Source organism: Clostridium sp. YIM B02551 (assembly GCF_022324735.1).
Lineage (GTDB): Bacteria > Bacillota > Clostridia > Clostridiales > Clostridiaceae > Clostridium_T > Clostridium_T paridis.
Genome location: NZ_JAKGTF010000005.1, coordinates 1 through 57,671, shown reverse-complemented (window position 1 = coordinate 57,671; position 57,671 = coordinate 1). Strand labels below are relative to the sequence as shown.

Genomic DNA, 57,671 nt, shown 5'->3' with positions numbered 1-57,671 from the left:
ATCCTAGTTGGACACCACTTTTTGTAGCTATAAAAGGTCTAGTAACCGAAGTTGGTGGTCTTATGACTCATGGGGCTGTTATAGCACGTGAATATGGCTTACCAGCGGTTGTTGGAGTAGAAAATGCTACTAAGCTGATAAAAGATGGGCAGAGAATTCGAGTACATGGAACAGAAGGGTATGTAGAAATTCTATAATGAGAAGATGTTACTTCTACCTAGGGATATAAATAAAAAATCCTCGTAATTGCGGGGATTTTTTCATTTATAATGATTAAGTATATTAAGTGCTCGTTGTTTAATATTTTCTACAATTTCTTTGGGCTCAATTACATTTGCATTTACACCAAGTTGAAAGAAGTAATTAGAGACAAATTCAATCTCGCTTATATCAATTTTAGTATCAATATAACCATTGTCTGGACTAGATAAAACAATATGAGGCTCTAACCAGGATTCACTTCGACATTGACGTAAGCCTTCTCTTGTTAGCTTAACATATAATCGAATGGGAATCTTAATTGTGTGATTATTAATCCAATCTGCTAAGCTTACTGAAACATCATGAATTGTTTTGGAGTTTTCCAAGGATAAGATTCTATCAACCCGAAATAAACGAATTGCTTTATTTCCCAAGTCGAAAGCAGGCATATACCAAAGTCCATTATTTGCGTACACTCCAAGTGGTTTGACTTTTTTGACTTTATTTTCTGATTTTGATACATATTCTATGATTAATATGTGATTTTCTACGGAAGCTTCAATTATTTCAGTCAAAAATGGAGAAGAGACACTTCTCTTCTGATTGCAAAAAGATAGGACTGATTCTAGACGATCCACTTTGTATTTGGTATCATCCGGAAGGCTAATATATAATTTTCTGGAGGCTGAATCAATATTTACATCAAAAGGTAGCGACTTATAATATTTGAGTGATTGAAATGCAAAAAAGATTGCGAATGCTTCGTTCTCGTCAAATATAACAGGTGGAAGAATCCTGTTTTTTAGTATACGATAACCTCCATTTCTACCTTGCTCAGTATATAAAGGAACGCCCAAATCACTGAGTTCCATCAAATACCTATGTGCAGTTCTGACAGAGATATTGAATTCATATGCAATATCTTGAGCAGTGAAGTGTCTTTTAGTATTTACGTACATAATCAGTTCGAATAACAATTTTGTTTTTGTCATAAAGTTCCTCCATGAGAATAGCTAAATGAAAATGAAATTTAAATTAACATGACAACTATTGTCATGTTTTTAATTTATACTAGTCTTAACAGGAAGTCAAGCAAAGTAAGGCTTATCTGATATTAAGAATTATAATTAAAAATTAGTAATTAGGAGGGTAACATGAATATAATATTAGGGGCATCAGGACAGATTGGTTCAATGCTTGTGGACAAACTTATAAGCAAAGGTCAGCCAGTAAGAGCTGTCATTAGGAATAATTTTAAAGCGCAAGAATTAAAAGACAAGGGTGTAGAGGTTGTTATTGCAAATTATTTTGATTTACAAGATCTAAAAGAAGCTTTTCACGGAGGGAATAAGGTTTTTCTTTTAACACCTGAAAATCCTGGGTGTGATAATTTTTTAAAGGAAACGCAAATGATTTTAAATAACTATAGACAAGCTATTTCATCATCAAATATTACTAAAATAGTGGGATTATCATCTAATGGAGCACAGCATGAATCAGGAACAGGAAATCTAATAGCATCCTATATGTTGGAGCATACATTCTCTGATTTTGATAATATTGAACAAATTTATGTTCGACCTTCTTATTATTTTAGCAATTGACTTGGACAGCTAGAATCCATTAAAGAATATGGAATACTTACGACATTTTTTTCGCCTAAAATGAAGGTTCCTATGATTGCTCCAGCAGATGTGGCGGAGTTCTTATCAGATATAATGATTTGTAAAAATCCACAACAGAGAATATATGAGATAACTGGGCCAAGAGCGTATAGCTCAGAGGATATTGCAAAAGTATTTGAAGGTATATTAAAAAGAAATGTTAGTTTGAATCAAGTATTGCCTGAAGAGCTAGAAGGTACATTACTACAAATAGGATTCTCAAAAGATGGAGCAAAAAATTTTGAGCTTATGACTAGGGCAGTTATTGATGGAAGAACTAAAAATGAAACAACTAATCCAGTATGTTTATCTACAGATTTTGAAGGGTATTTAAAAGGTATGTATAATAGTACAATTTAATTAATAGTTTATAGTAACAGGCTCATAAATCATGAACTGTTACTGTTATGTAGAAATCCTCTAATGAGAAGATCGTTATTTTCCTGCTTTGGCATCTTCAAATAAGAAAGTAATTGATAGTATACTTGACTTGTATTATTTAAAAGACATATAATCTAAATGCATTAAGAAATAATATATCATGAGGTGATTAGTTAAAATGATTATATAATTTTATCCAAGTTATAGAAATTAAAGTAGTATAGATAGAACTTGGCATATTCGTAATTGTATGGATATGTTAGCTTGTGTTTGACTAAACTACTATAAGTTTTGGATAGAATTATAATTGTGTCATATTTAACTTATATTTATAGATTACTCATAAACTGTTCTTAATTTAGAATAGTTATTTTGTGTTAAATTTATATATGATGATGATTATAACCTTTCCGAAACTTTATAGTTAGGAAAGGTTTTTTTGTTTTGATAATCATGAAAGGATGATGAATAGATGAATATAAAGATAAATGAGTATAACCTACCAATGGAGAAATCAGGTCCATATGGAATTACAGTAGGATTCGATAAAGCAATGTGGTTTACACAAAATTCAGGTAACAGAATAGGAAGAATATCGATAATAGGTGAAATAATGGAATATACAGTTCCGACTTTAGATGCAGGAATTTCGATTATAGCAAGTGGAACTGACGGAAATCTATGGTTTACAGAGTATAAGGCTAATAAGATAGGCAAAATTACAATGGAAGGGAAAATTACAGAATATGATATTCCTACTTTAAATGCAGGTCCATATGGAATAGCATTAGGATCAGATGGGGCAATGTGGTTTACTGAGATTACTGGTAATAAGATTGGAAGGATTACAGAGCGTGGGGAGATTACAGAATATGATTTACCTGTTCAAGGATCATTTCCTTCAATGATTATAATGGGACCTGATAAAGCACTTTGGTTTACAGAGAATCAAGGTAACAAAATAGGTAAAATCACCTTGTCTGGGGAAATAACAGAGTTTTATATTCCAACGAAAGCATCTGGACCAGTAGGAATTTGTACAGATAGTGATAATGCTATTTGGTTTGTTGAAATAATGGGTAACAAAATAGGGAGAATTACAACATCAGGTGAAATTTTTGAATATAACATACCCACAGAAAATGCTAAACCACACGCAATAGTACCTGGTATAGATGGAGAACTGTGGTTTACTGAATGGGGAAGTAATCAAATTGGAAGGATTACATCAAGCGGGAAAATCGTAGAGTATGAAATTCCTACACCAGGTTCAGAACCACATGGCCTTGTGCTTGGATCAGATGGAGCAATATGGTTTGCTGAAGAGTCAAATAAAATTGGGCAATTAATTTACTAAAAGCCCAATAATTCATATATATAGATGTGAACTGATTATGCAAAAAGAAAGCAAAAAGGAGGTAGTATTCCATGCTAGGACCAGATAAGAGACAACTTTATCCCAATACTAATATAAAGACAGTTTGTTATATAAGTAATCTACCTAAAAAACCTAATGTTGAGATTGGAGAATATACTTATTATAGTGATAACAAAAAATCTCCTGAGAGGTTTTATGATAACATAGAGCACCACTACGAATTTTTGGGGGATAAACTTATAATAGGCAAGTTTTGTGCAATAGCAGAAGGTGTTAGATTTATCATGAATGGAGCAAACCACAGAATGGATGGGATTACAAGTTATCCCTTTAACATTTTTGGAGGTGGTTGGGAAAAAGTTACTCCAACGATAGAACAGCTTCCGTTTAAGGGTGATACTTTAATCGGCAATGATGTGTGGATAGGTCAAAATGTAACTATAATGCCAGGAATAAAGATTGGTGACGGAGCAATAATTGCTGCCAATTCAACTGTAGTGAAAAATGTTGAGCCTTATACTATTTATGGCGGCAATCCAGCTAAGTATATTAAAAGTCGTTTTAGTGATGAAAAAATTGAATTTTTACTAAAACTTCAATGGTGGAATTGGGATGAAGAGAAGATATTTAACAATCTTGAAAAGCTAGTATCAGAATATGGCTTAGATCAATTAATTATAGAATATATGTAAACTATAATCACTTCATAGTTTAGGAAGAATGTAGTGTTAATAGGGAGAAAATAACTTATAGTGCCAGACTCATAATTTATGAGCCTGGCACTATTATGTAGAAATAAAAAATTGATTGATACTTTAGCTAGTGGAAAAGGTTATTTTAGTATTCTCCTTTAATTATAAAAAATGAACCTCTAATTGTTCCAGCTAGTTTTGATTTTTGTCTAGCAAATTTAAATTTTCCTTCTAGTTCCTTTGGTACATCCATACCCTCAGAAAGCTTCAAGCCTACGGCACGCTTCTTAGGATCATCAACAGTATACATAACGTTAATTGAAAGACCATCCTCATAAAAAACATAGGTAAATTTGATATTTTCTACTTGAAAACGTGATGTTTCTAAGGGTTTAGCTGAGAACTCAATGTCACGTTCTTTTTTCAAAATTTGGTTCACATAATCAAGAGTATCTTGGCTTTCGCTAGCAGGTACAACTGTAAATTCATGTTTGTATTTGTTCATAAAGTAGCGAGCCTCATTAGCACGTAGCCCAGCAAGTGCATCAGTTACAGGTGAAGACTCTAAACCAACTGTAGACACATTTTTAAAATCAACTGCATAAGACATATTTATGCCTCCTTTATAATTATTTATTTTCTAACAACCGGAACCCATATTTCTCCTAAGATTAAGCCATTTTGATGTCCTATCTCAACCATTGCATTTGGCCCTCCAACATAGGCAAAATTCTTTGCTTCGGGTAATACTTGACCAAAGGCGATACCAGTAAGTTTGTTATTCAATTCATCGGAAGTATTTCCTTCACCTTTAACAACAAGGTATTCCCCTTTAGGAAATTGGATAGCTCGAGTTTCTTCTGATATTGAAGCATTCGTCATGACTCCAACATAATACATCAATTTGTTATTAACTGCTTCGTTCACAGTAAATACGTAGTCATTTATTGCAATTGCGTTTAAAGATTCAAGTCTTCCATCTTCGCTGACTAATTTCCAAAAGTCTGACTTTTCCTTGTTTAATCCAGCAAAGTCTGTGTAATGACTTTTAAGTTCAGTTCCAACCCCCAAAACTATAAAACCTTCTTTTTCTTCTATTATATAATCTGCCATATTTCAAACCTTCCTTTTCTTATAATTAATCAAATGAAATTGTAATATTCACTTGATGAGTATATAATAATCTTAAATTATGTCAAAAAGTGATACTGTTTAGGAGGCTTTATGAAAAAAGTTGAACGGATTAATATAATCATGAGATATATCAACAACCGTGGACACTTTACAATTTCTGAAATCATGCAAGAATTTAACATATCTCGTTCTACAGCTATTAGAGATATCAAAGAAATTGAGGAAATGGGGATGCCACTTGTAGCCGAAGTTGGAAGGGATGGAGGATATTTTGTTATGCAAAACTCTGTTCTTCCAGTCGTTCGATTTAATAATAATGAAGTTAAGGCCCTCTTTATTGCCTTTATGGCAACAAGAAATCAACAGCTACCATATCTAAAGAGCCGTCAATCCTTAGCTGAAAAACTACTAGGGCTTATTTCAGAAAGTCAGCAAGAGGATCTTGTACTCTTAAATCAAATATTACTTTTTGAAGGGACTAACCCCTATAACCCCGACTTACTTAATCTCTCAGATCTTCCACATCCCATACTGGAAAAACTAATTCAAATCCTTCTTTTGGACAGCTACTTATTAATTACCGTAAATGAAGAGGATATAGTAAAGTCTTATGAAATTTATCTCTTGCACCTTTATCATGAAAAGGGTATTTGGCTAATTGAGGGTTTTGATTTAAAGGAAGAGAAGAAACAGATTTTCCCTGTGGATCATCTAATGGATGTGAAATCTTATAAGGAGAAAAAAAGATTAAGTAAGAAAAAGATTTTAGAAAAGCTACATAAACAGGAAGAAGTAATTAACCTTATAATTGAATTAGGTCCGAAAGCCATTTCCCAGTTTAAAAAATACCACCCGTTAACCGTTTCAATATCCTATACTAATCCTTACCAAACTACTGGAATTCTAAAGACCTTTATTGATATTAATAAGTCTGAAGAATTGGGTGAAATAACAAATTGGCTACTTTTTTTAGGTGATGATATTAAGGTAAGAGAAGTGCCAGAAGAAGTATTAGAAGTTATACAGGAGAGATTATGTTTATATTTCTCATAAGTAGTCAAACTATTAATTGGAGGCTAAAATAATGAATTTCAATGAAATGAATATTTCAACAGAAAGATTAATATTAAGAGGACTTAGAATTTCTGATGCAGAAGCAATATTTAAATATCGCTCAAATCCACGAATATTTAAATTTCAGAACTGGAAACCAAAAACACTTGAGGAAGTAACAGAGTTTATTAATGAAAAAATTGCTAAGACTCCTAATGTTCCTGGTACATGGTATCAACTTGGTATTTTACTTAAAGAAGCTGATGAGTTAATAGGGGATATAGGTGTTCATTTTATAGATAATTTACAGGTTGAAATAGGATTTACTCTATCTCTTGAATATCAGGGTAAAGGGTATGCAACAGAAGCTATTATTGGTGCAATAAATTATTTGTTTAATGATTTAAAAAAACATAGAATAATTGCTTCAGTTGACCCGAAAAATATAAAGTCTATAGCGCTGATTGAAAGAATTAAAATGAGAAAAGAAGGCCATTTTAAAAAAAGCTTTTGGTTTAATAATGAATGGGCAGACGATGTAATTTACGCAATTTTAGAAGAAGAATGGATTGATCAAAAGAAAACTTAGTGGGTGTATTTGAAAAAGCATGATTTATAAGAATTTGAAAGCTTAGTTACGAGGAGGTTTAATTTTGGAAAATGAAAAAAAGGAGTTGTTACCAGAACAACGAGAGGAATTAATCAAAACATTAAAATCACGTTTTGAGAAAAACACGAATCGTCATGAAGGGCTTCAATGGGATAGTGTAGAAGAAAAACTAGAAGCCAATATTGAAAAAATGTGGTCACTTAATCAAATGGAAGTAACAGGTGGTGAACCAGATGTTATTGGGTATGATGAGAAATCAGGGGAATACATATTTTATGATTGTTCATCAGAAAGTCCTAAAGGTCGAAGAAGTGTATGTTACGATCCTGAAGCGTTAGAGTCAAGGAAAGAACATAAGCCTAAAAATAGTGCTATTGGTATGGCAGATGACATGGGTATTGAAATTTTAACAGAAGAACAGTATAGGGAGCTGCAGAAACTTGGAAATTTTGATATGAAAACATCAAACTGGGTGAAAACACCTTCTGATATTAGAAAGCTCGGTGGTGCCATCTTTACTGATTTTCGTTATGATAATGTATTTGTATATCATAATGGTGCAGAGTCGTATTATGGTTCCAGAGGGTTCCGTGGCTCGATTAGGGTTTAAATCTTTTACCTTTATATATGAAACAGAATGGATGAGATGTTGAGAAGTTGCGTAAGCAAATATAAGTACAGGAATAATTAAAGTGAAAATGTCTCAAATTTTAATAAGTAATCTGAAGTTTCTGGTCAAAATACACTATAATTCTATATTTGTTTTATTAAATAAAAAGAACCTATTGAAATAACCTTTTTGGTTTATCCATTTCATAGGTTCTTTTTTATATTGAGTTGCCTAAAAGTACAGTAACTTTTGCCCTAAGGTACAATAGGAAGTCATTTATACAGATTATATACTAGTATTATTAAAAAGCAGCAAGTGCAAAAACGCAATTGCGAGATATGTAGATATACAAATAATATATTTTTATGTGTAAAAAGAAATGCAAGGAGGAAATTGATATGAAAGTACTAAATAAAAACATAGTTGTTACTGGTGGGGGAAATGGTGTAGGAAGAGAATTAACACTCAATCTACTATCAAAAGGGGCAAGGGTTGTTGCTGTTGATGTCAATGATGCAGCGCTTCAAGAAACTTTTAGGCTTTCAGGTGAGAACCAAAACTTGTTAACTAGGATTGTAGACATTACAAATAAAGAATTTGTAATTAATTTCTCAAAGGAAATTATTTCAACCATGGGGCATATTGATGGAGTTATAAATAATGCAGGTATAATTCAGCCATTTATACAATTGAAGGATTTAAATTTTGAGCAAATTGATAGAGTAATGGATGTTAACTTTAATGGAACTCTATATATGACAAAGGCATTTTTAAATCATTTACTAGAAAGGCACGAGGGACACATTGTGAATATTGCTAGCATGGGCGGATTCCTTCCAGTTCCAGGCCAAAGTTCATATGGAGCATCAAAGGCTGCAGTAAAGTTGATGACAGAAAGTTTATATTCAGAATTATTAGGAACGAATGTACATGTTTCTCTTGTTTTTCCTGGAGCTATGGCAACAAATATTAAACAAAACTCACAGGCTTCAACTAAGAGCTTTGAAGAAGAAAATAAAAGTTCAAAAATGTTACTTTCTTCGTCATCAGCAGCTGAATTAATAATCCGTGGGATGGAAAAGAATAAGTACCGTTTCTGTATAGGAAAGGACTCAAAAGCTATGAACTTTATGTATAGTTTTAGTCCTGTATTTGCAACTCGATTAATCAAACGTGTTATGGGTTCAAGAGAGCACTGATACGGACTAGGCATTTTTAAATAATATTAGATATATCAATCATATAGTTTGAATTAATATTTTGCCTAAAGGTACAGTGCTTTTTGCCCAAAGGTACAATTGTTGTAGATATAGGTGAGATGTAACATGAAAATGTAGCCATTAACGGTTATGAAAAATATATGTAGTAAAGGAGGAATAATTAGATGAGAAAAATAATTAAAGGCCGTTGGGCTATATTCGCAGTATGGCTTATAGCAACTATATTGCTTTCAGCATTTCAGCCAGATATAAATGCAATACTGAGACAGAGGGGTACACAGGCTTTAGGAAATGATAGCCCCTCAGTAATTGCAGATTCCATTGTAAGTAAGATGGATGGTGCTAAGGGTGCCAGTGATCTCATAGTTTTTTATGACAAGAATAAGATTTCTGATGAGGAAATGGATAAAATAAGTGATGGTGTAAAAGCACTCGCAGAAAGCGGATTTGAATTGGGTATATCAGATATGATAGATCCTTTCAGTATGCCAGATGCAAAAAGTTCATTGATTTCAAAAGATGGTACAACTCTTATGGTGAGTTTCAAGCTTGATAAGGGAAAAAGAGAAGTAGCTGATATTAAAAAAGAATTTGATAGCAAGCTCACTAATGTAAAGTCTGAATACTACATAAGCGGCCAAGACTTTATCAATGACGATTATCAAAGATCAGCAGAATCAGGAGTAGAGAAAAGTGCTTCATTGACAGTCATATTTATCCTTGTAGTACTTGTTTTAATGTTCAGATCTGTAATTACCCCTGTGATATCTCTTATAGCAGTAGCTTTCTCATATATGTGTTCCATGGGAATTGCAGCGCAACTAATAGACAAAGCCAATTTCCCATTGACTAGTCTTACTCAGATGCTGCTGATACTTATACTCTTTGGTATAGGAACTGACTATAATATACTTCTATTTAACAGATTTAAAGAAGAACTATCGCATGGATTAGACATAGATGATGCTATAGTGAACACATATAAAACAGCAGGTAAAACTATTACCTACAGTATACTTACTGTTTTTATAGCTTTTCTTAGTCTTATATTTACTGAATCACCAATTTATAGGTCAGGTATTGTTGTTGTAATAGGTGTAATAGTACTACTTCTAGAAATTTTAACACTAACACCTTTTATGATGAAGCTACTTGGTAAAAAACTTTTCTGGCCATCAAAAAAAATTGGGGGTCATGGTGAAAACAAGTTTTGGGGTAAAACTTCTTCATTTGCAACAAAGCATCCTGTTTTAGCAGTTATAGCTATACTGCTAGTAATATTACCAACTATATATTTTCATGAACAAAAGCTTAATTTTGATACCATTGGAGAACTTGGAGATAAGTATCCATCCACAAAAGCAATTTCGCTGATTTCTGAGCACTTTGGTAAAGGTCAGGCTATGCCAGTTACAGTGGCAATTGAGAATAATAAAGCCATGGATAACAATGAATCTCTTGCGATAATTGACAACCTCACAGAAAAAGTAAAAAAAATCAATGGAGTCACTCAGGTATCATCAGTAACACAACCTCAAGCAAAGCAAATAGATGGGTTTTACATTAGTGGTCAAATGCCTTCAGTTACTGACGGTATGGCAAAAACCCAGGATGGTGTTAATCAGATAAATAACGGTTTGGAGATTGCCTCTGATAAGCTTGGTTCAGCCGACTTTTCTCAGGTAAGTAAGATGGTTGACGGTACTGCAAAGCTGCAGGATGGTATAGCTGCCTTGAGTGGTGGATTGACACAAATACAGAACGGACTAACTAGTAGTTCCAGCAGTTCACAAAGTATAGAGAGCGGAATAGCTACCATTCAAACAAATCTCTCGAAGATGAGCAGTGGAATAAATACCCTAGCTGACAATTATGGAAAGATACAGATTGGTTATTCACAGATGGGTACAGGATACCAACAGGTAGCAGAGACACTACTGGGTGTTAAAGGAACTTTAGTTCAGATGCAGGGAATGATGAATGCATTAGGTAGTAGTTATTCAAACTCCCAAACTGATTCCAATTATCAGACGTTAAAAGTGGCCATTGATCAATTAGTAAATCAATTAAGCCAAATCACACCGGAGAGAATACAAACATTAAATGATAACTATAATGCAGCAACTGCAGGTTTTGATAATACAAACAAGGCCTTGACAAGCATGGGAAGTGGTTTAACGCAGATGGCTGATGGTTTGAAGCAACTTCAGGATGGAATAGGTAAGGCTTCTAATGGAATAGGCACAATAGTTACCAATATGAACAATGTAGCTAGTGGACTAGGTCAGATGAAATCAGGTCAACAGCAATTGGTGGATGGTCTTAATGGATTCAGCACCTTTGGAAAGAAGCTTTCAGATGTAAACACTGGGTTAATGCAAATTTCAGGTGGATTGGGACAGACTAAAGATTTTCTTTCACAATTTAACAGTAATAAGACCTTCTTTATACCAAAGGAAGCATTGACTAATGATGATTTTAAGAAAGCTTTAGATATGATGATGTCTAAGGATAGAACCATTACTAAGATGACTGTAGTTCTAGATGCTGATCCTTATTCAGATAAAGCTCAAGATATAGTAAAGAAGATAAATGAGACTGTATCCAGTGGACTTAAAGGTACAGTACTTTCAGATGCAAAGTTTGGAGCATCAGGACCTAGTGCTACAACTTTTGATATGAATAATGTATTAGGCAATGACTTAAATAGAGCGACAGTAATAGTACTTATAGGGGTATTTCTTATATTGTTGCTTGTGATAAGATCCTTTTGGGAACCAGTGGTAATAACTGCATCACTTATGGGATCATACTATGCAGCCATGTATATATTAAACTTTATCTTTTTGAATATAAAAGGACTTGAAGGTATTTCCTCATTTGTCCCATTCTTTTCCTTCATCATAATAGTAGCATTAGGAGTGGACTATAGTATATTCCTAATGATGAGACTTAAGGAATACCATCATATGCCATCAAAGGAAGCAATAATCCTAGCCTCAAAGCATATAGGTGGTGTAATAATGTCTGCAGTTATAATACTTGGTGGAACCTTTGCAACACTTATGCCTTCTGGATTAGTGCTTCTCTCAGAGTTGGCTGTGGCTGTAATTGCAGGACTAGTAGTACTTTGTTTCATATTGCTTCCAGTGTTTCTGCCTGCAATGATTACGCTTCCAGGTACTATAAAAAATATGTTTTCAAGTAAGGAAGATTTGAAAAAGGAAGATAAGGTTGCATAAACCTAAAACCTAAGTATATCTCAGAAGAAATATATAATCCAAGGAACATTAGGGCTAGTGAATTTATAGCTGAAAAGCTAGTTTTCACTAGCTTTTATTGTAAGTTAAAGTGAAGCGTTTTGCCCAAAAGTACAATTGATACAATTACAGAATTATTATAAGATGAATACATAATTATATATTTTGATAGTTAATACATGCATGATGTAATCTTAAAAGGGTAGGTGATCTCCTTGCGCAATAAATTTAAATCAGTATTTACACCATATACCGATGAAGGTGTTTTTTCTAAGTCTCCCATTATAGTTAGTGTTATTTTACTGTACTTAGCAACAGTTTTTGTTCAAAACTCAGGTGAAATGACTAAAAATGAAACAGCAGGTTTTACTATAGTAATAGTAATTCAGCTATTGGTATATTTGTTTTCTGTTAATATATTTAAAAAAAAGCATTGGCTTTATTTTATTATACAGGGCATAATAACTTTCGATTACGCAGTCATAGCACCAGAGGGATATAAAACAATATTACTTGGGCTCATTCCTCTCTTTATTATCCAAAGCATGATAGTATATAGTGATGCTGCGAAAGTTATTGCCACAGCAATTTTCTTTTATAGTATTTACTGCGGTACAATAATAGTACTCAGTGGAATGGATGTGTTAATTCAATCACTACCTTTACTTGTGATAATAAGTATTGCTATGCGAGCATATGCAATGATCTTTTTTAAACAGGTAAAATTACGCATTCAAGCTCAGAGAATTTCAAAAGAATTAGAAATGGCTTATGAGAAGGTTGAAGAACTCACTTTAGTAAATGAGAGACAAAGAATGGCTAGAGATTTACACGATACCTTATCTCAAGGTCTTGCAGGCGTAATTATGCAACTCGATGCAGTAAATGCAAATCTAAGTAAAAATAATACAGAACGCGCAAAGGAGATAGTACAAAAGGCAATGGAACATGCTAGAAAAACTTTAGCAGATTCTAGGCTAGTTATAGATGATTTACGATCGCAGACAAAGATAGAAATGGATTTTATAAAGGCGATAGAAGAGGAAATTACTCAATTTGGAAATGTATCGAATACATTTGTTAAAGATGATATTAGAATTGAATCTCTAATACCTGAAAATATTTCTAGACACATTTTATTCATTGTGAGAGAAGCATTGAACAATATTTCAAAGCATGCTGCTGCAAATAATGTATCTATCACAATAATGGAAGTCAAAAATCAAATAAATATAAATATCAATGATGATGGAGTAGGCTTTGATGTGAAGCTTCTTGATAAGCTGTTCGGACATTATGGCATATTGGGAATGACAGAGCGCGTAAAAGCAATACACGGAAAAATTAAGATAAAAAGCAAAAGAAAATATGGCACAGATATAAATATTATTATTCCAATAGAGAAAGGAATAGATGAAGATAATGGATAAGAGAAGGATACTAGTAGTAGATGATCATCTTATAGTTAGAGAAGGATTGAAGTTGATTTTTGAAACAGAAGAAAATTATGAGGTTGTGGGTGAGGCTGAAAATGGAGGTAAGGCATTAGCGCTGATAGATGAGTTAAAACCGGATCTGGTTTTAATGGACTTAAATATGCCCCAAAAAAGTGGTATGGAGGCGCTAAGAACTTTAAAGGAAAAGAATAATCTAGTGCCGGTAGTTATCTTAACTACCTTCAATGATGATAAGTTAATTAGAGAAGGACTCTCTTTAGGGGCAAAGGGTTACCTTTTGAAAGATAGTACACGCGAGGAACTAATTAGAACTGTAGAATCTGCTATCAGAGGAGAACTTTTGCTTCAGCCAGAAATAAGCAGCATAATCTTTAGTGATAAAGATGGGCGGGCACAAGGTAATAATTCTCTTAATGTTGAAATTACTGAAAGAGAATTATTTGTCTTGCAAGCTGCAGCAAGGGGATGTACAAGTAAAGAAATAGCCGTTGACATGAGTATATCTGAAAGAACTGTTAAAGCACACTTATCAAGTATATACAGCAAACTAGGAGTTGAATCTCGGTCGGAGGCAGTTGCAGTTGCAATAGAAAATGGAATTATCCATATGGGAAGATAATATGTACAAAGGCCATTTAATAAACAATAAAATAAATGTTTGTGTGAGATACCGCACTATCTAACCTATTTGATTAGATAGTGCGGTTTTTATCATAGGAACAACAATATTTATTGGTTAAACAGTCGTTTCAAAGATAATCAGTAGTTCTATTTTTCATCTAAGAATTTATGATATTTACTTGGGACTTTTTCTATTTGTATATTATCATGAACAGCACATGTTCCTGCCTCTTTTGCAGTTTCATAATACCAACACTTATAATTTAACATTTCCAGCATACCCTGTAGTTCACTCATTTGCTTTATGACAGCATCGCGCTGAGATTCTATTATGGATAGGCGCTCGTCTATCTTAGTATCGCCTTCCATACAACAATCTATAAAATGTTTAATTTCCTTGATAGGCATACCTGTTTTCTTTAGACATTCAATAATTCTTAACCATGACATATCTTCATCCTTAAACATACGCATACCACCACCAGAGCGTTCTACAAATGGAAGTAACCCTTCTTTATCATAATATCTTAATGTTGAAGCAGCAACATCAAGCTGCTTTGCCATTTCACCAACTGTATAAATCACTTATATATCCTCCAAAATAATAGATTATTAAAAAATGTTGACTTAAAGTTAACTTTAAGTTGTAGAATTGAATCAAACTTAATGGAAAGAATAGAATTAGAAAATGTTTCTGATTTTACATTGGGAGAAGAAAATGTTGCATTTGCACATCTATCTTTATCAGTTCCAAAAGAAGCCTCAAGCAATGAATGGCTTGAACCAGTAATAGATAAAGAATATAGTAAACTGTAATAAATTTAAATAGAAGATATTTTTGAAGGTTAAGGGATTAATTCTCTTAACCGTTTTTTTATTTATAAGATAAAAGAAAGTTTACTGGATTCGTATAATAAGCTTATAAATTTAGATAATAACTATAAAGAAATTTTGTAAAGCGAGTTGATAATATGAGTCAAGGATTAATATCACTATTCATACCATTAATAGTTATTATTTTAGCCATGTTAACAAAAAGGATATTAGCAGCATTGGTAGTTGGACTTCTGGCAGGAGGGATACTTTTAGCTGGAGGAAATGTTATAAATGGGTGCATATATGCTGTTGAGCATCTGGTGAAATCTGTAGCTAATGAAGAAAGTGCATATATAATTATGTTCTTATTCATATTTGGAGCTTTTGGAGAAATTATGTCTCTATCAGGCGGGATTAGAGGATTTTCAGAACTTGCAAATAAATATGTAAAAACTGAAAAGGGAGCCTTAGGAGCTATCTGGTTTGTTACAATATTTACTTTTATTGACTGCTGTTTTCATGGTATAGCAGCTGGTACTGTGGGGAAAGCGCTAATAGATAAAGTAAAAGGAAGTAAAGAAAAACTGGCAGTTGTACTTAATGTGACATCGTGCCTATTAATCATTTTAATCCCTTTTGGAACTACTTATGTTGGATATATAATTGGAGTAATTAATTCCTCACTAAATAAGTCTGGATTGAAAATGTCAGCATATAATCTTTATCTAAAGAGTATTCTATTTAATTTTTATGCTATTATCATGATACTTGTAGTCATAGGGATAATTATTTTTAATCTAGGATTTGACAGTGTGGTTAATAGAATTTCTGATATAGAAAAAGAGGAGAAACACAATTACAATGAGCATAGTCATGAAGCTCATGGGCAAAGTGAATTTGCAGAAAATGCGCCTCCTCGTCCATTTAATTTAATTTTACCTTTAGTGCTATTAATAGCGGCAACCTTCTTTTTTTTCTGGTATACCGGAAAAGAGAACAGTCAGGGTTTTTTAGAAGCTATTATGAATGCTCAATTTGAGAAATCCATACTGATATCTGGAGTAATAACTATTGTAATTACAACTATATTTTATCTTTTTCAAAGAATACCTATGGAAAAGATAGAGAGTAGTTTTTTATCTGGTGGAAATGAAATGATGCCACCAATAATTGTATTAGTGTTAAGTTGGGGGCTATCTAGTATCATAGAAGATTTAGGATTTGTAAAATTTATAACAAATAATATAGGACCTCAAATACCTGCAATACTTATTCCAGTTGTAATATTCTTGATTGGATGTGCAGCTTCATATTTTATGGGGTCAGCTTGGGGAACCTGGGCTCTTTTAATGCCGATAGCTATTCCTCTAGCTGTAACTTCTAAGTCTAGTTTACCTTTAGTTATTGGAGCTGTGCTTGCAGGTGGTTCATTAGGAGATAATGCATCACCACTAGGTGAAACTGCAATATTATCATCTACAATTGCAGAGGTTCCACTTATGAAGCACATTAAGACAATCTTGCCCTATAGTATTATATCAATAGTGATATCATCAGTATTATTTATTATAGCAGCATTTTTAAATTAACAAGGATTAATTATCAATTATTTATACACTAAGGTTGTAAACATACCACCAACTCCGTCAGTGAAGTTGTTAGAAACATGATGGGCAATGTGGCAGTGAAAAGGCCAAACTCCAGGATTATCTGCTTCAAACAAGACATCCCAAGTTTCTCCTGAAGCTACTAAAATTGTATTTTTAAAAATTCTATTATTATCAGCTATAGGGTTGCCATCTGCCTTTTCAACAACGAATTGATGTCCATGAATATGCATAGGGTGATGATTAATCTGTATTGCTCCTAACCTTAAACGTATAATATCTTTATATTCTATTGGCATGGGTGTGGTTGATGGAAAACTTTTACCATTGATAGTAAACATATTGAAATCCATAGCAAAAGGCTTAAGATTATATTTTCCAGGACTTACCTCCTTACCTTTGTCTAAACCAACAAGACTCCATTCCTGCATTAGAAGGAGGTAATCTTTATTAATATGTCTTTCATAAGGATCAAGAATTACAAAGCCACCTAAAAGGCCCAGCATATCTTGTTTTGCTACATTGACGTGAGAATGATACATATGTGTTCCAGGTGGGTTAGTTATCCTAAAGTGATAATCAAAATAATGTCCAGGTTCAATCCGTGGTGAAGGTTCTACATCTGGGACCCCATCCATTTCATTAGGGACATCAAGTCCGTGCCAATGAATACTTGTTGCTTCTGGCAGATGGTTTATTACACGTATGTTAACATAGTCTCCTGGATAGACTTGAATAGTAGGTCCTGGTATACTTCCGTTATATCCCCATCCCTTAATGAAGACACCAGGGAGTATTTCTTGATTTACGGGTTCAGCTATTAGCTCAAAAAATTTAATACCATTTCTAATGGTACACTTAAGTGTAGTGATATCTGGTGTAATGACCATATAATTTATACTCTCCTGTAAACTAATTATCCTATTATTTTATGAAGCTTACATGGAAAAGTGATATATCCTCAATTATTTCTATTCTTATAATGACTTTTATTAAAAAGTAAAAATATCAAAACCCTCCACTATCCTGCCAGGGTTTTAGCTGTATGCTATAATGAGAAAGCAATTTGGTTAACCAAAGAGGGAGGTATTTAATGAAAAACTATAGTACTTCTGAAATTGCCAAAATAGTGGGGATGCATCCCAATACTATTATGTTATATGAGAAGTGGGGGTATATAGCACCTGTTGAAAGGAAAGAAAATGGATATAGAGCTTACACTGAAACACATTTGAATCAGATAAAACTAGTGAGAATGGCATTGAAAAGTGACTGGATTAAATACTATATGAGATTTGAAGTTAGAAACATTATAAGAAGTGTAGCTAAAGGTGATTTGAGAAAAGCTCTAGAGCTAGGCAAAGAGTATTTAACACATATACAAAACGAAAAGAATAATGAACTTAAAGTTATGAAAGTAATTCAGGAAATACTGAAAAGTGATTCACTGGAAGAAGAGAATATTAAGTTAAATAGAAATGGTGCAGCAAAACTCATTGGAGTATCAATAAATGTCATTATAAACTGGGAGAGAAATGGACTAATTGAAGTACCAAGGAATAAAAATGGATATCGTGTTTATGGAGAAAATGAAGTAAAACTACTTAAAATCATCAAAGTATTAAGGCTGGAAAACTACAGAACTCAGTGCATATGTGGAATGCTTAAAAATCTGAAAGCTAAAAGTAAGGAGAATGATTTGATATTATCCTTAATGCCTGAGGCTGAGAGTGATGCAAAGGAATTAATTAGATATATAGAAGAGTTAATAAGTAAGGAGCAGAATATTTAATAAAGGAGGATAACAATTTGAAAATAGCGAATAGCATACAGAATGCAAAACTAGGAGAAATTATTACCTTTGGTACTTATCCTCAAACTAAAGATGGAACTGATTCAACACCTATAAGGTGGAGGGTGTTACAAAATTCAGGAAGTGATTTGTTTCTTTTGAGTGAAGATATTTTGGACTGCAAGAGGTATCATGGCAAGTCCAAGGATATTAAATGGCGTGATTGTGTAGATATAACTTGGAGAGATTGTGATTTACGTGAATGGTTAAATGATGAATTCTATAATATAGCATTTACCGAAGAGGAAAAGGAACTTATAAAATGTACTTATTGCACTGATAATGGAGAAGGTACACCAGATACTGAGGATAAGGTTTTTTTACTTAGTGTAAATGAGATAAGATATTTATCTGATATACATGGTAAGGATTTTCTTCCTACAGTTGGAACAGACTTTGCAAAAATAAATAAGTCTGATGGATGCAATTTATATGTATATGACAAAACTAACAAAAATAATTATGTAACTAGAAATGGAGAAGAAATTGGTTGTTCCTGGTGGTGGCTTAGAACACAAGGTAACAAACCATCTAGAGCATTTTTTATAGGAACAAATTGCAGTGTTCGTAGCTATGCAAATAACAGCTCAGCACGTGATGGTGTACGTCCTGCACTAAAAATTAATCTTACTTAGTATATTTTAAATTCCCTCAAATTTATAGTTTGAGGGAATTTTGTAATTGTAATAACTAATTAAATAATTATAACCATGTTTTATAAATATCAGCAGCTTCTTTTATTCCTTGATTAAATCCAGCCTTAGCAGATGAGGCTGCATGATTTGGATCATAAGGATTTTTCCCTATTGCTAATATACTATCATCATCAGGTGTAATAAGAGAGACCTTCGATCTTTTTTGCATTTCAGAAGCATCTTCTCCAACGCTTGGAATTAAACCATACTTTTGAGGCATTGGCGATAAGATTACAATTTTATCATAACCAGTAGCTAAATACGCATTAGTACTTGAAACCATCCCTCCATCAATCCAATCCCTATCATTAAAAGTTACAAGTGGCCAGATTCCTGGGACAGCACCACTTGCATTTACTGCATTTATAAGTGAAGTTCCTGAATCTTTATCAAATACACGGAGTTCTCCAGTATCAGCATTAATTGCTGTGACTTTTAATTTTTGTGGCCAAAGAGTAGTGGCAAGTCTTGATTCTACAACTCTCTGACGTGTCTCTTTTGATATATTGGGAGGGTATTTTTTCGCAATGTCTCCAAACATCTGTCCAATCTTTTTTTTATCATCTTTGCCGTAACGAAAGGCTTCAGTCCATAGCATCATAATTTCAGGGTTTACTGATGTATTCACCTCTGAGGTATTTGTGGCAAGTTGAGAGTCATAAAGTTTTTTAATATCATAACCACTGGCCAATGAAGAGCCAACAAATGATCCAGCTGAAGTTCCAATGATAACATCAGCCTCTGATAAATCAATATCTTTTTCTAATAAGGCTGTAATTATCCCAATCTCCCAAGCCATCCCAGTTACTCCTCCACCGCCTAATACTACTGCTCGAGTTTCTTTTCTAGCATTTTCCATAGTAATCCCTCCATTCACATTATTGTGTTGACTAATTTAAATACTTAGATATAGTATAAACTATGAAGTTAGGTTCATAGTCAAGTGAGTTTAAAGAGGTGTTTTATGAAAATAAATGAAGTATCAAAAAAGACAGGATTATCAATTTCTACTATTAGATTTTATGAAAAGCAAGGATTGATTTCTGAAAAATATGTTAGTAGGGAGTCAAATAATTATCGTAATTATTCTGAAGATATAATTGAATATTTGCTAATGATAAAAACAGTTCATTCAGTTGGATTTTCTTTGACAGAAATTAAAGAAATACAAAAAAACAATGATAATTCGGTTTCAGTTGATACAAAGATTGAACTTTTACAAAAGAAGATATTAGAAGTGGAGGAGCAGAAAGAAAACCTAATTAAAACTGAGGCTATGTTAAAGAAAATGTTGAAAAATAAATTAAATTCAAAGATTCAAGATTAGAGAGCTTTAGCTGGTATGAATATTGAATAATATAGAAAAGGAGTTAAAGATATGATTATTGAATGTACGAAGAAATTAACGGATGCTATGAAAATGAAAGTCGAGGCATATGAAGACGGAAATACAAAATCATTCTTTGAATGGCACGCGAATATGTTTATGTTTGATAGAAAAAAAGGTGTTATACTAATGAATAACAAAACAAGATATTGCATTATCTTATATGGGCTAAAAACAGAACATTTTAAAAAGTTTAATGTAATTATTCTTAATGCAATAAGAGAAACTTTTATAGCAGAGGGATTTTCATTAGAGATAGTTGATAAATACATTACTGATTGTGGTGAAGTACATTATACAAAGACCCATGATAGAAGTATACTAAGTCAAATAACTGAATTTTATTTCAGTATTTCTTGGCAAATAGAATATTATTTACCCAGTGAAGTTTTAAACCTTGTAGAACTTAACCAATGGGTAGGAAGTTCGCTGATGTGTGGTACCCTTGGTTATGCAAATCCTATTGACTTGCTAAAACAAGAAATGAAATGTGAGTATAATGTATAAAAATCTTACAAACTTTTATCATGTATTTAAATAAAATATTTATTATAATATGTACTCAGTATTTATGTAGAATAATTTGGTATGAATTTACTTTGTAGTAATAGGAGAGACTAAAATATTATAAATAAAACAAACTTAAACACTTTAGGGAATTGACCTAGTCCTTAGTTTATAAATAATTATAAAAATTACGAATAAAAATTAAAATTCCACTTGTAAAGTTCGACAAATTAAACTATAATTTAAGAGGAAAATTTATTAAATAATTGAATAGGTTCGATATATCGCTAACATATATGGGTTGGCAGTTTCTACCGGGTGACCGTAAATTACCCGACTATCGTGAAATTGATTTATAGTTTGGATTTATAATTTGTAATTTATTATTTGTAATTCAGTTTTGTCGATAGGTTGGAATGGTGTTTCAGCCTATTTTGTTTTTTAGTAACGAAATTTCCCAATAAATTATATTTTTAGGAGTTGTAGAAATGGAAAATTTATTTAAGTTAAAGCATTACGGGACTAACGTTAGAACTGAGATCTTCGCAGGTCTTACAACATTCTTTACTATGGCGTACATTATTTTCGTTAATCCAAGTATATTGCAATTGGCAGGAACTCCTGACAATCCGTTTAATCCACAAGCTATATTCGTTGCAACAATTATATCAGCAGCAGTTGGAACATTTGTTATGGGCTTTTTCGCAAATGTACCTTATGCACTAGCTCCTGGTATGGGATTAAATGCATTTTTCACCTTTACTGTATGTGGTACTATGGGCTTTAAGTGGCAAGAAGCTTTGGCAATGGTATTTATCTGTGGTGTTGTAAATATAATTATCACAGTTACAGGACTTCGTAAGATAATTATCCGTTCTCTTCCAGCAGTTTTACAAAAGGCTATAGGTGGAGGAATCGGTCTATTCATAGCATATATTGGAGTTAAAGACAGTGGTCTTTTAAAGTTTACATCCGACCCTGGAACATATCTTTTCTTTGGTAAGACTCCAGCAGATGCAACTGTTGTTGCTAATTCATCAGCAGTTCCAGCACTAGTAAACTTTTCTAATCCAGCAGTACAATTAGCATTGTTCGGAATTGTTTTAATACTTATATTGATGGTTTTAAGAGTTAAAGGAGCTATTTTAATTGGTATTGTTTCAGTAACACTACTTACTTTTATAGAAATTTCTTTTGGTGTAAACCCAGGAGTTTTTGGTTTCCATGCAAAAGATTCACATGAATTCTTCTCATCAGCTAATATATCATTAAGTGGTATAGGAAATTCTATTGCAGCAGTTAAAGATACATCATTTAAAATGGATTTTGCAGGACTATTTGCTAACAGTGGTAAGTTCTTCTTAGCAATTACTGCAATGATAGCATTTATACTTACAGATATTTTTGATGCACTAGGAACATTTATTGGTACTGGCCGTCGTGCAGGTATTTTTGATGCTGAAGATGAAAAACTTATGCTTGAAGGTAAGGGAATTAAGTCACGTTTAGATAAAGCTCTATTTGCAGATCTTAGTGCAACAATTGTAGGTTCATTCTTTGGAACATCTAACACTACTACTTACGTTGAAAGCTCAGCAGGTATTGCTGCTGGTGGTAGAACAGGTTTAACATCAGTAGTAACAGCAATTATGTTTGTTATATGCCTAATTTTTGCACCTGTAATTGGAATGATTCCATCAGTTGCAACAGCACCTGCACTTGTAGTTGTTGGTATTCTAATGATGTCATCAATTGGAGAAATTGACTGGAAAGATTTCAGTGTAGCAGCAGTTGCATTTCTTACAATTGCACTTATGCCATTTACTTATAGTATAACAACTGGTATAGCATTCGGATTTATAAGCTATGTTATCATAAGTATTGTAAAGAGAGAAACAAAGAATATACATCCAGTTATATATATATTTACAGGTTTATTTATACTTAACTTCGTTTTATTAGCAGTTAGAAATCTATAGATTATAAGTAAAGAGTTTAAAATAGAGAAGATTTTAGAGTAGTAATTTATATTCTAAAATCTTCTTTTTTTTGCATTCATAATTAAATTATGCAAATCCTCTATAAGTTGGGGTAGTACCCCATTAATTATAGGATACTCTACGTATTTATAATATGAGGAAGTGATAATATGAGAATAAATGCAGTTGTGGAGTCTCTAAGATATAGTGAACAGAGAAAATTTAATGATAGCAGTCAATATAATACAAAACAAAATAACAATAATAGTAAGGTATCATTTTCAGAGATTCTTAATCAAGCCATTGGCAGTTTATATTTGCCAAACAACACAAGAAGAGTAAATAAATTGGGGAAGAAACGATAGTTGAGATAATTCTCAAAATGATTAACTATATAGGGAGATATATTATGAAAACAAAAGATGAAGTTTATGTAAAATTAGAAGAATTAAAGACAAAATTTCAATACGAAATTGAAATGGCAGGTAATTCAATTAACGAAAATGTTCTTAACATTGGGAAAAAGATAGATGAAATAATAAATCAATATTATAATATTAGAAAAAATGCAAGTGTTAATAGAGAGTGATATTGATAGCACAAGTACCAGTTGATTTTTGCAATATATAATGTTAGAATATAAAAAATGAAATTTGAGGTGAAAAGATGATTAATTTTTCTTGCTAATTAGTTAAAGTACAATATTATTAAATGATAAACAGAGCTTTCTGTTAATTTTGTTGTGCTTATTTATGCAAGAAAGTTATTATTTTTTCTCTTAATATATACTCTAGTGTTATTTTATAATACTAGCTTAATTAAGTATATTTACGAGCTGTAAGAATAATAATTTCTTGCAGCTCTTATTTTTTATTAATTAAAGGAGGAGTAATATGATGAGTGATAAAGATACTATGTTGGCACATGATAATCTCCATATAAGCCGGAAACTATAGGTGACATTTATATGGAGTAATATTAGTCACCTATAGTGCCGACTTTGTTATATGTTTACTTTAAATACAAAGGAGGACAAAAATATGTCTTTAATAAATGTAACAAATCTGACCTTCGCTTATGAAGGCAGTTATGATAATATTTTTGAAAATGCAAGTTTTCAAATAGATACAGATTGGAAATTAGGTTTTACAGGTAGAAATGGAAGAGGAAAAACTACATTCATGAATCTTCTCCTTGGAAGATATGAATATTCAGGAAATATTTCAGCAAGTGTGACTTTTGAATATTTTCCTTATGAAGTCAAGGATGCGGAAAATTTTACTATAGATGTAATTAGAGAAATTAGTCCGAATTCAATGGATTGGGAAATAATGAAGGAATTATCCTTGCTAGATATAGATGATGATGTTTTTTATAGGCAGTTTTATACACTATCTAAAGGAGAGCAAACAAAAGTATTGCTTGCAGCAATGTTTTTAAAGGAAAATTCATTTCTACTTATTGATGAGCCTACAAACCATTTAGATACTGAAGCTAGAAAAAAACTTAGCAGTTATTTGAATAGAAAGAAAGGTTTTATATTAGTTTCACATGATAGAGCCTTCTTAGACAATTGTGTTGATCATATTTTAGCTATTAATAAAACAAATATTGAAATACAAAAAGGGAATTTCTCTTCGTGGTGGGAAAATAAAGAGCTACAAGATAGCTTTGAACAAGCAGAAAATGAAAAATTAAAAAAGGATATAAATAGACTTTCTGTGGCTGCAAAACGTACATCCTCTTGGTCAGATAGTGTGGAAAGTTCTAAATATGCAACTACAAATTCAGGTAGCAAAATAGATAGAGGATATGTTGGACATAAAGCAGCAAAAATGATGAAACGTGCTAAGAATATAGAAGCAAGACAACAAAATATGATTAAGGAGAAATCAAAGCTTCTTAAAAATATTGAAAGTAATGAAAGCTTAAAGATATCACCTCTTAAATTTCATGATAGTAAGCTAGTAGAACTCAGAGATATCTCTATTTGCTATGATGATAGAGTTGTATGTGAAGGAATAAACTTTAGCGTAGAGCAGGGTGAAAGAGTTGCGCTTCAAGGAAAGAATGGAAGTGGAAAATCAAGTATACTGAAGTTGATTTTAGGTGAAGATATTCCTTACGAAGGAACATTAGTTAAAAATAATCAATTAGTTATTTCTCATGTTTCTCAGGATACATCTGATTTAAGTGGAAGCTTATCAGAGTATGCATATAAATATGGAATTGATGAAAGTTTATTTAAGTCCATTCTTAGAAAACTTGATTTCACAAGAGAGCAGTTTGAAAAAAATATTGAAGACTTTAGTGGAGGACAAAAGAAAAAAGTATTGATAGCAAGAAGTTTGTGTGAAAGAGCCCATTTATATATATGGGATGAACCACTAAACTTTATAGATGTAATTTCTCGTATGCAGATTGAAAAATTATTAATTGAATATGAACCAACAATTCTTTTTGTTGAGCATGATAGTGCATTTTGTGAGAATGTAGCAACAAAGGTAGTAAGGTTGTAAAGGAAGAAATAAAATATATTATAATCCCTCAGAATAATAATCTGAGGGATTTACTTATAAATAAAGATCAAAAGAAGGCATTTAGGTTTTATGGAATAGAAAGTAACAAATATATTTAAATTCTTATATTATATAGTATGGTTCGACAATAAAATATAGAATAAGGAGAAGAAAAAAATGTCTTCAAAAGATGAATATGTACTTGGTTATAGTCAGCAATTTGATATAACAGGAAGAGAAGAGAAAACTGAGGATTTAAATTTAGTTTTAAATCCTATTGCAAATAGTGGGAATCTAACAGGAACAGTAACTTCAGGTAGTATTACGGGGCCCCCAGTAGCTGGAGCTACTGTTAAAGTATATGATACAAGTAATAATCCAATCGAGCATACAACAACTGGAGGAAATGGCCAATTTACAATTACAAATCTTTCAGCTGGAGCCTATCAGGTACTTGCAATTAAAGATGGATATCTTTTACCGACATCTACACCTGTTACCATTCAAACAAATAAATCTTCATCAGTAAGTCTAGTTATTCAACCAGATCCAAATGCAAACCTAGGTGCAGTATTTGGAATCATACGAGATAATAATACGTTATTACCAATAGTGAATGCAGTTGTAGATTTATATAGTACTGTACAAGGGCAGCCACCTACTTTTATTGGAACAGCTCCAACAAATGCGAATGGACAATATTTATTTACAGAATTAGCAGCGGGTAACTATTATGTCTCAGCATCTAAATTAGGTTATCAGCCTAAAGATTCAGCTCCAATAAGTGTTGGAACAAAAGATTATGTTCTTGCTGATGTAAATTTAACAGCTGATCCTCAATCTAATACAGGTACTGTAAGTGGATTCATTAAAAACCAAACTTCTGGGCAGCCTATTCCAAATGCAGTAGTAGCATTATATTCAATCTCTGGAGGAGTTGAAACAGTTATAGCTCTTACTAAGACCAGTAGCTCTGGGAGATATTTATTTGGTAGCTTAAATCCAGGAACTTATAGAGTGAAAGCAACCTTACAGGAACAAGTGGTATAAAATGATAATTAAAGATGTTTATATTCTTACAGATAGCGATTCAGTTGTAGTAAATGAAAATGAAGAAGCTACTGTTAACTTAGATCTGTTAGAGATACCTCCGTGCTATGACACTCTATTGATAGGTAAAGTGGTAGATAGAGGATCGCCAATAGCTAATGCAACTGTTAAGGTTTTTGATGAAAATTTCAATCCGTTGTTTCACACTAATACTGATGAAAATGGAATTTTCAAATTTAAAAATTTATTATCACCAGGTGACTATGAAGTTATTGCATCAGCAAATTACTATACCACATCCATGAGTAGAAAAGTTAGAATAAGAAAAGATGAAGTTACTAAAATAGCCCTTACTCTTAAGAAACATGCATCACTGGCAAACGGAATAGTTTATGGAAAAGTATTAGAAGAGGTAACCCTTAAACCTATACCCAATGCTATGATTTCTATGAAACCATTGGAAGAGGGTTGTAGAGTAATTTATAAGACAACTTCTAATAGCAGGGGACAATATTTGATTTATAATGTATCTCCAAATAAATATACCATTGAAGCTGAAAGGCATGGATATAATTCGCAAGAACCTATAGAGATAAGTGTTGAAAAATATGAATATGCCCTATTGAACCTATATCTATTAAAAAATCACAATGATTTTAAAGGTACCATAAGTGGAATAATCACATCAAAAAACACTGTGGTTTCAGATGCTGAAGTATTTTTATATGAAATAGATAATAATGGCGATGAAAGGATAGTTCAAGTCCAAGTTACTAATGAAGATGGAGTCTATTTATTTTCCAATATAGAAGGGGGAGACTATATAGTAAAGGCTAAACTGCAAAATGGAGAATATTTTGAAAAGAATGTTGAAATTCCAGATAGGCTTTAGGTAAGAGTGAGGCGTTGCGTCCTAAAATGATGTTTTGCTTCAGGCAAAAAGGAGCAAATATTTTGACTATAAAAATAAAAATAGATTTCTATAATCCCGCAGAAAGGTAATCTGTGGGATTTTTCTCATTTCCTTTAATCATATACAAATCTTCTAAGGTCAATGTCAAATTGGATATAGTTAATATATTATATACTATTATATTATTTAGAAGGTGAATGATAATGGCAACCAGACCAGGAATTTTACGCCCAGGAGATACGATTGGAATAGTTACTTTAGGGAGTCCATTGTTTGAAAATATTATCAACGAGCGTATAAAAACCCTTGAAAGTATGGGGTTTAGTGTAGTTTTAGGTAAATATGTATATTCTTATAGTGGATATCTTGCAGCATCAGAGCAAGAAAGAGCCTCAGATTTAATGGAGATGTTTAGAAATCCAAATGTTAAAGCTATTATGCCATCAAGAGGAGGAGTAGGGGTTGAAGGTATTGTACCATATCTTGATTACCCATTTATAGCACAAAATCCTAAAATTGTTACAGGATATAGTGATATAACAATTCTATTAAATGCCTTGTATAGATGGGCTAATTTAATTACATTTCATAGTCTTATGCTAATTGATTTTAGACCAACAACTCCTGCATATAACTTTAATCAGTTTTTTACTGCGACGTCTACAATTACGTCACCAAGGAAACTTGAGAATCCTCCAGGAAGGCAATTAGTAAGTAGGGTGCCTGGAAATGTAACAGGTCCAATAATAGGAGGTAATCTCGCATCTTTTGTAGGAAACCTTGGAACTCCATTTGAACTTGATACAAAAGGTAAGATAATTTTACTTGAAGAGGTTCATGAACCAATTAATACAGTTTACAGGTATATAAATCATTTAAGATTAGCAGGTAAGTTCAGAGATTGTGCAGGTATAATTATGGGTCAATGCTCATTATGTGAGCCAGCATATGATAAGAATTATGAAGACTTAATTAATGAAGTTATGATACCACTTAATAAGCCTCTTATGACTAATTTAGCAACTGGTCATGGTAGGTTTAAGATGGCAATACCAATAGGAGCTCAAGCAAATCTTAATACTTATGATAATACACTTACAATACTTGAACCAACAGTACATGAATAAAAAGTAAATGTCTATAGAGTACCGTAAGATTTATAACTGAATTTTACGGTTTCTTTTCGCTTAATTTATAAAATAAGTTATATAATTAATAGTATGGAATAAAAGAAAAAATAGCAGTGTGAGGAGAGATTTTATATGGAAGTTGTTAATGTAAATAAAAATAATATTGATACTTTTTCAAAGGTTTTAATTGAAGCAGCAAAGTGGCTAAATTCAATAAATGAGCCAATGTGGAAGATAGAAGATTTAACAACTGAAAAGCTTTTGGAACAATATGATATAAGTGAAATGAAGTTATGTTATGAGAATGGTGACTTAATTGGTGTATATATATTACAATGGTATGATTCACTTTTTTGGAGTGAGTTGAAAAAGATGGAGTCAGGAGTTTTACATAAGATATCTGTTTGTAGAGATTATAGTAAGAAGGGTTATGGTAAAAAAATTGTTGAATCCGCAGAGTTATTATGCAAAGAGTATGGTGTAACTTCATTAAGACTTAATTGTGGAACTTCAAGACCAAAACTTCGTAAATTCTATGAAGATATAGGTTTTAAAATGGTTGATAGAGTTTTTATTGATAATAGAGATCAGATTAGATATTTGAAGTCAATTAAATAATAGTCTAATTCAATTTTAATATGACATGAAGTAGTCAGGTTTAAGAGGATATAATAAAAATATATCTAAAATAATTAGGAGGAATGAGTTATGAGTGAATGTTCATGGCCTGGAAATAGCGAAATGATGAGAAGATATCATGATAATGAATGGTGTATACCAAGTCATGATGATACATATATATTTGAAATGCTTACATTGGAGGGGGCACAATCAGGGCTTTCTTGGAGTATTGTACTTTCTAAGAGAGAAGAGTATAGAAAAGCTTTTAAGAACTTTGATATTGAGTATTGCGCAAAATTAAGTGATGAGGATCTAGAGAAAATAAGAGAAGAATATAATGTGGTTAAAAACTTATTAAAACTTAAATCTGTAAGAAATAATGCACTGGAGATTATTAAAATACAGTCGGAATTTGGTAGTTTTTCTAATTACTTATGGAAGTATGTTGATTTTAAACCTGTAATAAATAACTGGGAATCAGAAGCAAGCATGCCAGCTCAAGATAGTATTTCTGAACAATTAAGTAAGGACTTAAAGAAGCGTAATTTCAAATTCGTTGGACCTGTAACCATGTATTCATTTATGCAAGCAATTGGAATGGTAGATGATCATAAAGGAACTTGCCCATTTCATTCTCTAAATAGATAAGATATAAATTTTCATAGAAAGAGAGATATCAAATGAGAGACATAAACTTTAGTGAAGTTGTTGAACGCTCAATACAAATAAGAAAGCAATATCATAAATTAGAAAAACATTATCATGAAAAAGAGTGGACAGTAGAGGAGGATGCATTGGCTTTTCTTACTGACGCTGGATTAGTAGGGCGTCTTACTATGGCGAATCAAGGACGTTGGCCAATAAATGGAGATGATGTTTCCGAACTAGAGCATAAGCTAGGAGAATGTATATGGTGGCTGGTTATTTTGGCAGAACGTATGGATATAGATATAAGTGAAGCATTAGAAAAATTTTTATCAAAAACAGAAAAGCACTTAAAAGGCTAAAGATATAAGTTATATAAGAAAACGTCGATTTTTTATGGAAATAAAATCTCGACGTTTTTTCAATTATCTTAGCTTTTTACCTTCTGATAGTAAAGCAACAGACTTTGTTATACGATCCAATCTTGTTTCTTCACGTTTTGCTGAAGTAATCCAAGTTATGTATTCTTTCTGTGCAGTGTACGAAAGTGCTTTAAAGGTTGCTACAGCAGATTCATTGTTATTCATTGCTGCAGCAAAATCTTGAGGAATATCTACTGAACGCTCTTCCTCATCCTTTTCTAAAGTTACAAATATTTCGTCTCCAAATCCTTTTCCAATTTTATTTCTAATCTCTTGAGTAATTCCAAGCATGTAACATCCGCCCATACTTACAACAGATCCTCGATATTCAAACCCATCAAAAGTTGCTTTAACTTTAACACGTTTAGAACCGAATACTTCCTTAACATCAAATGGTGGCTCAATATAGGAAGCATTTTTTTCTCCATGTTGTTTTATAACTGCTTTAAATTCTTTCTTCAATAAATTCACCCCTTCTTTTGTTTTTCATAATTGTATTTAAAATTATTATAACATGTATTTTTAAAACTAAAAGCGTTAGACAAGAGGGTAACTTTTGATTTTATAATAAAGTTGAAAAATAATTCTTGCACCTTACCTAACGTTAGGTTGTATAGTCTACTTAGAAACTAATGAAACCTAACGTAAGGTATTAATTTTTAAAGGAGCTAGAATTAAAATGAAAAATTATATTATAAAAACCTTAGCATATAACAAACAGGTGCGTATTTTATGGATAGATAATACTGATATGATAAAAGAAATATGTGACAAGAAAAATATGAGTAAGCTTTTAAAAAATGTACTTGGGGAAACTGTATCAATTGCAGGTTTAATATCAGGAACCTTAAAGGGCAATCAGAGAGTAAGTATAAAAATTAGTGCAAGTGATAGAAAATATAAAATTTTTACTGATGTCGACTCTATGGGGAATGTACGTGGATATATTAATGATGAATTATTAAATGTCCCTTTGGAGGAAATGAATAAATTGTCCATTGAAAAACTAATCGGGGATAAAGGCTGTATTCAAGTATTAAAGGATTTAGGCATGAACAGTATATTTACAGGGATAACTGGAATGCCCTATGGAAATATTGTGGATGATTTTTCATATTATTTTAATCAAAGCGAACAAATTCCTTCTTTTTTTCATGTAAACATGATATATAATGAAAATAATGAAATTGAACTAAGTAGAGGTATAATGGTGCAATTGCTGCCAGGCGCCCCTAGTAACATTATTGAGGGTATAAAGAAAATAATAGCTGGAAATCAACACATTATATCAAGAAATGATAAGAAACTAGATGAAATTTCATGCTTATTATTTGATAACATTGAGATTTTAGAAAAGAGTACAATAAAGTTCTTTTGCGGATGCTCAAAGGATGTTTTTTATCCTATGTTATATTCTTTAAATAGGGAAGAACTTATAGAGGCATACGAAAATAATAAGCCTATTGAAATGGTATGTAATATATGCGGAGAAAAATATGTTTTTGATAAAGATGATATACGAAGACTTATATAATTTCACATAAAAGAGGAGTGTGATAGTAGTGAAAAGCAGAACTTGGAAGGTAGGAGATTTATCGAAGCTAACAGGTCTCACAATAAGAACCCTTCATCACTATGATGAAATAGGATTACTAAATCCAACATTTCATACTGAGGCTGGGCATCGTTTATATTCTGAAGAGGACATAATAAAACTTCAGCAAATAATGTCCCTTAAACAATTGGATTTTTCCCTAGATGAGATTAAAGAGTTTTTTGACAATCCTAAGTATAATCCTAAAGAAGTTATTGAAATGCAGCTTAAACGCTTAGATGAAGAAATAAAATTAAAGAATGAGCTTAGAGGTGAATTAAAAGAACTTTTGGATGTTTTTAATTCTTGGAATAAACCATCTTTTGAACAGTTTATTCATTCAATTGAACTAATTAGAAATCAAAAAAAATATTTCACAAAAGAGCAACGTATAAAGCTAAAAAAGCAATACCATAAACTAGATGATTCAGAAATGAATGTTCAAGCTGTTAAATGGACTAAATTAATTACTTCGTTTCAAGAGGAATTAGCTAAAGGTACTCCAGTTGATGACCCAAAAGTTATTGGATTAGCGAAGACGTGGCAAGAAGGCATGAATTTCTTTACTGGAGGAGATAAAGGTATTGTACATTCTGCTGAACGCTATTACACTGAGAATCCTAGTGCGGCAAAAGGAAGTGGAATGAGTGGAGAACTTTATAAATATATTCAAGAAATATTATTAAATATAAAATAAATATTTAAAATCCTAAAACAAATAGTTTTAGGATTTTTTTTTGTAATAAACTGACATATATGGTATTGACAAAATATTCCTAAGAGAATAAACTTTATATTATAAAGTACTTTATTAAAATATAAGGAGTGATTTTGATGGATGAAAAAGTTTTGCAAGAGGCAGTTGAGAACATATCTCTTATAAAAGGGGTAATTGACAGAACAAGTAAGTCCTTAACGGCATTTAGTAGAATATTTATTTATTGGGGAATTCTCTTTCTTGTAAACAGTGTATTGAGTTTTGTGATTTTAGGAAATAGAGAGAATACAATTAATTTTATGACAAAGTTTCCTGTACTTAGTTATGTTTTACCCATAGGTATAATTGTAATATTGGCAGCATTAGTTTATAGGCACATATCTAAAAAAATTCCGCTTGTAGGTCTAGAAAAACATTTAATGAAAGTGTGGATGCTAATAGTAATTATGAATGTTATACCAAATAAAGTTAGAATAAGCTCTACCGGATCTTCATCAATAGATATGACAAAACTTGTAATTGAAACGAATCATTTTTCAGTAATGATTTTTAGTTTGGCCATTGCATTAATTGTAACAGCACTATTTACTGGTTATAATCATCTAATGAAATTAGGAATAGTATATATAGGAATTAGTTTAGTATATGCTTATTTGAGACTTCCAATGGTTGATGAAGGATTGCTTCAAGGTATATTTTCCTTAATACTTCCTTTTACATTCATATATACAGGTTTTTTCTTAAAGACTAAACAATCAAGGGGGAATTAATTTGGATATTAATTCTATTCCTGACATATTTCAATCAAAGCTTAGAATATCAATAATAGCTTGTTTAATGACTGGAGAAAAAACCTTCAAAGAAGTAAAAGAAATAACAAAAGCTACAGATGGAAACTTAAGTGTGCAGATGTCGAAGATGGAAGAAGTGGGATTTATAGAAGTTTATAAAGACTTCTATGATAATAAACCAAGAACAAGGTATAATCTAACTGAAAAAGGAAAAGATGAGTTCATTGATTATGTAAATACCTTAGAAAATGTAATTAAACAATATAGTAGTAAAGATAAATAAATTTAATCCCTTGAATTTATGAATTCAAGGGATTCTTTATGTTATCCATAGACTTCTTCACTCTTCAAAAATCCACTGTTTATAATAGCATTAGATATATTGTTTCGAGTAACGAGTTCAGGTGAAATAATAATAGAAGGAACATCCATTTCACCATTATATACAGTTGTGTTAGCTTCTACATATTGGTCATTAGCTAATTTAATAGCTGAGTCTATAGCAACTTTACCTAGTTTTCTAGTGTCTTTAAGTACAGTCATGGATTGAGTTCCATTTATTATTCTTTTAATAGCATCTAAAGTTCCATCTTGCCCAGTTACTGCAACCTTACCAGCTAACCCTTGTTCCTCCAAAGCCTTAATTGCACCAGAGGCTATATCATCAGTGGGTGATAATATAGCATTAATTTTATTGTTATTTTGAATTAATGAATCTTTTACAATTTTATAGGCATTATCAGAATACCAATTAATTACTGGTTTATCAGTAACTATATTTATTTCCCCTCTACTAACTAGAGGCTGTATATACTCCATTGCACCATCTTTATAGAGTTTAGAAGTGGAATCATTAGGGTCGCCTGATAGAATAATATAGCTGCCTCGAGGAACAGCTTGAATAAGATATTTTCCTTGCAGTTCACCAACCTGTGTGCCATTAAAAGATACAAATAAATCTAAAGCTATGTTTTTTATAAGTCCGTCATAAGATATTACTTTAATTCCTTCATCTTTGGCTTTTCTAACGTATTCGGAGGCAGCTACTGCATCTAAAGGAGCTATTATTAATACATCAACATTTTGAGATATTAATTCTTCTACCTGCTTCATTTGTAAATCCGCATCATAATTAGCATCTGCTATTTTTGTAATTGCTCTCTTCTGTTCAGCATATTGTTCCATAAATTCTTTATCTCTAATCCACCTAGGGATTTTTTGATTTGGCAAGGATATGCCTATAACTACTGGTTTTCGTTCTGATGGTGTATTTATCTCTAGCTCTATAATCTCACTATTAACATAAATAATTGGAATAGCAAAAGATTCAGGTATTGATTGGTACATATATACTTCCTAATTATTAATCTCATAATAAAATATTCAATAAGTATTCTTTATGCGATTATTAATTTAGAAATAATAAAAGTCAAACCTATTGTTCTTTTCTATAATATATAAATTTCTTCACTTTTCCAATAACCTTTATTTATAATAGTCTGTGTTATATTATTTCGAGTTACTAATATAGGTGGAATAATTATGGTTGGTACCTCTTCTTTACCATTATTTAAAAGCATATTATATTCTACAAATTGGTTATTTACTAGTTTAATTGCAGAATCTATAGCAACCTTGGCAAGTTCTCTGGAATCATTAAAAACAGTCATTGATTGAGTTCCTTTTATAATTCTTTTTATAGCATCTATTGTTGCATCTTGTCCAGTAACAGCAACCTTACCAGCTAATCCTTGCTCTTCCAAGGCTCTTATTGCTCCACCAGCCGTATCATCATTAGGAGCTAATATAGCATTAACATTATTGTTATTTGCAATTAAAGAATCTTTTACTATTTTATAGGCGTTTTCAGGATACCAATTGATTATTTCCTTATCTGTAACTATATTTATTGAGCCTATGTTGACTAAAGGTTTAATATATTCCATTGCACCGTCTTTATAGAGTTTAGAATTTGGATCATTGACATCTCCATACATTATAATATAATTGCCTCTAGGAACAACTTGTGTAAGATATTTCCCTTGTAATTCACCAACTTGGGTACTATCAAAGGTTACGAATAAATCTAAATTTGCATTCGCTACGAGTCCATCATAAGAAATTACTATAACCCCCTCATCCTTCGCTGCATTAACTGAATCAGCAGAAGCTATTGAATCTAAAGGAGCTATAATTAATACATCTATATTTTCTGATATTAGTTCTTTTACTTGCTTTCCTTGTAAATCAATATCATAATTAGCATTTTTTATTTTCATGATGACATTCCTTTGATACCCGTACTTTTCCATAAATTCTTTATCTTTTACCCATCTAGGTATTCCTTGGTTAGGCAAAGAAACACCTATTATTATTTGTTTTCTATTGTGTGTTGCACTAATTTTTATCTCTAAAATATTATTATTTACATAAATAATTGGAACAGCAAAAGATTCAGGTATAGCTTGATACATATTTACTTCCTATTAATTATTAATCTCATAATATGGTATTCAAACATTAGATTTTATGAGAGTATTAATTTTGAAATAATCTAAAGATAGATTTAATTATGGAAAGTTTTAAAATAGGTAGATGTATTAGTAAATAGTTCTTTGGAATACTACACTTAATTGGTAATTAGGGCATATAATGCAATAAATCATTTTGGAGAATTAAATAATATGTCATTAATAGAAAAAAAATATACAATGTTTCCACTGAGTTTTCAAGTTAACGAAGGACAGATTGATCCAGAAGCTAAATTTATGGCCAAAGGGAGTAACTATAATTTATTTTTTACCCCATCACAGGTTGTATTATCATTAAGGCAAAGGAATGATTTGAATTTAAACAAAGCAGAGAGTGTTTCAACTAATGAGGAATTAGAAGTATCATATGTAAAGATGCATTTTATTAATGCAAAAGGGGATTTAGAGATTATAGGATTGGAGGAATTGCCAGCTAAGTGCAACTATTTTATTGGTAACGATACTTCCAGATGGCTCACAAACATTTCTACTTATGAGAAAATTAAATATAAAAATATATATCAAGGAATAGATATAGTCTATTATGGTAATCAGCAACAGCTAGAATGGGATTTTATTGTGCAGCCAAATTGCGATGCTAGTCAAATAAATATCGACTTTAGTGGTGTAGAAAAAATAACTATAGATGAACAGGGGAATTTAATACTGTTGATTGATAGTGAAACACTAAAATTATGTAAGCCTTTAGTTTATCAAGAAGTTGCTGGAAAACAAAATAAAGTAGAAGCTGATTATGTAATAAGTGAAGATCAAACAGTTAGCTTTAAGTTAGGGCAATATGATCATTCAAAATCGTTAGTTATAGATCCTATATTGATTTGGTCTACTTATTATGGAGATAGTGGTCCTGATGTAGGTTATGCGATTACTACGGATAGCAATAATGATGTTTATATTACTGGCTATACTCAATCAAATACTTTTCCCACTCCTACCTCACTATATCCCTATAAAGCTGGTTGGGATGCATTTGTTGCTAAAATTAAGGGAGATGGATCAGGGGTAATATTCTTTACTTATATTGGAGGTAGCATATCAAAAGATCCAGGATCTTCTGGGCCACATGATTATGGCTATGGAATTGCAGTAGATTCATTAAAAAATATATGGGTAACTGGAACCACTTGGTGTACAGATTTTCCAATATTCAATCCTATTCAGGGAGCTAATGGTGGATATTGTGATTGTTTTATATCTAAGATTAGTGCTAGTGGGTCTTCACTTCTTTACTCCACTTATTTTGGAGGAGGGGATTATGATCAAAGTTTTTCAATTGCCGTAGATATATTAGATAGTATTTATATTACCGGTTATACAAGATCTTTTGGTTTTCCAACTACCCCAGGTGCGCTTAAACCTGTAAAAGGAGATATAAGTGTGGATGCTTTTATTCTAAAACTTAGTAGCACAGGTACTATTATTCAATACTGCACTTATCTTGGAGGGACACAGGATGACTTTGGACGTGGTATAGGCGTAGATAAAAACTTAAATTTATATATTGCAGGTGATACTAAAGGAAACTTCCCAATGTTTAATGCGTTACAACCTGTTTATGGAGGAGGTTTACTTGATACCTTTGTAACTAAACTTGTGCCAGCAGGAGGTGCTTATAATTATGTATTTTCCACATATTTAGGAGGAGCGGGTGAGGACAATTCAAGGGGAATTGCCATAGATAATGCTGGTAATGTATATGCAATAGGGTATACAACTGGAAACTTTCCTATTAAAAATGCGCTACAGCCAAGTTTTGGCGGAGGAACTTATGATGCTTTTATATACAAGATTACCACTGGTGGATCTTTACTAGTGTACTCTACTTATTTAGGGGGTACTGGGGATGACTTGGGATATGGAATAGCAGTAGATGCCAATGAAAATGCATATATCACCGGATCAACGACTTCAAGTGTTGGTTTCCCTACAACGAATGCTTTTCAACTTACTTACGCTGGTAATACTGATGCATTCGTCGCTAAAATCAATTATATAGGAATTTTATCTTATTCATCATATCTTGGTGGTGCTAATTATGATATAGGATACGGAATTGCAGTTAATATTGATGGGGATGTAATCATAGTAGGGGCTACGTACTCAAATGGTCAACCGCCTCCAGGACCAGGATTTCCTACAAAAGATCCATTTCAGAGTATAAATAATGGGAATGGAGATATTTTTATTACAAAATTATCAGAACCGATAATACCACCCACACCACCAGAGCCAATAGAAGTAAAGCTTAGTAGAGGAATAAGTTTTTTAGAATAGCTAAAGTAGAGTTAAATAAGTTATATTAAAATCCCTTGGGCGAATGTCCGTGGGATTTTTTCTTTAAGTGAAGAAAGAATAGATTTCAGAGCATTTAAGCATACACTCTTGCATATTATTTACGAGAAGGAGAGGCGAAAAAAATGAACTGTGATGAAGCAAAAGTAGATGTTAAGAAAAGTATTTACAAACTTCCAGTTGATAAAGTCTATGAAGCATTTGGAACAAGTCACAAGGGATTAACAAGAGAGCAGGCAGCTCAGTATCAGAAAGAACAAGGCAAGAATGTTATTGATGAAAAAAAGAAAAAGTCAGTATTGCTTATCTTTCTTGGAAATTTTACTCACTTAATGGCAGTTTTATTATGGGTTGGAGGTATAGTGGCCTTCTTTGCAGGAATGCCAGAATTAGGAATTGCTATTTGGTTAGTTAATGTCATTAATGGAGTTTTTAGTTTTTGGCAGGAACATCGTGCAAGCAAGGCAACAGATGCATTAAGAAATATGCTGCCATCTTATGCACGTGTTATTCGTGATGGAGAGGAACAAAAAATATTAGCAGAGGATTTAGTAATTGGAGATATCGTTTTATTAGAGGAAGGAGATAAGATATCAGCGGATGCAAGATTAGTTGAGTGCAGTGATTTACAAGTTAATCAATCAACTCTTACAGGAGAGTCAAATCCTGTTCGTAAGGTAAAAGATGCAGTATTAAAAAATGATCTCACATTAGCTGAAATACCTAATTTAATTTTTGCAGGGACAAGTGTATCAGAGGGAAATGGAAAAGCTATTGTAATTGAGATAGGAATGAGAACTGAATTTGGTAAAATTGCAGACCTTACTCAGAGTATGGAAAAAGAGGATAGCCCTTTACAAAAAGAAATGAACAGATTAACAAAGCAAATATCAATAATAGCTATAGCGTTTGGTGTTTTCTTTTTTGTTGCAGCGTTATTTTTAGTAAATGAACCTATAGCTTCTTCATTCATTTTTTCATTAGGTATGATTGTTGCATTTATTCCTGAAGGGTTACTACCAACAGTTACTTTGTCACTTGCTATGGCAGTACAGAGAATGTCAAAACGAAATGCATTAGTAAAGACGCTCTCTTCAGTTGAAACCCTAGGAAGTACTACAGTTATTTGCACAGATAAAACAGGTACATTAACTCAAAATGAAATGACAGTAAGTAATCTATGGTTAATTAATAAGGAATTTAAAGTTACTGGTGTTGGATATGGGCCAGAAGGAAATATTTTTGAAGGAAATAGAAAAGTTAAGGCAGAAGATGATAAGGATTTAAAATTATTACTAACTGGAGCAGCACTATGTAGTAATGCAAGACTATTACCTCCAAACGAGGAATCAAATAGATATACTGTTTTAGGAGACCCAACTGAAGCTTGTTTGGGAGTTGTGGCTGAAAAAGCAGGTATTGACATACATGAACAAGCAGAACTAACACCTAGATTAAGAGAGTTGCCATTTGAATCACGTAGAAAGAGGATGACAACTATTCATGAATTGCAAGAAGAGATAGAGGGGACTAAGCGCATTGCGTATATAAAAGGTGCTCCAAAAGAGATAATGAAGTTAAGTGAAACTATTCGCATAAATGGTGAAGTAAAGCCAATTACAGATAAGATGCGAGAAGAAATAATGAAGGCTAATGATGGATATGCTCGAGATGGTTTACGTGTATTGGCTATGGCATATCGTTTGCTTCATAAGGATGATAATATACCTGTCGCAATGAGTGCTTACACCCCTGAATTTATTGAGAAAGATTTAGTATTTGTAGGGTTGATTGTTATGGCAGATCCGCCTAGGCCGGAGGTATCTGATGCTGTGGAGGAGTGTAGAAGAGCTGGCATAAGAATAGTAATGATTACTGGAGATTATGGATTAACAGCGGAAAGTATTGCAAGACGTATTGGTATTGTTAAAGGAAGTAATCCTAGAGTGGTATCGGGACTTGAATTAGAAGAACTATCTGATGATAAATTAAAAGAGTATTTAAAAGATGAAATAATTTTTGCAAGGGTAGCACCAGAACAAAAATTAAGGGTAGTGTCCAACTTGCAGGCAATGGGAGAAATTGTTGCAGTCACAGGAGACGGGGTAAATGATGCACCTGCGCTTAAAAAAGCTGACATTGGTGTTGCAATGGGTATTGCAGGCACTGATGTAGCTAAAGAAGCTGCAGATATGATTCTGACTGATGATAACTTTGCATCTATTGTTCATGCTATAGAGGAGGGGCGTGCTGTTTATAGTAATATCCGCAAATTTATGCTCTATATTCTAAATTCAAATGTTCCTGAGGCAGTACCTTCAGCTATGTTTCTATTTTCAAGAGGGGCTATTCCATTACCACTTACAGTTATGCAAATCCTAACAATTGATTTAGGTACAGATATGTTACCAGCTTTAGGGCTTGGAACTGAGAAACCTGAAAAGGGAGTTATGAATGAGCCACCTCGCAATCAAAAAGAGCCATTATTAAATAAAAAGCTGGTTATTAAGGCATTTCTGTGGTATGGAGTATTAGGTTCATTAACTTCAGCTATATCTTATTTCTTTATCAATATTCAAAATGGATGGCCAAAAGTTCCACTAGCTGGAGGGAATGATCCAGTCTATATTAAGGCAACAGCTATGACTCTTGCAGCAATTGTATTTAGCCAAGTTGGAGCTGTATTTAATTGTCGTACAGAAAAACAATCTGTATTTAAAGTTGGGATGTTTAGCAATAAACAAGTGAATTTTGGAGTCGTTTTTGAAATTTTCTTAATCTCAGCTTTAGTTTATTTCCCTTTATTTCAATCAATTTTCCATACAGCTGCATTAAAGTTATCTGATTGCTTATTATTATTTATTTGGCCTCCATTAATATTACTAATAGAAGAGTTGAGAAAGGCATTGGTTCGTAGAAGAATGCTAAGGAAACATGAGTAAGAAAATCCTAATGAAATTATAAAAATTAATAGAGAGGTGATAGGCATGAAGGTTATTGTAGTAGGTTTAGGAAGAATGGGGACGGGTTTATCGCTTAATCTTGTGAAAAAGGGACACCAGGTAACTGTCATAGATTCTAATCCAGAAGTATTTAATGGTTTAGGTAAAGACTTTAAAGGAACAAAAATTGTTGGTTTTGGATTTGATAGAGATGTACTAACTAAGGCTCAAATTGATAAAGTAGATGCTGTGGTATCTTGCACCACAAGTGACGAAATTAATGCAGTTATAGCTAGGATAGCGAGAAATATTTATAAAGTACCACGGGTAGTTGCAAGGCTTTATGATTCTAGAAGTGCAGATATTTATCATAGATTAGGAATACAAGCTGTTTCAACAACAACTTGGGGTATAGAAAGAGCAACCGAAATGCTAACTTATAATCAATTAGATAGCGTTTATGAAATGGGAAATGGACATGTTAATTTAGTACGTATAGAAATACCTTCATTATTGGTTGGACATACAGTAAATGAATTAACTGTTATTGGAGAAATACAAATTGTTTCTATTAGCCGTAATAATAAAACTTTTATACCAACTAGAGGAACTGTATTTGAGGCAGAAGATGTTATATATATGTCAGTAATTTCCTCTGCAATAAATAAGTTAAAGTCAATGTTGGGTATAGGGTAAAAAGGGGGAAAAAATATGAGAGTTATCATTATAGGTGGCGGACAAGTGGGAGCCTATCTTGCATCCTTATTATTAGCAAGCGGCAATGAAATACGGTTAATTGAGCAATGTGAAAAAACATATAATAAGATACAAAAAGAGTTACCACAAGAAGTGTTGATTTTAGGCAGTGGCTCAAGTCCTCAAGTACTTGAAAAAGCAGGAATAGCTTCAGCGGATGTAGTGGCTGCAGTTACAGGTGCAGATGAGACTAATCTAGTAGTCTCAACACTTGCTAAAATGGAGTTTGGAGTTCCGAGAGTAGTAGCTAGGGTCAATAATCCAAAGAATGCATGGCTATTTAATATTGGAATGGGCGTAGATATTAGAGTTAATCAAGCAGATTTGATGGCACATTTCGTTGCTGAAGAAATGGATTTAAAAGATATGTTTACTATTTTAAAGCTCAATAGAGGAAAATTCTCTATTGTCCAACTGAAAGTAAAACAAAATGCTAAAGCTTCAAATCGATTATTAAAGGATCTATCTATACCTCAGGATTCAGTACTTATTGCTATTACAAGGGAAAAATCCTTATTAATACCTAAGGGAGATACAAAAATTTTAGTAAATGACGATATATTAGCATTAGCTGCTGAAACTAGCAGAAAAGAATTAAAAGAGATATTTGGATAATAGGTTAAGAGGCATCTCAGATTTATATTTGAGATGTTTTTTTTATCAAGCAATGGATTTGGCAAGGTTTTAATTGTTTACTAAGTAAAATATTGGTACAATCTAATTATTATGTAAATTAAGGGGGATAATATCTTGAAAAAGAAAAAATCATTTATATTAATGCTTGTCTTTTTATTAATTACATCCATTAGCTTGTCATTTGGAACCTATAAAGCTAAGGCAGCAACGCAATTTAATGTTACTAATAGTTATCCAGTTAATAATAGTGGTAAAGTACCCATTAGCGGATTTATTGCGTTTCAGTTTAATAGCACAGTTAATATAGATTCTACAAAAGACCTTTTAGGAGATTGTACAATCAGAAATTATATTGTTGATAAAGAAACTACGGATAATGTATTAATGATTTATTATAATAATCTTAATTATAATAGCAATTATACTGTTAAATTAAATGCAGCTGCACTAAAGGATAGTAATGGAGTGCAGTTATCAGGAGATTATGACTTAGCTTTTACAACTGGAGCAGAATACGAGAGGTTATCAGGTCCTTCTAGATATGAAACCAGTGTTGCGATTGCAAAATATGGGGGAAATCATGCAGACTATGTTGTACTTGCTACTGGAGAAGATTTTCCAGATGCATTGTGCGCAGCACCTCTAGCTACTAAATATGGAGCTCCAATTTTATTGACTAGCAAAAATGCACTTCCTCCAGAAGTTCAAAATGAAATTACTAGTCTTAATCCAAAAGAAGTTTTTATAGTAGGAGGAGCTGGAGTAATATCTGACAATGTGAAGAACGTTCTTCAAAGCCAAGGAATTAAGGTTACAAGAATTTCAGGAAATGATCGTTATGAAACTTCTCTTGAAATAGCCAAATATCTTAATAGTTCCAAGCCAGAGGCCTTCGTAGTAACTGGTAATGACTATCCAGATGCCTTGTCAATTGCTTCATATGCTGGTAATAAACAGACGCCTATATTGCTTACTGACAAAAATCAACTTCCTGATAGTGTTAAAAATTATATCAGTAGTAAAGGTATAACAAAAACCTATGTTATAGGAGGAAGTGGAGTTATAAGTGATAATGTACTTAGTACATTACCTAATGCTGAAAGAATTGCAGGTAATAATAGATATGAAACTAATATGGAGATACTTGCAAGATTTCCGTTCTTTTATGGTAATACTTTTTTCGCTACTGGATTAGCATTTGCTGATGCATTGTCTGGAGCTGCGTTAGCTGGAACACTTAATAATCCTATAATCCTAGTTGATAGCTCAATGCCAGATGATATAGCAGGTGCAATAAGAGATAATAAAGATATGATGAAGATGAAGAGAATTCTTGGTGGTACAGGTGCAGTACCAGATTCATTAATAAATAGAATTCTCAAATAAGAATATATTATTACTAAAACAAATGAATAAGAATGATTGAGAGGAGAATTTATGGATGAGAAAGATGTAAGTATTGATCCTATAAGTGAATATATTCTAAAGTTTCCGGCAGAGATTCAAGATATATTAAATGCATTAAGAAAAGTTATAAGAGAAGCAGCACCAGAAGCAGATGAAAAAATAAGTTATCAAATGCCCACTTTTGTTTTTCATGGGAACTTGGTACATTTTGCTGCATATAAAAATCACATTGGATTTTATCCAACTCCAAGTGCAATTAGTGCATTTAAAGCGGAATTATCAGAGTATAAAGGAGCAAAAGGGTCAGTGCAATTTCCAATAGAAAAGCCACTACCTTATGAGTTAATAAGTAGAATTGTTAAATTTAGAGTGGATGAAAATATAATAAAGGTAGAAAACAAATCAAAAAAGAAATCCTAATTAGAAGTGTGTCATATTGCATTGTGCTTTATGGCACATTTTTAATTTTTTCTATTAAATAAAAATATAAATATGTGATTTAAGTTACAGTTTTTATAACTGATAAGTATTATCATATAAGTATTAATATATATAAGTCTAATAAATAATAGGTGTAATTTTATAAAAGTGAGGTAAATAAATGAGAAAAGACATTAGGTATATAACTATAGATGGTCGAGGAGAACATGAATCTTTTAGAGATTGTATTACTCAAACGGTAAAAGATTTGAATCCTAATACTGGAGTACATATAATTAAAGATTTTGAACCCTTTCCAATATATAAAATGATGGAAGAAAAGGGGTTTGAAAAATATGTGGAAAAGATAAGCGATGATGAATTTCATGTTTACTTTTCGCAAAAGACAAAATTTGAAAATATTAAGATGAGTGAATATTTAGAGGTTGATGAAGATAAAATTCAAAAAATAATGGATATAAAATTAAGCTACCTCAATGAAAATATAACCTTAGAACAGGCGAAAGCTAAAATGAGGGAAGCAGTTAGTAGTGTTACCGCTCAAGAATTTGCAGTATGTGAACAATATCTTCAAAAATACGGTATATCAGACGACATATTAGCTGAGAAAATGAACGAAATACTAGAGATATTTGATGGATTACTAGTAAGTAATAAGTTAGATTTAACGGCAGGGCATCCTATTAGAACTTATCTAGACGAAATTGATGCAATTAGAAAAGTTCTTAATAAAATGAGAGGACTGGTTGAGAATAAATTTATTAAAAACCAATGGGCCGAGCTTTATGATGATTTAAGTGAGATAAATATTCACTTTTCAAGAAAGCAAAATCAACTTTTTGCAGCCTTAGAGAATAAAGGATTTGATAAACCATCGAAAGTCATGTGGACGTTAGATAACAAAATAAAGGAAATAATTAAAACTGCCAAGGTATACTTAGAAAATGACCAAGATGAAGATTTCTTAAAGCTTCAAGAAGAAGTGATAGAAATGGTTGAAGATATGATGGTAAAGGAAGAAGAAATACTTTGCCCTACAGCAGTTGATATTCTTTCAGAGGAAGATTTTATACAGATGAGAAAAGGTGATGACGAGATTGGTTATTGTTTAATTGAATCACCAGTACCGTATGGTAATGAAGGAGGAGAAGTTATGAATGATACCTCAAACAGTGAGTTAATAAAGGATTTAGCTAGTGTACTTCAGAAACATGGAATGCTTACATCTTCATCAAACAATGAGATATTAGATGTAAGCCAAGGAAAATTGACACTTGAACAAATAAACTTGATATTCAAGCATCTTCAAGTAGATTTGTCTTATGTAGATGAAAATGAAATAGTTAAGTTTTATAGTGATACAAAGCATAGAGTATTTCCAAGAAGTGCTGGAGTTATTGGAAGACAGGTACAAAATTGTCATCCAAGAGAGAGTGTAGCAACTGTTGAAGAAATAATTAGAGCTTTTAGATCTGGAGAGCAGGACCAGGCAGAATTCTGGCTGGAAATGGGAGGAAAGTTTATATATATAATTTACAATGCAGTAAGAGATGAAAAGGGAAATTTTAGAGGGGTCTTGGAGATGATGCAAGATGTTACTAGAATTAGAGGATTATCAGGAAGCCAGAGACTATTGTCCTGGAGTAACACCAAAAAAGAATCAGAAGAGATAGAGAAAAAAGAAAATGTAAATGAAAATGAATATGGAATTACAAATGAAACAGTTATTGGAGATTTAGTTAAGGAGTATCCTTTTATAAAAGATTTTCTAATAAATCTTTCACCTAAGTTCAGTAAATTAAAGAACCCATTATTATTTAAGACAATGTCATCTATGGCAACATTAGAGATGATAAGTAATAGAGGCGGATTTGATGTTAATGAATTAATAGATAAATTAATAAATGAAATTCAAAATTATAAATAGAATAATTTTATTTATATGTATGTTACTAATTAAAATTGAGATCACCTTCAATAGGAATTTTTTGAAGGTGATCTTTTATTTAATTATTTGTTAGTAGTATCTTTAATGACATAAAATCCAGCTATTAATGCGTCAATTGTTAAATGCAAACTTTCATTTACACTTTGAGAAAGTCCAAATCCATTGTTTTGATCCAATGAAGTAAATCCATGTAGAATACTTCTTAATCCTCTCGTAGCGTGGATTGCACTATCTCCTTTTAAACCATAAGCAGCTAATACTTTTAAGACTACGTCTATAAGAGCATTTTCTTCAGCTATAAGATCCTCATCATTAAAGTCTGAAACATTATTGATAGAGGAATATAATCCAGGATGTTTCTTTGAAAAGCTTGTGTATGCATCAGCCAGTGCATGGACAGCATCATCACCAGATTTGCCTATAGCAGCATTAGCCATATCTTCACGAAGTTTTCGTATGCTGTATATACTTAATTTCTTTCTTAAATCTTGAATTCCATTAATATGATTATATAGGGAGGGTGTTTTAATATTCAAGAATTTAGATAAGGAAGCTAATGTAACTTCTTCTAAACCATTAGCATCAGCTAATTTTGATGTAGCTAGTAAAATTGTATTTATATCTAATCCAACTCTAGGTGACATATTTCTTCTCCTTTAGTTTAATTTCAGTTTTATTAATTATTTTATCCATAGCGGCTTGAGGATTAATTAGCATATTCCCATGTCCTGTAGCCAAGATACTTGGATTTAGTCTTCTTAATTTTTTAGCACTTTCTAAAGAAATGCTATTATTCCATGTGGCTAAAGCAGGGAAAGGAAATAAGACTTTCTTTTGTCCAGCTATAGCAAATCCACCTCTTACTTGAAAAGCATCTCCAGCAATCAGAATATTATTTCTTGTGTCTAAATATGCCATAGAGCCAGGGGTATGCCCAGGAGCAGATATTGCTAGTAATGAGCCTATCATATCTCCATCTTTCAAGAGAATATCAGCTCGAGTTTTAAGATTTTTTGGTACAGAACCCTTTATGGGTAAATTGCCTTCATCAGCATATAAAGAGATATCTCCAGACATCAAACGTGAGTCCCTTTTAGACACATAGACTGGAATATTTTTCAATGTTTCTTTTAAAGCATCTAATGCACCTATGTGATCTCCGTGAACGTGTGTTAATAGAATTTTAGTTATAGGTTTACCGATTTTTTCAGAAGCATTAATTATATCTTTATATCCCAAAGCAAGTGCTGCATCTATTAATGTTAGGCCAGCTTCTTCTTCAATAAAATAGCAGTTTACTGGGAATAGAATAGGCATAAAAGTTAATTGATATACTGTTTTTTCATGAATAAGTCTCATAATAACAACTCCTTTCATATAAAAACTAATATAATTAGTTTTATAATATTGTATTCTTAATTAAAACTAATGTTATTAGTTTTTACAATAAGATAATTAGCTAAAAATAAATATACATAAAAAAGTTATAAAAGTTGTAAAATAAAAATGAAAAATTACTTAAAACGTACGATAAATATATAGATAGGGTTTTGAACTATTAAATTAATATATAATGCAAAAATCATAGTGCATCTCATTGTAAGAGATATATAAATTCTTTAATGCATTATATAGATATAAGGATATTGATAATAAAATTTAAAGGTGGGGGTTATATAATGGAATTTAATAATGAACAAATTAGTGAAATGGATGATATGAGTAGCTTTATATCAACTTTTGAAGAACTGGTGAAACATATAAAATTTATTGAAGAGATATCTGGAGATATTAATGATGTTGCCTCTAAAACAAATTTACTAGCACTTAATGCTTCAATTGAAGCAGCAAGAGCGGGAGAAGCCGGAAGAGGATTTTCAGTTGTTGCAGAAGAAGTTAAAAAGCTTTCTGTTAGTACAAAAGAATTAGTTTTAAGTATGAATGACGCAGTAAAAAAGATATATTCTCTTACTGAGGAAGCAAATGATAAAATTGATAAATTTAAAGGGAAAAAGTAGTATATAGTAAAGCAACAGATTTTTATCATTCAACTGACAAAAATCTGTTGCTTTTTTTGGGCGATATTACTATAGTTAAGTAGAATAAATTAACAATTAAAGTTTATAAACAGTAGAATCTTCAACATAAAGTAAACTATATTATACTCGATAAAGTAAGTATAAAAATGATTATGAGAAGGGGTTTTAATATGGAATCAAAAATACTACTTGAATCTGGAACTGGAGAGTTAGAAATACTTGAGTTTTCCATAAGTAATAGACATTATGCTATTAATATTATAAAAATTAAAGAAATATTGGAAGTAAAATCAGAAAACCTAACTAAGTTACCGGAATCACACCCTGCTATTGCTGGATTAATTCTTAACAGAACTGAAATATTAACTGTAATTGATTTGAAGTATGTTATTGAAGGTACAAAGTGTCGTGATTTTAATAAATTGATTATATGTGAGTTCAATAAACTAAAAGTAGCTTTTATAATTGATGATGTTATTAAGGTACAAAGAATTAAGTGGCAAGAAATATTAAAACCTGATGATGTATCTACAAACTCACTAGTTGTAGGAAATATAATTATGAATGATACAATAGTACTAATGTTAGATTTTGAGAAAATAGTTACAGATATTAATCCAAGTACAGGAATAAGTGAAGATAGAATACATGAAGTTGACTATAAAGATAGGTCTAATATTAAACTAATGATAGCTGATGATTCAGCAATGATAAGAAAGTTACTTGAGAATACTCTTACTAAAGCAGGTTTTAAGAATATAAGGTTATTTAACGATGGAAAGCAAGCATTAGATTATTTGTTAAAATTAGCAGATGAAAAAGGTGCGAACTTCACTGATGATGTTCAACTTTTAATAACAGACATTGAAATGCCTCAAATGGATGGACATGCACTTACAAGAAATATAAAAGAAAATCCAATTTTAAGAAAGTTACCAGTTGTAATATTTTCATCGCTTATTACAAGTGACTTGAAGCATAAAGGTGTATCTGTTGGTGCGGATGGACAGCTAAGCAAACCAGAAGTTGGTGAACTAATTGAAATGGTAGATAGTTTAATATCAAAAAAATTAGGTAAATAATTCACATAAAAAAGACACAATTATAACATTGAAAGAACATAATAGAGGAGTAGTATTATATACAAGATAAGTTTTCTTTTTATAAATGTCTCCCTTTAAAGCAGTTGGCAATTAATTTATTGTCAGCTGTTTTTTTATTATTTAAATAGTATTAGTAATATTAATATCTCTATCTTCTTTAGTATAAATAAAAATTTATACTTAATACTAATAGAGTGACAGAAATTTATAAATCAAAGTTATAAATTTACAAAGCTTTGATAATAATAACTGTAATTAAATTTGGAGGTGAAAATATTGCTAATAGAGTCAAAGAATAAGCAGGTATTAGCTGGAATTAAAGGGGTCGAAAGTGCATTAAGAAATAATTCAAATCAATATAAAAGTGATAATGAAAGAATTGCATATAAAGAAGAATTAGATAAGGTGCGTGCAGTGATTAAAGGGATAGAAGACAATTGGGGAATAAAATCATAAAAAATATATAAGCTAATTAGGAATAGTATATTCTAAGAGGAGGCGTTAAGAAAATGGCAGGTAAGAAGGAGTTGACTCCTGTTCAACAACAATACCAAGACTTTGCAAAGGATAGAGAGCCTAAACGTCCAGTAGTTAAGAACTGTATAAAAGCTTTTTTTGTAGGGGGAGCAATATGCACCTTTGGACAATTTTTGCAGTGGATCTTTATTACATACTTTAATTTTAAGGAAGAAACGGCTGGTGGTCCTACATCTGCAGTTTTAATCATTATATCTATTTTACTTACAGGATTTGGAGTATATGACCACATTGCCCAATGGGCAGGTGCAGGCACAGCAGTACCTGTAACTGGTTTTGCAAATACAATGGCATCTGCAGCTATAGAACATAGAACGGAAGGATATGTATTAGGAGTAGGTGGAAATATGTTTAAACTCTCAGGGTCTGTAATAGTCTTTGGAGTTTTTTCAGCTTTTGTAGTATCTATAATAAAACTGATATTAAAGTGGATAGGTGTGATGTAAATGTTAAGAGGAAATCAAACATGGATATTTGAAACCAAACCAGTGATAATTTCATCAGCTGCAGTAGGTGGACCTTTTGAAGCTAAAGGGGCATTATCTGAGGATTTTGATTTGCTTCACGATGATGTATGGTTAGGTGAAGATAGTGTAGAAAAAGCTGAGAAGAAATTGCTTGAAGAAGCATGTGAAACAGCTATAAATAAAGCAAGCATGAAAAAAGAAGAAGTTCAATTTTTTATAAGTGGAGATTTAATGAATCAAATCATATCTAGTAGTTTTGCTGCACGTACATTAGGAATACCTTTCTTGGGAGTATTTGGAGCATGCTCAAGTGCTATGGAAGGTTTAGCATTAGCCTCTTTGTTGGTTGATAGTAAATCTGCTAAATATGTAGTTGCTGGGGCATCAAGTCACAATATAGCAGCTGAAAAACAATTTAGGTATCCTACTGAATATGGAGCTCAGAAGCCCCCAACAGCACAATGGACAGTTACAGGGGCTGGTGCTGGACTAGTTGCTCAAAATGGAGATGGACCTAGAGTGACTTCAGCAACAATAGGCAAGATAGTGGATATGGGAATTTCAGATCCTTATAATATGGGTTCAGCTATGGCTCCAGCAGCAGTAGATACTATAGAAGCTCATTTTAGAGATTTAAATATCGAGCCATCTCACTATGATTTAATTGCTACAGGAGACTTAGGAAAAATAGGACATAAAATAGCCACAGACTTATTAGCAAAACATAATGTAAATATGTCAAGTACTGTATTTACGGATTGTGGAATGCTAATTTATAAGGAAGATCAGCCTGTGATGGCTGGTGCAAGTGGATGCGGTTGTTCAGCAACAGTTACATATGGTCACCTACTAAATAAGATGAAGAAAGGTGAATTAAAAAGAATATTAGTTATTGCAACAGGAGCATTGTTATCTCCTTTATCATATCAACAAAAGGAAAGTATACCCTGTATTGCTCATGCAGTTTCTATAGAGATGTAAAGAGAGGTGTTATTAAGTGGGAATTTTTATATGGGCGTTTATAATTGGAGGAGTAATATGCGTTATCGGGCAAATAATGATGGATGTATTTAAACTTACGCCTGCACATACAATGAGCACTTTAGTTGTTGCAGGGGCAATATTAGGAGGGTTGGGTTTATATGATTCGTTAGTAAAGTTTGCTGGTGCAGGTGCATCAGTTCCAATAAGTAGCTTTGGCAATTCCTTAGTAAAGGGTGCATTAATGGAGGCTGAGCAAACAGGAATTATTGGAGTATTAACAGGAATATTTGAGATTACCAGTTCAGGAATATCAGCTGCAATAATTTTTGCATTTATTGCATCACTTATTTTTAAACCAAAGGGTTAATATATATGTTTTTTATTAGTAAGGGAAGAGAATATCTTCTCTTATATTTTTTTTAAAAATATTATTGTTAAATTTTGTCAATTTACTCCTAGTTTGAATACTATATCTTGTACTTAATATTCTATGGAGGATTAAAATTGAAAAAGGTAGAAACAACAAAGAAGATGGGGCAATTTCCTAAAATGAGTAATTGTGTACCACAAGAAACAGTTATAAAAGATGTAAGATTAGCTGCAGCATATGTTCCTTATGAAAATCTATGTGCTCTTTTTACACCAGTAGAAGCATTAAAGAGGGGAACAGCCTTCCCAGAGCTTTACAGTCCTTATGAAGGGAACGAAAAGGAATCTTATCTAATGAAATTGGCTGGAAAGGAGAGAGAAACCTATGAAGAATGAAATGCATGATATGAATGAAAAAGAATTATTAAAGCAACTTCGAGCTGCAAACTTTATGAAAGTAGATTTAGGTTTGTTTCTCAATACTCATCCAATGGATGGAGAAGCATTAAAAGAATTTAATTTTTATGTAATGGAATGTAGAAGATTAAAAGAAGCTTATGAGATGCATTGTGGTATGTTAACTCAACATGATTCATTAAGCCCATATCCATGGCAATGGATATGTGAACCTTGGCCATGGGAAGAAGAAGCTAATTCTATGCTTGAAAGGGAGGGAAAATAGTTTATGTGGACATACGATAAGTTCTTAGAATATCCAGTTAAAATTAAAAATCCTAATCCAAAGATGGCAAAAATAATAATTACTCAATATGGAGGGCCAGATGGAGAATTAGGCGCTTCATTAAGATATTTAAGTCAAAGATTTTCTATGCTCACTCCTCAAGCTATAGCTACCTGTAATGACATAGGAACAGAAGAATTAGCACATCTAGAAATGGTAGGTGCAATTGTTCGTCAATTAATGAAAGGTGCAAGTCGTGAAGAAATAGAAAAAGGTGGAATGAGTGGATATTATACAGATCATGGAAAAGGAATATATCCAGTAAGTGCAGATGGAGTACCATTTACAGCAGCTTATATTCAATCAAAAGGAGATCCCATTGTAGATTTAACAGAAGACTTAGCAGCAGAACAAAAAGCAAGAGCTACCTATGAATATTTAATTAATATGGCTGATGATCCAGATGTAATAGAACCATTAAAATTCTTAAGAGAAAGGGAAGTTGTTCACTATCAAAGATTTGGTGAAGCTCTTAGAATAGTTCAAGATTATCTTCAAGAACCACATTTATTTGTAATGCCTAAACCAGAATCAATGAAATAAGTTTAACTCAAAAGCAGGATAATCATTTCTCATTTAGGAATGTGAAATAGAGGAAAGTGTACCACTTTAGTAAGGGGTACACTTTCCTATTTTAATATACTTTTATAAAAGGTCATTTATGAATTAAATTATGATTATTCTTACAACTTATTTCACTAGCATTGCAACTTATACACTCAATTATGCATCATACAGTCTAGCAGGTTGAAGGAGATAAATTACTAACATATAATTAAATCATAGTAAGAGGGAGGGATTTAAAATGAAAATAACGATAGAAAATATCCCTGAAGGAAGTGAACCAGAGATAATAGTAAGATGTAATGAAATAGATGAATCTTTATTGCAGCTTATTTATTCAATTAAGTCATCATCTAAGAAACTAATTGGTCTCACAGGCTTACAAATGAATATTATCAATCCGAAAGATGTTTTCTATTTTGAAGCAGTAGATAACAAAGTATTTATTTATTGTAAGGAAAAGGTCTACGAGTCAAGACTAAGGTTATATGAGCTTGAAACAGAATATGAGAACTTAGGATTCTTTAGAGCCTCAAAATCAACTGTTCTTAATATTTCAAAAATAAAATCTTTAAACCCAGTTTTTTATGGAAAATTTGAAGCCTTGCTACTAAATGGAGAGAAAGTGTATATATCTAGACAATATGTTCCTATCTTAAAAAAGAAATTAAATTTATAAAGGAGAGGTTATTATGGAAATTAGAGAATATTTAAAATCTATGGTTAAGGATTTTATTACTGCTTGTGGATTCCTAATGGTACTGATGGCTATATATTTAGGGCTGTATTCTATAACAGAAATTAATGTTTCATTTTTATTTCAGATTATAATAATAGCTTTATCATTTACATTTTATAAGTTTGCTTTTATTAATAAGTTTGAATTAAAAGAAAAGGCTAATATCATTAATTTCTCAATTTGCACTACATTGGCAGATATAATGATAATAGTATGGTTATGGTTATTTAGCCCAAGAAATATTATAGATAATGAAAATATAGTAGTTTATATAATAATTATTTTTGTTGTAAAGGCAGTAGTTTTTGCAATGATGTATATTAATGGACGTGAGGAAGCAAAAGAACTAAACGAAAAGCTAAATGAATATAAGAAGAGTACAGCTAAATAAAATTGAAAAGAGCAATTTTTAATACCCCAAGCAGTTGTAGGTTATAGGCTATAGTTGTTTGGGGTATAGTAATATAAATAAAATATGAAAGGAGCCTAAAATATGCCTAAAACGATGGAAAGAACAGCAAATAGATTGATTAATGAAAAATCACCTTATCTTTTACAACATGCTCACAATCCAGTAGATTGGTATAGTTGGTCTGATGAAGCCTTTGGAAAGGCAAAGACAGAAGATAAGCCGGTATTTTTATCAATAGGGTATAGCACTTGTCACTGGTGTCATGTAATGGAACGTGAATCATTTGAGGATGAAGAGGTGGCAGAAGTTTTAAATAAACATTTCATTTCTATTAAAGTTGATAGAGAGGAAAGAGCAGATATAGATAGTATATATATGACATTTTGTCAGCTTTATACTGGTAGTGGAGGTTGGCCATTAACAGTTATTCTTACTCCGGATAAAAAACCATTTTTTGCAGGAACATATTTCCCAAAGAAGAGCAGACATGGTTCTATAGGCCTTATAGAATTACTAAACAAAATAAATGATGTTTGGGAAAATGATAGAGAAAAATTTAATACAACTTGCGATGAAATGCTTAAGGAAATAAAAAAATATGATAAAAATAATGATAAAGAAGAGCTAAATGAAAAGATAATAAATAACACTGCTTTGCAGCTAAAACAATATTTTCAAAGAGAATATGGAGGTTTTAGCAGGGCGCCTAAGTTTCCTGTACCACATAATCTATATTTCTTACTAAGGTATTATTATCAAAATAAAGATCATGAAGTTTTAAAAATAATAGAGAAGAATCTTCAGTGCATGTATAAAGGTGGGATTTTTGACCATATAGGATTTGGATTTTCAAGATATTCTACAGATAATAAATGGTTGGTACCACATTTTGAAAAAATGTTATATGATAATGCACTATTATCTTTGGTATATGCAGAAACATATAGCTTAACTGGCAATAAGCAATATGAGGAAGTGGCAGAAAAAATTTATACTTACTTACTAAGAGATATGCTTTCATCTGAAGGAGCATTTTATTCTGCTGAGGACGCAGACTCTGAAGGGATTGAAGGAAAATTTTATGTATGGACACTGGATGAATTAATGAGAGTGTTAGGTGATGAGGAAGGAAAAATTTATGCTGAAATATATGATATAACTATTAGAGGAAATTTTGAAGGGAAAAGCATACCTAATCTAATAGATGGGGATTTAGAAAAAATGCAGAAAGACACGGAACTGCAAAGGCGTTTAGAAAACAGCAGGAAAAAGTTATTTGAATATAGAGAGAAAAGAGTTCATCCTTTCAAGGATGATAAGATTTTGACTTCTTGGAATGGGTTAGCGATTGCATCGTTTAGTAATGGCGGGAAGATATTTAAAAAGCCTGATTATATTAAAGTGGCTAAGAAATCAGCTGATTTTATATTAAATAAATTAGTAAATAAAGATGGGAGGCTTCTCGCAAGGTATAGAGATGGAGAAGCAGCAAGTCTAGCAGTTCTAGAAGATTATGCGTTTTTAGTCTGGGGGCTTATAGAACTTTATGAAGCATGTTTTGATACTAAATATTTAGAAAAGGCAATAGAATTAAATGAGAAGATGATAGAACTCTTTTGGGATAAAGATGAGGGGGGATTTTATCTCTATGGCAAGGATAGTGAGGAATTAATATTAAGACCTAAGGAAATATATGATGGAGCACTTCCTTCAGGAAATTCAGTTGCTTTATTAAATCTAATAAAACTTAATAGTTTAACAGGAAGTCTAAAATATGAAGAATTCATTGAAAAGCAAATAAATGTTTTTAGTGGAACAGTAAAGGAAAATCCTATAGGATATGTGAATTTTATTACAGCTTTTATGTATAACATAAGTTCCATAAGGGAGATAGTTATAGCCGGAAACATAGGAGAAGAATTTGTCGAGAAATCTTTAGATATAATAAATGATAAATATAATCCGTTTCAATCAATAATTTTAAATAACGGGGACTCAAGACTTTACAAAATTAATAGTCTTGTAGAAATCCAAGGGAAAGCAGAAGGTAAAAGTATGATGTTTATATGTGAAAACTTTACCTGTGGAAATACAATGGATAACATAGAGCAAGTAGAGAGGTTTTTCAACTAATCTTATTTTTTAGATAAATATTAATATAATTTATATAATACATTTCACCAAATTGCAGATACTATTTAAAAGAGAGGAGGAATTATTATGGCAGATGAAAAAGTAAAAGATAGATTTATGGAAGTTCCAATAGAACAACATGTAACAGCTGCTTGGGCCAATGAGGATAAAACAAAGCCAGTTTCTAAAGTAGTTATTCCTAGTGAAATGGATGTAAGGAATGCTAAAGAATATGTAGACTCAAATGAAAAATAATAAAATTTAATTAATGAAAAAGAGCTATCTTTATTAAAATGGATCCTATAAAGTAGACAATTAATAAAAAGAGCCTCTAGTCTCAATTTTATTGACTCTACTTTGTAGGGTCTTTTTGTTATACTTAAAATATCAAATTAGGAGAGTGTTATTATGGGTAAGAATCGATTTACAGATGAACAGGTCGATGAGCTGAGGAAAAATCCTTATATAGAAAAAGTAAGCTCAAAAACTATTACCTATACAATGGAATTTAAAGAAAGGTTTGAATCGGAATATCGAGCAGGTAAACTTCCGTCACAAATTTTAGCTGACATGGGTATTGACCACAAAGTTCTCGGGAAAACTCGAAAAAATAGTCTTGTGCAAAGAATAAAAATGTATCAATTACGCCCCGAAGGATGCGAGGATACACGAAAGAATAACTCTGGCCGTCCATCTACAAAAGAACTAAGTGATGCTGAAAAAATTAAGCGGTTAGAACAAAAACTTGAGTACCTAAAGCAAGAGAATGAATTTCTAAAAAAAAACATTCAAATGGATCAGGAGGCAAACTGGGAATACAAGCGAAAACATCCCTAAAGTACAAACTAATTAAAGAAATAACAGAACGAGATAATAATCTTCTAAATATTTGTTTGCTATGCGAAACGGCTCACGTATCACGTTCCGGATATTATCGATGGATAAAAGCAGAAGAGACTAGAAGTAAAAAGGATAAAAGTGATAAAAAGGATTTCGAAACAATCTTAGGCGCATATAAATTTAGAGGATTTGATAAAGGCTCACGTGGAATCTATATGCGTCTTTTGAATCAAAAAATTCG

Annotated in this window: 64 protein-coding genes, 1 pseudogene and 1 riboswitch (1 of these 66 running past the window's edge); of the genes and pseudogenes, 54 read left to right on the top strand and 11 right to left on the bottom strand. The window is 31.9% G+C overall.

All coding sequences use genetic code 11. The features are described from left to right. Positions 1–197, top strand: partial view of a phosphoenolpyruvate synthase gene (gene ppsA, locus L1S47_RS07410; protein WP_238882915.1) — the final stretch only. Its footprint begins 2,407 nt before the window's first position; only the last 197 of its 2,604 coding nucleotides appear in the window; its start codon lies beyond the left edge, outside the window; it ends in the stop codon at positions 195–197. A gap of 63 nt (positions 198–260) precedes the next feature. On the opposite strand, the gene L1S47_RS07405 is transcribed toward ppsA, so the two are convergent. Then, entirely contained in the window at positions 261–1,193 is a 933-nt protein-coding gene (locus L1S47_RS07405; RefSeq protein WP_238882913.1) for a YafY family protein, read from the bottom strand. Between the two features lie 162 nt (positions 1,194–1,355). Here L1S47_RS07405 and L1S47_RS07400 point away from each other — a divergent pair, with 162 nt between their 5' ends. From L1S47_RS07400 to L1S47_RS07385, 4 genes are all read left to right on the top strand, one after another. After that, a complete protein-coding gene (locus tag L1S47_RS07400) occupies positions 1,356–1,805 on the top strand; it encodes an SDR family oxidoreductase (RefSeq protein WP_238882911.1) in 450 nt (149 codons plus the stop codon). A 60-nt stretch (positions 1,806–1,865) separates the two neighbouring features. Continuing rightward, positions 1,866–2,225: a hypothetical protein gene (locus L1S47_RS07395; protein ID WP_238882909.1), complete on the top strand. Its 360-nt coding sequence runs from the start codon at positions 1,866–1,868 to the stop codon at positions 2,223–2,225. A 493-nt stretch (positions 2,226–2,718) separates the two neighbouring features. Beyond that, positions 2,719–3,603 carry a Virginiamycin B lyase gene (locus L1S47_RS07390; protein ID WP_238882908.1) on the top strand — a complete coding sequence of 295 codons (885 nt, stop codon included), beginning with the start codon at positions 2,719–2,721 and terminating at the stop codon, positions 3,601–3,603. Positions 3,604–3,674: 71 nt separating this feature from the next. After that, a complete protein-coding gene (locus L1S47_RS07385) occupies positions 3,675–4,316 on the top strand; it encodes a Vat family streptogramin A O-acetyltransferase (protein WP_238882907.1) in 642 nt (213 codons plus the stop codon). 145 nt (positions 4,317–4,461) lie between these two features. Here L1S47_RS07385 and L1S47_RS07380 read toward each other — a convergent pair whose 3' ends face one another. Beyond that, a complete protein-coding gene (locus L1S47_RS07380; protein ID WP_238882906.1) occupies positions 4,462–4,926 on the bottom strand; it encodes a phage tail protein in 465 nt (154 codons plus the stop codon). Between the two features lie 23 nt (positions 4,927–4,949). Then, positions 4,950–5,429, bottom strand: a complete 480-nt coding sequence (locus L1S47_RS07375) for a GyrI-like domain-containing protein (RefSeq protein ID WP_238882904.1) — start codon at positions 5,427–5,429, stop codon at positions 4,950–4,952. Positions 5,430–5,540: 111 nt separating this feature from the next. On the opposite strand from L1S47_RS07375, the gene L1S47_RS07370 reads away from it, so the two are divergent. The 7 genes from L1S47_RS07370 (at position 5,541) to L1S47_RS07340 (ending at position 14,279) form a co-directional block, all read left to right on the top strand. Beyond that, complete coding sequence (locus tag L1S47_RS07370; RefSeq protein ID WP_238882902.1) at positions 5,541–6,503, top strand: YafY family protein; 963 nt, start codon at positions 5,541–5,543, stop codon at positions 6,501–6,503. 31 nt (positions 6,504–6,534) lie between these two features. Then, the gene (locus tag L1S47_RS07365) at positions 6,535–7,092 is read left to right on the top strand and encodes a GNAT family N-acetyltransferase (RefSeq protein ID WP_238882901.1); all 558 of its coding nucleotides are present in this window, start codon (positions 6,535–6,537) and stop codon (positions 7,090–7,092) included. Between the two features lie 64 nt (positions 7,093–7,156). Beyond that, the gene (locus L1S47_RS07360) at positions 7,157–7,723 is read left to right on the top strand and encodes a DUF4256 domain-containing protein (RefSeq protein WP_238882899.1); all 567 of its coding nucleotides are present in this window, start codon (positions 7,157–7,159) and stop codon (positions 7,721–7,723) included. A 398-nt stretch (positions 7,724–8,121) separates the two neighbouring features. Next, positions 8,122–8,922: an SDR family oxidoreductase gene (locus L1S47_RS07355; protein ID WP_238882898.1), complete on the top strand. Its 801-nt coding sequence runs from the start codon at positions 8,122–8,124 to the stop codon at positions 8,920–8,922. Between the two features lie 185 nt (positions 8,923–9,107). Then, the gene (locus L1S47_RS07350) at positions 9,108–12,185 is read left to right on the top strand and encodes an MMPL family transporter (protein ID WP_238882897.1); all 3,078 of its coding nucleotides are present in this window, start codon (positions 9,108–9,110) and stop codon (positions 12,183–12,185) included. Between the two features lie 233 nt (positions 12,186–12,418). Further along, positions 12,419–13,633, top strand: coding sequence for a sensor histidine kinase (locus tag L1S47_RS07345; protein WP_238882896.1), 1,215 nt, complete (start codon positions 12,419–12,421; stop codon positions 13,631–13,633). Further along, positions 13,626–14,279 carry a response regulator transcription factor gene (locus L1S47_RS07340; protein WP_238882895.1) on the top strand — a complete coding sequence of 218 codons (654 nt, stop codon included), beginning with the start codon at positions 13,626–13,628 and terminating at the stop codon, positions 14,277–14,279. The genes L1S47_RS07345 and L1S47_RS07340 overlap by 8 nt, the downstream gene beginning before the upstream one ends. A gap of 149 nt (positions 14,280–14,428) precedes the next feature. Here L1S47_RS07340 and L1S47_RS07335 read toward each other — a convergent pair whose 3' ends face one another. Further along, on the bottom strand, positions 14,429–14,866 hold the full coding sequence (locus tag L1S47_RS07335) for a MerR family transcriptional regulator (RefSeq protein WP_238882893.1): 438 nt from the start codon (positions 14,864–14,866) through the stop codon (positions 14,429–14,431). A gap of 81 nt (positions 14,867–14,947) precedes the next feature. Between L1S47_RS07335 and L1S47_RS07330 the strand changes: the two genes are divergently transcribed. Both L1S47_RS07330 and L1S47_RS07325 read left to right on the top strand, forming a co-directional pair. Further along, positions 14,948–15,097 carry a hypothetical protein gene (locus tag L1S47_RS07330; protein ID WP_238882892.1) on the top strand — a complete coding sequence of 50 codons (150 nt, stop codon included), beginning with the start codon at positions 14,948–14,950 and terminating at the stop codon, positions 15,095–15,097. Positions 15,098–15,252: 155 nt separating this feature from the next. Further along, positions 15,253–16,686: a Na+/H+ antiporter NhaC family protein gene (locus L1S47_RS07325; RefSeq protein ID WP_238882891.1), complete on the top strand. Its 1,434-nt coding sequence runs from the start codon at positions 15,253–15,255 to the stop codon at positions 16,684–16,686. Positions 16,687–16,703: 17 nt separating this feature from the next. Here L1S47_RS07325 and L1S47_RS07320 read toward each other — a convergent pair whose 3' ends face one another. Next, entirely contained in the window at positions 16,704–17,594 is an 891-nt protein-coding gene (locus L1S47_RS07320) for a multicopper oxidase family protein (RefSeq protein ID WP_238882890.1), read from the bottom strand. 203 nt (positions 17,595–17,797) lie between these two features. Between L1S47_RS07320 and L1S47_RS07315 the strand changes: the two genes are divergently transcribed. Together L1S47_RS07315 and L1S47_RS07310 are read left to right on the top strand one after the other, a co-directional pair. Continuing rightward, positions 17,798–18,496, top strand: a complete 699-nt coding sequence (locus tag L1S47_RS07315; protein WP_238882889.1) for a MerR family transcriptional regulator — start codon at positions 17,798–17,800, stop codon at positions 18,494–18,496. A 17-nt stretch (positions 18,497–18,513) separates the two neighbouring features. Then, positions 18,514–19,191, top strand: coding sequence for a DUF6273 domain-containing protein (locus tag L1S47_RS07310; protein ID WP_238882888.1), 678 nt, complete (start codon positions 18,514–18,516; stop codon positions 19,189–19,191). 67 nt (positions 19,192–19,258) lie between these two features. On the opposite strand, the gene L1S47_RS07305 is transcribed toward L1S47_RS07310, so the two are convergent. Further along, a complete protein-coding gene (locus L1S47_RS07305; RefSeq protein WP_238882887.1) occupies positions 19,259–20,110 on the bottom strand; it encodes a patatin-like phospholipase family protein in 852 nt (283 codons plus the stop codon). 105 nt (positions 20,111–20,215) lie between these two features. Here L1S47_RS07305 and L1S47_RS07300 point away from each other — a divergent pair, with 105 nt between their 5' ends. The 12 genes from L1S47_RS07300 to L1S47_RS07245 all read left to right on the top strand — a co-directional run bounded on the left by L1S47_RS07300 (position 20,216) and on the right by L1S47_RS07245 (position 30,364). Beyond that, positions 20,216–20,578: a MerR family transcriptional regulator gene (locus L1S47_RS07300; RefSeq protein WP_238882886.1), complete on the top strand. Its 363-nt coding sequence runs from the start codon at positions 20,216–20,218 to the stop codon at positions 20,576–20,578. Positions 20,579–20,629: 51 nt separating this feature from the next. Then, a complete protein-coding gene (locus tag L1S47_RS07295) occupies positions 20,630–21,145 on the top strand; it encodes a hypothetical protein (RefSeq protein ID WP_238882885.1) in 516 nt (171 codons plus the stop codon). 257 nt (positions 21,146–21,402) lie between these two features. Beyond that, a riboswitch (purine riboswitch) is annotated at positions 21,403–21,505 on the top strand. Between the two features lie 128 nt (positions 21,506–21,633). Further along, a complete protein-coding gene (locus L1S47_RS07290) occupies positions 21,634–23,124 on the top strand; it encodes an NCS2 family permease (protein WP_238882884.1) in 1,491 nt (496 codons plus the stop codon). A 170-nt stretch (positions 23,125–23,294) separates the two neighbouring features. Continuing rightward, positions 23,295–23,489 carry a hypothetical protein gene (locus tag L1S47_RS07285; protein ID WP_238882882.1) on the top strand — a complete coding sequence of 65 codons (195 nt, stop codon included), beginning with the start codon at positions 23,295–23,297 and terminating at the stop codon, positions 23,487–23,489. 44 nt (positions 23,490–23,533) lie between these two features. Beyond that, entirely contained in the window at positions 23,534–23,713 is a 180-nt protein-coding gene (locus L1S47_RS07280) for a hypothetical protein (protein ID WP_238882881.1), read from the top strand. A gap of 451 nt (positions 23,714–24,164) precedes the next feature. Beyond that, the gene (locus L1S47_RS07275; RefSeq protein ID WP_238882880.1) at positions 24,165–25,643 is read left to right on the top strand and encodes an Lsa family ABC-F type ribosomal protection protein; all 1,479 of its coding nucleotides are present in this window, start codon (positions 24,165–24,167) and stop codon (positions 25,641–25,643) included. A 177-nt stretch (positions 25,644–25,820) separates the two neighbouring features. Beyond that, a complete protein-coding gene (locus L1S47_RS07270) occupies positions 25,821–26,693 on the top strand; it encodes a collagen binding domain-containing protein (protein ID WP_238882878.1) in 873 nt (290 codons plus the stop codon). A gap of 1 nt (position 26,694) precedes the next feature. Then, complete coding sequence (locus L1S47_RS07265) at positions 26,695–27,585, top strand: collagen binding domain-containing protein (RefSeq protein WP_238882876.1); 891 nt, start codon at positions 26,695–26,697, stop codon at positions 27,583–27,585. Between the two features lie 224 nt (positions 27,586–27,809). Then, positions 27,810–28,733 carry an LD-carboxypeptidase gene (locus L1S47_RS07260; protein ID WP_238882875.1) on the top strand — a complete coding sequence of 308 codons (924 nt, stop codon included), beginning with the start codon at positions 27,810–27,812 and terminating at the stop codon, positions 28,731–28,733. A gap of 135 nt (positions 28,734–28,868) precedes the next feature. Next, a complete protein-coding gene (locus L1S47_RS07255; protein WP_238882873.1) occupies positions 28,869–29,354 on the top strand; it encodes a GNAT family N-acetyltransferase in 486 nt (161 codons plus the stop codon). A 90-nt stretch (positions 29,355–29,444) separates the two neighbouring features. Next, complete coding sequence (locus tag L1S47_RS07250) at positions 29,445–30,005, top strand: DNA-3-methyladenine glycosylase I (protein WP_238882871.1); 561 nt, start codon at positions 29,445–29,447, stop codon at positions 30,003–30,005. A gap of 32 nt (positions 30,006–30,037) precedes the next feature. Continuing rightward, entirely contained in the window at positions 30,038–30,364 is a 327-nt protein-coding gene (locus L1S47_RS07245; protein WP_238882869.1) for a MazG nucleotide pyrophosphohydrolase domain-containing protein, read from the top strand. Between the two features lie 63 nt (positions 30,365–30,427). Here L1S47_RS07245 and L1S47_RS07240 read toward each other — a convergent pair whose 3' ends face one another. Next, a complete protein-coding gene (locus L1S47_RS07240) occupies positions 30,428–30,886 on the bottom strand; it encodes a YdeI/OmpD-associated family protein (RefSeq protein WP_238882868.1) in 459 nt (152 codons plus the stop codon). Between the two features lie 217 nt (positions 30,887–31,103). On the opposite strand from L1S47_RS07240, the gene L1S47_RS07235 reads away from it, so the two are divergent. The 4 genes from L1S47_RS07235 (at position 31,104) to L1S47_RS07220 (ending at position 33,810) form a co-directional block, all read left to right on the top strand. Continuing rightward, a complete protein-coding gene (locus tag L1S47_RS07235) occupies positions 31,104–31,958 on the top strand; it encodes an Hsp33 family molecular chaperone HslO (protein ID WP_238882867.1) in 855 nt (284 codons plus the stop codon). A 28-nt stretch (positions 31,959–31,986) separates the two neighbouring features. Continuing rightward, on the top strand, positions 31,987–32,715 hold the full coding sequence (locus tag L1S47_RS20730) for a MerR family transcriptional regulator (RefSeq protein WP_238882864.1): 729 nt from the start codon (positions 31,987–31,989) through the stop codon (positions 32,713–32,715). A 137-nt stretch (positions 32,716–32,852) separates the two neighbouring features. Further along, positions 32,853–33,506, top strand: coding sequence for a hypothetical protein (locus tag L1S47_RS07225; protein WP_238882863.1), 654 nt, complete (start codon positions 32,853–32,855; stop codon positions 33,504–33,506). Position 33,507: 1 nt separating this feature from the next. Next, the gene (locus tag L1S47_RS07220; protein WP_238882860.1) at positions 33,508–33,810 is read left to right on the top strand and encodes a transcriptional regulator; all 303 of its coding nucleotides are present in this window, start codon (positions 33,508–33,510) and stop codon (positions 33,808–33,810) included. Between the two features lie 41 nt (positions 33,811–33,851). Here L1S47_RS07220 and L1S47_RS07215 read toward each other — a convergent pair whose 3' ends face one another. Together L1S47_RS07215 and L1S47_RS07210 are read right to left on the bottom strand one after the other, a co-directional pair. Continuing rightward, on the bottom strand, positions 33,852–34,874 hold the full coding sequence (locus tag L1S47_RS07215; protein ID WP_238882858.1) for a sugar ABC transporter substrate-binding protein: 1,023 nt from the start codon (positions 34,872–34,874) through the stop codon (positions 33,852–33,854). A gap of 101 nt (positions 34,875–34,975) precedes the next feature. After that, positions 34,976–36,001, bottom strand: coding sequence for a sugar ABC transporter substrate-binding protein (locus tag L1S47_RS07210; protein WP_238882856.1), 1,026 nt, complete (start codon positions 35,999–36,001; stop codon positions 34,976–34,978). A gap of 210 nt (positions 36,002–36,211) precedes the next feature. Between L1S47_RS07210 and L1S47_RS07205 the strand changes: the two genes are divergently transcribed. The 7 genes from L1S47_RS07205 (at position 36,212) to L1S47_RS07175 (ending at position 46,480) form a co-directional block, all read left to right on the top strand. Next, positions 36,212–38,353: an SBBP repeat-containing protein gene (locus L1S47_RS07205; RefSeq protein WP_238882855.1), complete on the top strand. Its 2,142-nt coding sequence runs from the start codon at positions 36,212–36,214 to the stop codon at positions 38,351–38,353. Positions 38,354–38,496: 143 nt separating this feature from the next. After that, positions 38,497–41,313 carry a cation-transporting P-type ATPase gene (locus L1S47_RS07200; RefSeq protein ID WP_238882854.1) on the top strand — a complete coding sequence of 939 codons (2,817 nt, stop codon included), beginning with the start codon at positions 38,497–38,499 and terminating at the stop codon, positions 41,311–41,313. A gap of 45 nt (positions 41,314–41,358) precedes the next feature. Then, entirely contained in the window at positions 41,359–42,009 is a 651-nt protein-coding gene (locus L1S47_RS07195; protein ID WP_238882853.1) for a TrkA family potassium uptake protein, read from the top strand. A 15-nt stretch (positions 42,010–42,024) separates the two neighbouring features. Next, positions 42,025–42,684, top strand: coding sequence for a TrkA family potassium uptake protein (locus tag L1S47_RS07190; protein ID WP_202767015.1), 660 nt, complete (start codon positions 42,025–42,027; stop codon positions 42,682–42,684). Between the two features lie 135 nt (positions 42,685–42,819). Continuing rightward, on the top strand, positions 42,820–44,091 hold the full coding sequence (locus L1S47_RS07185) for a cell wall-binding repeat-containing protein (RefSeq protein WP_238882851.1): 1,272 nt from the start codon (positions 42,820–42,822) through the stop codon (positions 44,089–44,091). 51 nt (positions 44,092–44,142) lie between these two features. Then, entirely contained in the window at positions 44,143–44,532 is a 390-nt protein-coding gene (locus tag L1S47_RS07180) for a DUF1801 domain-containing protein (protein WP_238882849.1), read from the top strand. A gap of 181 nt (positions 44,533–44,713) precedes the next feature. After that, a complete protein-coding gene (locus tag L1S47_RS07175) occupies positions 44,714–46,480 on the top strand; it encodes a PAS domain-containing protein (protein ID WP_238882848.1) in 1,767 nt (588 codons plus the stop codon). Positions 46,481–46,563: 83 nt separating this feature from the next. Here the strand turns inward: L1S47_RS07175 and L1S47_RS07170 are convergent, their stop codons facing one another. Together L1S47_RS07170 and L1S47_RS07165 are read right to left on the bottom strand one after the other, a co-directional pair. Continuing rightward, on the bottom strand, positions 46,564–47,145 hold the full coding sequence (locus tag L1S47_RS07170; RefSeq protein ID WP_238882847.1) for a TetR-like C-terminal domain-containing protein: 582 nt from the start codon (positions 47,143–47,145) through the stop codon (positions 46,564–46,566). After that, positions 47,135–47,860, bottom strand: a complete 726-nt coding sequence (locus L1S47_RS07165; RefSeq protein WP_238882846.1) for an MBL fold metallo-hydrolase — start codon at positions 47,858–47,860, stop codon at positions 47,135–47,137. The genes L1S47_RS07170 and L1S47_RS07165 overlap by 11 nt, the downstream gene beginning before the upstream one ends. A 320-nt stretch (positions 47,861–48,180) precedes the next feature. Between L1S47_RS07165 and L1S47_RS07160 the strand changes: the two genes are divergently transcribed. The 15 genes and pseudogenes from L1S47_RS07160 to L1S47_RS07090 form a co-directional block, all read left to right on the top strand. Next, positions 48,181–48,519: a methyl-accepting chemotaxis protein gene (locus L1S47_RS07160; protein WP_275297796.1), complete on the top strand. Its 339-nt coding sequence runs from the start codon at positions 48,181–48,183 to the stop codon at positions 48,517–48,519. Between the two features lie 191 nt (positions 48,520–48,710). Continuing rightward, the gene (locus L1S47_RS07155) at positions 48,711–49,622 is read left to right on the top strand and encodes a chemotaxis protein (RefSeq protein ID WP_238882845.1); all 912 of its coding nucleotides are present in this window, start codon (positions 48,711–48,713) and stop codon (positions 49,620–49,622) included. Between the two features lie 297 nt (positions 49,623–49,919). Further along, positions 49,920–50,099 (top strand): hypothetical protein, encoded by a 180-nt coding sequence (locus tag L1S47_RS07150; RefSeq protein WP_238882844.1) that lies wholly within the window; start codon positions 49,920–49,922, stop codon positions 50,097–50,099. A gap of 53 nt (positions 50,100–50,152) precedes the next feature. Further along, positions 50,153–50,626 (top strand): stage V sporulation protein AC, encoded by a 474-nt coding sequence (gene spoVAC, locus L1S47_RS07145; RefSeq protein ID WP_238882842.1) that lies wholly within the window; start codon positions 50,153–50,155, stop codon positions 50,624–50,626. Further along, on the top strand, positions 50,627–51,628 hold the full coding sequence (spoVAD, locus tag L1S47_RS07140; protein WP_238882840.1) for a stage V sporulation protein AD: 1,002 nt from the start codon (positions 50,627–50,629) through the stop codon (positions 51,626–51,628). Positions 51,629–51,644: 16 nt separating this feature from the next. Continuing rightward, positions 51,645–51,998, top strand: coding sequence for a stage V sporulation protein AE (spoVAE, locus tag L1S47_RS07135; protein WP_202766082.1), 354 nt, complete (start codon positions 51,645–51,647; stop codon positions 51,996–51,998). Positions 51,999–52,135: 137 nt separating this feature from the next. Beyond that, on the top strand, positions 52,136–52,396 hold the full coding sequence (locus L1S47_RS07130; protein ID WP_238882838.1) for a spore coat associated protein CotJA: 261 nt from the start codon (positions 52,136–52,138) through the stop codon (positions 52,394–52,396). Continuing rightward, positions 52,386–52,682 (top strand): spore coat protein CotJB, encoded by a 297-nt coding sequence (locus L1S47_RS07125; RefSeq protein WP_238882837.1) that lies wholly within the window; start codon positions 52,386–52,388, stop codon positions 52,680–52,682. The genes L1S47_RS07130 and L1S47_RS07125 overlap by 11 nt, the downstream gene beginning before the upstream one ends. Positions 52,683–52,685: 3 nt before the next feature. Continuing rightward, complete coding sequence (locus L1S47_RS07120) at positions 52,686–53,285, top strand: manganese catalase family protein (protein WP_238882835.1); 600 nt, start codon at positions 52,686–52,688, stop codon at positions 53,283–53,285. 262 nt (positions 53,286–53,547) lie between these two features. After that, positions 53,548–53,985, top strand: a complete 438-nt coding sequence (locus L1S47_RS07115; protein ID WP_202766085.1) for a LytTR family DNA-binding domain-containing protein — start codon at positions 53,548–53,550, stop codon at positions 53,983–53,985. A gap of 13 nt (positions 53,986–53,998) precedes the next feature. Beyond that, positions 53,999–54,436 (top strand): DUF3021 domain-containing protein, encoded by a 438-nt coding sequence (locus tag L1S47_RS07110; protein ID WP_238882834.1) that lies wholly within the window; start codon positions 53,999–54,001, stop codon positions 54,434–54,436. Positions 54,437–54,538: 102 nt separating this feature from the next. Further along, positions 54,539–56,590: a thioredoxin domain-containing protein gene (locus L1S47_RS07105; RefSeq protein ID WP_373689041.1), complete on the top strand. Its 2,052-nt coding sequence runs from the start codon at positions 54,539–54,541 to the stop codon at positions 56,588–56,590. A gap of 87 nt (positions 56,591–56,677) precedes the next feature. Next, complete coding sequence (locus tag L1S47_RS07100) at positions 56,678–56,845, top strand: DUF3787 domain-containing protein (RefSeq protein WP_202766087.1); 168 nt, start codon at positions 56,678–56,680, stop codon at positions 56,843–56,845. A 153-nt stretch (positions 56,846–56,998) separates the two neighbouring features. Beyond that, positions 56,999–57,427: an HTH domain-containing protein gene (locus L1S47_RS07095; protein WP_238882832.1), complete on the top strand. Its 429-nt coding sequence runs from the start codon at positions 56,999–57,001 to the stop codon at positions 57,425–57,427. A 56-nt stretch (positions 57,428–57,483) separates the two neighbouring features. Continuing rightward, positions 57,484–57,671, top strand: a pseudogene (locus tag L1S47_RS07090) (IS3 family transposase); the annotation flags it as partial.

What these genes read in the sequence shown, in the direction of transcription:
- L1S47_RS07405 (WP_238882913.1), bottom strand. Translation starts at nt 1,193, where the DNA reads ATGACAAAAACAAAATTGTTATTCGAACTGATTATGTACGTAAATACT.
- L1S47_RS07400 (WP_238882911.1), top strand. Translation starts at nt 1,356, where the DNA reads ATGAATATAATATTAGGGGCATCAGGACAGATTGGTTCAATGCTTGTG.
- L1S47_RS07395 (WP_238882909.1), top strand. Translation starts at nt 1,866, where the DNA reads ATGAAGGTTCCTATGATTGCTCCAGCAGATGTGGCGGAGTTCTTATCA.
- L1S47_RS07390 (WP_238882908.1), top strand. Translation starts at nt 2,719, where the DNA reads ATGAATATAAAGATAAATGAGTATAACCTACCAATGGAGAAATCAGGT.
- L1S47_RS07385 (WP_238882907.1), top strand. Translation starts at nt 3,675, where the DNA reads ATGCTAGGACCAGATAAGAGACAACTTTATCCCAATACTAATATAAAG.
- L1S47_RS07380 (WP_238882906.1), bottom strand. Translation starts at nt 4,926, where the DNA reads ATGTCTTATGCAGTTGATTTTAAAAATGTGTCTACAGTTGGTTTAGAG.
- L1S47_RS07375 (WP_238882904.1), bottom strand. Translation starts at nt 5,429, where the DNA reads ATGGCAGATTATATAATAGAAGAAAAAGAAGGTTTTATAGTTTTGGGG.
- L1S47_RS07370 (WP_238882902.1), top strand. Translation starts at nt 5,541, where the DNA reads ATGAAAAAAGTTGAACGGATTAATATAATCATGAGATATATCAACAAC.
- L1S47_RS07365 (WP_238882901.1), top strand. Translation starts at nt 6,535, where the DNA reads ATGAATTTCAATGAAATGAATATTTCAACAGAAAGATTAATATTAAGA.
- L1S47_RS07355 (WP_238882898.1), top strand. Translation starts at nt 8,122, where the DNA reads ATGAAAGTACTAAATAAAAACATAGTTGTTACTGGTGGGGGAAATGGT.
- L1S47_RS07350 (WP_238882897.1), top strand. Translation starts at nt 9,108, where the DNA reads ATGAGAAAAATAATTAAAGGCCGTTGGGCTATATTCGCAGTATGGCTT.
- L1S47_RS07340 (WP_238882895.1), top strand. Translation starts at nt 13,626, where the DNA reads ATGGATAAGAGAAGGATACTAGTAGTAGATGATCATCTTATAGTTAGA.
- L1S47_RS07330 (WP_238882892.1), top strand. Translation starts at nt 14,948, where the DNA reads ATGGAAAGAATAGAATTAGAAAATGTTTCTGATTTTACATTGGGAGAA.
- L1S47_RS07325 (WP_238882891.1), top strand. Translation starts at nt 15,253, where the DNA reads ATGAGTCAAGGATTAATATCACTATTCATACCATTAATAGTTATTATT.
- L1S47_RS07320 (WP_238882890.1), bottom strand. Translation starts at nt 17,594, where the DNA reads ATGGTCATTACACCAGATATCACTACACTTAAGTGTACCATTAGAAAT.
- L1S47_RS07315 (WP_238882889.1), top strand. Translation starts at nt 17,798, where the DNA reads ATGAAAAACTATAGTACTTCTGAAATTGCCAAAATAGTGGGGATGCAT.
- L1S47_RS07305 (WP_238882887.1), bottom strand. Translation starts at nt 20,110, where the DNA reads ATGGAAAATGCTAGAAAAGAAACTCGAGCAGTAGTATTAGGCGGTGGA.
- L1S47_RS07300 (WP_238882886.1), top strand. Translation starts at nt 20,216, where the DNA reads ATGAAAATAAATGAAGTATCAAAAAAGACAGGATTATCAATTTCTACT.
- L1S47_RS07295 (WP_238882885.1), top strand. Translation starts at nt 20,630, where the DNA reads ATGATTATTGAATGTACGAAGAAATTAACGGATGCTATGAAAATGAAA.
- L1S47_RS07290 (WP_238882884.1), top strand. Translation starts at nt 21,634, where the DNA reads ATGGAAAATTTATTTAAGTTAAAGCATTACGGGACTAACGTTAGAACT.
- L1S47_RS07285 (WP_238882882.1), top strand. Translation starts at nt 23,295, where the DNA reads ATGAGAATAAATGCAGTTGTGGAGTCTCTAAGATATAGTGAACAGAGA.
- L1S47_RS07280 (WP_238882881.1), top strand. Translation starts at nt 23,534, where the DNA reads ATGAAAACAAAAGATGAAGTTTATGTAAAATTAGAAGAATTAAAGACA.
- L1S47_RS07275 (WP_238882880.1), top strand. Translation starts at nt 24,165, where the DNA reads ATGTCTTTAATAAATGTAACAAATCTGACCTTCGCTTATGAAGGCAGT.
- L1S47_RS07270 (WP_238882878.1), top strand. Translation starts at nt 25,821, where the DNA reads ATGTCTTCAAAAGATGAATATGTACTTGGTTATAGTCAGCAATTTGAT.
- L1S47_RS07265 (WP_238882876.1), top strand. Translation starts at nt 26,695, where the DNA reads ATGATAATTAAAGATGTTTATATTCTTACAGATAGCGATTCAGTTGTA.
- L1S47_RS07260 (WP_238882875.1), top strand. Translation starts at nt 27,810, where the DNA reads ATGGCAACCAGACCAGGAATTTTACGCCCAGGAGATACGATTGGAATA.
- L1S47_RS07255 (WP_238882873.1), top strand. Translation starts at nt 28,869, where the DNA reads ATGGAAGTTGTTAATGTAAATAAAAATAATATTGATACTTTTTCAAAG.
- L1S47_RS07250 (WP_238882871.1), top strand. Translation starts at nt 29,445, where the DNA reads ATGAGTGAATGTTCATGGCCTGGAAATAGCGAAATGATGAGAAGATAT.
- L1S47_RS07245 (WP_238882869.1), top strand. Translation starts at nt 30,038, where the DNA reads ATGAGAGACATAAACTTTAGTGAAGTTGTTGAACGCTCAATACAAATA.
- L1S47_RS07235 (WP_238882867.1), top strand. Translation starts at nt 31,104, where the DNA reads ATGAAAAATTATATTATAAAAACCTTAGCATATAACAAACAGGTGCGT.
- L1S47_RS07225 (WP_238882863.1), top strand. Translation starts at nt 32,853, where the DNA reads ATGGATGAAAAAGTTTTGCAAGAGGCAGTTGAGAACATATCTCTTATA.
- L1S47_RS07215 (WP_238882858.1), bottom strand. Translation starts at nt 34,874, where the DNA reads ATGTACCAATCAATACCTGAATCTTTTGCTATTCCAATTATTTATGTT.
- L1S47_RS07210 (WP_238882856.1), bottom strand. Translation starts at nt 36,001, where the DNA reads ATGTATCAAGCTATACCTGAATCTTTTGCTGTTCCAATTATTTATGTA.
- L1S47_RS07205 (WP_238882855.1), top strand. Translation starts at nt 36,212, where the DNA reads ATGTCATTAATAGAAAAAAAATATACAATGTTTCCACTGAGTTTTCAA.
- L1S47_RS07200 (WP_238882854.1), top strand. Translation starts at nt 38,497, where the DNA reads ATGAACTGTGATGAAGCAAAAGTAGATGTTAAGAAAAGTATTTACAAA.
- L1S47_RS07195 (WP_238882853.1), top strand. Translation starts at nt 41,359, where the DNA reads ATGAAGGTTATTGTAGTAGGTTTAGGAAGAATGGGGACGGGTTTATCG.
- L1S47_RS07190 (WP_202767015.1), top strand. Translation starts at nt 42,025, where the DNA reads ATGAGAGTTATCATTATAGGTGGCGGACAAGTGGGAGCCTATCTTGCA.
- L1S47_RS07180 (WP_238882849.1), top strand. Translation starts at nt 44,143, where the DNA reads ATGGATGAGAAAGATGTAAGTATTGATCCTATAAGTGAATATATTCTA.
- L1S47_RS07175 (WP_238882848.1), top strand. Translation starts at nt 44,714, where the DNA reads ATGAGAAAAGACATTAGGTATATAACTATAGATGGTCGAGGAGAACAT.
- L1S47_RS07170 (WP_238882847.1), bottom strand. Translation starts at nt 47,145, where the DNA reads ATGTCACCTAGAGTTGGATTAGATATAAATACAATTTTACTAGCTACA.
- L1S47_RS07165 (WP_238882846.1), bottom strand. Translation starts at nt 47,860, where the DNA reads ATGAGACTTATTCATGAAAAAACAGTATATCAATTAACTTTTATGCCT.
- L1S47_RS07160 (WP_275297796.1), top strand. Translation starts at nt 48,181, where the DNA reads ATGGAATTTAATAATGAACAAATTAGTGAAATGGATGATATGAGTAGC.
- L1S47_RS07155 (WP_238882845.1), top strand. Translation starts at nt 48,711, where the DNA reads ATGGAATCAAAAATACTACTTGAATCTGGAACTGGAGAGTTAGAAATA.
- spoVAC (WP_238882842.1), top strand. Translation starts at nt 50,153, where the DNA reads ATGGCAGGTAAGAAGGAGTTGACTCCTGTTCAACAACAATACCAAGAC.
- spoVAD (WP_238882840.1), top strand. Translation starts at nt 50,627, where the DNA reads ATGTTAAGAGGAAATCAAACATGGATATTTGAAACCAAACCAGTGATA.
- L1S47_RS07125 (WP_238882837.1), top strand. Translation starts at nt 52,386, where the DNA reads ATGAAGAATGAAATGCATGATATGAATGAAAAAGAATTATTAAAGCAA.
- L1S47_RS07120 (WP_238882835.1), top strand. Translation starts at nt 52,686, where the DNA reads ATGTGGACATACGATAAGTTCTTAGAATATCCAGTTAAAATTAAAAAT.
- L1S47_RS07115 (WP_202766085.1), top strand. Translation starts at nt 53,548, where the DNA reads ATGAAAATAACGATAGAAAATATCCCTGAAGGAAGTGAACCAGAGATA.
- L1S47_RS07110 (WP_238882834.1), top strand. Translation starts at nt 53,999, where the DNA reads ATGGAAATTAGAGAATATTTAAAATCTATGGTTAAGGATTTTATTACT.
- L1S47_RS07105 (WP_373689041.1), top strand. Translation starts at nt 54,539, where the DNA reads ATGCCTAAAACGATGGAAAGAACAGCAAATAGATTGATTAATGAAAAA.
- L1S47_RS07100 (WP_202766087.1), top strand. Translation starts at nt 56,678, where the DNA reads ATGGCAGATGAAAAAGTAAAAGATAGATTTATGGAAGTTCCAATAGAA.
- L1S47_RS07095 (WP_238882832.1), top strand. Translation starts at nt 56,999, where the DNA reads ATGGGTAAGAATCGATTTACAGATGAACAGGTCGATGAGCTGAGGAAA.